The sequence below is a fragment of the Paenibacillus sanguinis 2301083 = DSM 16941 genome (assembly GCF_000374825.1).
GTDB classification, from domain to species: Bacteria; Bacillota; Bacilli; order Paenibacillales; family Paenibacillaceae; genus Fontibacillus; species Fontibacillus sanguinis.
Genome location: NZ_KB895376.1, coordinates 65,460 through 118,794, shown reverse-complemented (window position 1 = coordinate 118,794; position 53,335 = coordinate 65,460). Strand labels below are relative to the sequence as shown.

Below are 53,335 nucleotides of genomic sequence, written 5' to 3'. Positions count from 1 at the left end.
ATCCATGGCTTGATCATCAAAGTCATGGAAAATCAGGAGCAACAGCTTACGTATGGATTCCAGGTCTAGGGCAGCCCGCAAATCCTCAATGATGAACAGAATAGCAGCCTGTTCGATAGAGTATTTCTTGCCTAGCTTTGGTGCTCCAATAATTTCCTTCAAGTCGCGCTTCACCCAGTTCTGAACTGCGGTTAAGGCAAAATGATTGTATTCAATTTGAGATCCCAAGGACACAATATCATTAAGCGATAGCCCGAGATCCGAAGGATTTATATTCATGAATTTCTCAAAGATCGGAGGCAGGGCGGTGGAGATAAAAGCTCCTAAGGATTGGCCGCCTTCGATATGTTCCCTGTGGGACTTAGCCCAGGCTTCCTGCAGGATGTTTTTGGGAGCTTTTTCACTCTGCCCGTTCAAGCTTAGCAGGAGCTGCGACATTTCCCAGCGAGTAAGGTGGAATGTTTCCATATCTAAATTCCTCCAAATAAGTTCTTATGAACCTATCCTACGACGGTGAAGAAAAAAAGTCAAAGAAGAAGCTAATATAGGGTGAATGGGGGAAATACCCTCAGGAAGTTCATTTTTGGTGAAATTTGCCCGAAACCAGGACATGAGAAGGATTGAAAAGGTCATTTAAACTTTGTTATTATAAGTTCATAAGAACTTATACATATTAGGTTCTGGAGAATTGAAGTTATAAACCTATTGAGGAGTGTTGGCATGTACGCTTTAAATTTGTTTCTTGTGGCCTTGCTAATTGTGGCCACCGCCTTTTTCGTGGCTGCTGAATTTGCTATTGTCAGGCTAAGGTCCAGCCGTGTTGATCAAATGGTGATTGAAGGTAAGAAGAATGCCTTAGCTGTACAACGGGTAACCAGCAATTTGGACGGCTACTTGTCTGCATGCCAATTAGGCATCACGATTACCGCACTCGGCTTGGGTTGGTTGGGTGAGCCTACCGTAGAGAAAATTTTGCATCCTGTCTTTGATCGATATGGATTGCCAGCAGAGGTTAGCAGTATTCTGTCATTTGGTATTGCCTTTGCCTCGATCACCTTCCTTCATGTGGTGCTGGGTGAGCTGGCCCCGAAAACGGTAGCTATCCAAAAGGCGGAAATGGTCTCGATGATTACCGCCAAACCACTTATTTTCTTTTACAAAATCATGTATCCATTCATCTGGGTGCTCAATGGCTCTGCAAACCGCCTGGTACGGATTTTCGGAATCAGACCAGCCAAAGAGCATGAAGAAGCCCACTCTGAGGAAGAGCTGCGCATTATCTTAACGGAGAGCTATCAGAGCGGGATGATCAATCAGGCTGAATACGGATATGTGAGTAAGATTTTTGCTTTTGACGAGTTGTTGGCTCGCGAGATCATGGTTCCACGCACGGATATGATGTGTCTGGATGTGGACATGGATCAGAAGACAGCACTTCAGATGATGAGAACAGAGCAATATACCCGCTTCCCTGTCATAAAAGGGAACAAGGATCATGTCATCGGCTTTATTAATACGAAGCAATTGTTCATGCAATTAAGTGAAAATCCGAATTTGGAAATTCATAAGCTGGTGCAGCCGATTCTTTCGGTTTCCGAGGTTATGCCGGTGAAGAATTTGCTGTTGCGCATGCAGCAGGAATCTGTGCATATCGCAGTTCTGGTTGACGAATACGGTGGAACCTCAGGCTTGATTACCATCGAGGATATCCTGGAAGAGATCGTAGGTGAAATTCGCGATGAATTTGATACGGAAGAGAAAGCGGATGTGGAGCAGTTGGGAGAGAATCATTATCTGATAGATGGCAAGGTGTCGCTGGAATCGGTGTGTACCCTCATGAACATTGAACTGTTGGATGAGGATCTGGATACGATTGGAGGCTGGGTTTACACGCAGAATCCGACCTTGCGAAAAGGCAGCGAGTGGATTTATGGCGATCTTAAGTTTATCGTGCGTGAGAAAGACCGTCATCGGATTCGTAAACTGGAGATAATGAAGCTGGAAATGGAGGAGAAAAGGGGGCTGGAGGATGCGGAAGGAATCCGAACGTTTGATTCGACGTCTGAAGACCAATGACCTACGTGCATTTAGAGCACTGATTGATATGTATTATGGCCGGGTATTTGACTTATGCCTGTGGATTTGCCGAAATACGCATCATGTACAAGACTTGGTGGTGCATACCTTTGTCACGGCCAAGCAGCGGATTCATGAATATGACTTTACCGTTCCCTTTGAGGTATGGCTTTACTCGATTGCGGTATCCGATTCTTTGCAAGTCAGTCATGATGAGGAGCAGCTCAACATCACATCGACCGACGAGGTTGAGCAGTGCCTCCGGCAAATTCCGCTGTATCCAAAGCTCACCTTGGTTCTGAAGTCCGTTCATCATCTGACGCTGGAAGAGATGGCTTATGTCTTGAACTGTAAAGTTGAAGCAATAAAAGCATATTTGCGACAAGGCCGGGAGCTGCTGCAAGTACAACGTTCAAAGCAGATGAAAACCGAAATGCTGGTTGGCAGTTAACACAAATTTGCCCTTCCCTCCATATGGAGAGAAGGGTGAATTCACTTTATTCCATGACTCTTATGGCATGATAGGCCTCATGAACAGCATCGATGATCTTGCGGGAAGCCACGGCATCGCCAACGGTGGTCAGCGATTTCACATGATTTTCAAGCTGTGCTTCCAAGGAATTCTTGGCCTTGTAGCCTGCGGCGATAATAATGGTGTCGCAAGGCAGCTCCTTGATCTGTCCATCCTGCTCGTAAATGACGCGATCCGGCAAGATTTGCGTCACCTTGGCTTTGGCCGCGATGTTGACCTGGCGGTCGCGCAGCATATCCCGCAGGGACAGGTCATTATTTTTACTGTGAGCGACGGTCTTCAGGATATCATCCAGCATTTCGATGATCGTCACCTCGTGGGCGGCCTCCTTCATGAAGGCGGCCGTCTCACAGCCGACAAGCCCGCCGCCAATGACGACGACCCGGTCACCACAGGTGCGTTCGCCAGTAAGGTAGTCGTTGGCCGGATGAGCAAATTCTACGCCCGGGATCGGAGGAATAACACTGGTCGAGCCTGTAGCCAGCACCACCTTATCATAATTGCCGTGAATGATTTCCTCAGCAGTGGCTTCTTTACCAAAAAGCACCTTGACTCCCAGCTTGTTGATTTGATGCTCCATATACTCAATTAGCTTCAACACATCCTGTTTGAAGGTAGGGTTGCCTGCAGCATGCAGCGTGCCTCCAAGTCTGGAGCTCTTCTCCCATAGCTCGACGGTAAATCCGCGCTTGGCTGCAGTGATTGCGGCTTCCATGCCGCCGGGGCCACCGCCAACAACGAGTACGGAACGCGCTTCCTTCGTCAGAGTGAGCTGGTAGTCGCGTTCAGCGTAGCATAGCGGATTGACGGCGCAGTAATAATGCTTGCCGCTAAAGCCGCCGAACAGGCACTCATTGCATCCGATACAAGGGACGATATCTTGATAATTTCCTGCCTTGACCTTATTGGCCCAATGAGGATCAGCCAACATCTGGTGTCCTAAAGCGACGAAATCTGTTTTCTCTTCTTGCAGCACTTGCTCCGCCAGATCGGGGTTCTGCAATTTGCCTTGGCTGATGACGGGAATGCTGACATTTTGCTTAATGATCGCAGCCACCTCAACCTGATGAGCTTGTGGCTCATATACGGTGGAGATTGCCTTGTACCAGACCTCGTAGCAGCCGACGTCTACATGAAGGGCGTTGACCTTCGCCTGCTCGAAGATTTTCGCCATTTCGATGCCTTCGGCTATTTCCCGTCCGCCTTCAATGCCATGATAGGCTGTGTATTTCATAATAACCGGAAAGTCCTCGCCGCAAAATTTCCGAATGGACTCAATCGCCTCTAGAGAGAAACGAAGCCGATTCTCCAGACTACCGCCATACTCGTCGGTTCTCTGATTCCACAGTGAGGAATGGAACTGATCCATCAGGTAGCCGCCGTAGCCGTGCAGCTCTACAGCGTCTGCGCCCGCCGCCTTGGCCAGACTGGCTGAATAGCCGATACGATCTACCAAATAATGAATGTCTTCTTTGCCAAGCGCCTTGCATTTCAGGTTAGGGAACCAGAAGGAATAGGCATGGTCGCTGGCTGAATAAGGAGCATTGTAGGGATCGGTATACACCATTCTTCCCAGCCCCGGTGTGATTTGTACGCAAACCTTGGCGCCATGATGATGGCATCGTTCGATCATCACCGCCAGCTTTTCGACATGGTGAAAGTTGGATAACTCATTTTCAGGACGTTCTTCAAATCGGGTGGTTGCGATGTTGGCTCCGGTAATGATCAGGCCGACACCGCCCTTTGCCCGTTCTTCAAAATAGTGAATGGCATTGTAGCTGTAGCTGCCATCCGGTTCAGGTTTGGTGCCCATGGGAGCCATGACAATACGATTTTTCAATTTCATACGGCCGATATTCATCTTTGAGAAAATTTTCACAAATAACTCCTCCTTTAACCTTAGTAATAAAAATTATTACCGAGGTAAAGATAACATGAACTACTGCTGATAGCAGTGACATATGTGACAGTTCACTTTGGGTTCTGCCGAGTTTATTGATATAATCAATTCCAGTGTTTTGTATTGTAAAGTCCAGTGAAACGGTGTGAGAAGAGGGATGAAAGAATGAACAAAATGCTTGCCAGGGAGCGAATTTTAGAGATAGCTTACCGCCTTTTCCAGGAAAAAGGGTATGACCATGTCACAATTAATGAAATTTGCGAGCAATGCCAGTTAACAAAGACGGCATTTTATTATCATTTCGACTCCAAAGAAAGTCTGCTGATGCATTACTACGATGATGTCACCGAGAAGATTAATCAAAGGAGCCTGGCCTTTGTGCTAGCTGATAATTATTGGGAGCAGCTGCTGGTAATTTTTGAAGAGATACTGGATTCCAGCGATAAGCTGGGTGTAGATATACATAGCCAGCTTTTTATTATAAATTTGAAGGAGGACCGGGGAACTTTCAACTTCAATCGGGCCTTGATTGATATCTGTGTAGCCGTGATTGGCAAAGCCCAAAAGGCCGGGCAAATTCGCAATCATGCGGCGGCGGCCGAGCTGTTCCAAGCGGCGAGCTTTCTATTTACGGGCTATGAGGTGATGTGGTGCATCAAGAAGGGAGGTTTCGACCGCAAGCAATGGGTACGGCAGTCCTTGGAGGCCTTGTTTGATGTGGCGCCAGAGCTGGCGTCTACTCAAAGGCTGGATGCCGGGCAAATTTTTCGCATCTGACGCCGTACCTTGGCCGAGCGAGGAGTATCAAGCCTCGTATAGATCAACCACTTTGAAGCTTTGACATACTAATAGCATATCCGGGGAAAAGGAGAGGCCATACCGTCCAAGTTCCCAGGTGAAGAATTTTTCATGTTCCGTATACCAATAATTATAGCTTAAATCGCCTTCCCCTTCGGACAGAGCAAATTCTTCAGTTACCTCGTTCATCGGAACAATTTCTATGTTAGTATACTGAATAATAGCTAACGGGCGATTTTTCCCATCCAGAACAATATCGTATTGTCCAACTTCGGGATAGCTTTCATTTTCCAATTCATAGACTTTGAAGGATGCACAGGTCCCTGTTTTGATGCCTTTCACAACCAAGTCGCCTAACTCATTGCCCATTTGCTCTGTTCCATCGCCAAACATCCAGGAGTCGGGCGTGTTCGACACTAATTGATGTTGTTTTGCAAATCGTTTCCAATATTGATCTACTTCACTCATCATGACACCTTCCTTAACTATAACACGCTGCTTCTCTCCAAACCGAAGTCAGTCATTCTATATAGTTTACCTTTAATTATCAAGTTTTAGCTACATTATATTTAGAATGGAGAGTTGGCATGAATAAGAGACATGAGGTTTTATTTACACAGCTTCATACCTACCGGAGTGAACTATTGCGTATGGTAGAGGGACTATCGCAGACGCAGGCAGATACAATTCCCCAAGGCTTCAACAATAACATTCGCTGGAATTTGGGACATGTATTTTTGGATCAATATTTATGGATTGGGGTACTCACCAAAGAAGACCTGCCAATTCCCTCAGGCTTTGACAAATGGTTTGGATTTGGAACAAGTCCTGCTCATTTTACGGAGGCAACACCTCCGCTGTCTGAGCTGATAGAATTGTTGAGCAAGCAGCCGACTCTGATACAAGAGCGTTATCGGGAGCGGTTGGAGGAAGAGTTTGCCCCTACCGAAATGGGCATGCATACTATTGAGCAGGTGCTGATCCGAACGATCTTTCATGAAGGGCTGCATATGGGGGCTATCCAGGCACTAAAGCGCAGGCTATAGACAACATAGGCGATCATCAACGTTAGCGGAATACTCGCCACGTCATGACCGCCTGCTCATAGAACTCCGGTTATTTTTTAATCAGCCATGCCTGCAAGTAGCTGTTGAAGGGTTGGAGCGACTGGATTCTGAAGCCGGCGGCTTCGGCAAGAGCATAGATTTCATCAATGCTGTAAAGCTTGATGGAGGTGATTTCTTGTGCAGCTTGGGAGACATTGGCGGCATCAACTGCGGTCTGGCTGCTATAGTCAGGCAATTCGGTAAAATCCTTGGCAGGAGACAGAGGATCAACATACCGCTTCCATGGTGTCGTCAGGAGCAAGCTCCCCTGCGGAATAAGACGGGCATGAATATCCCGAAGCACAGGCAGAGGATTGAAGCGCAGATGCTCCAGCACAGAGGTCAGCAGCACGATATCATAGTGTGCTGAACCGGGAATACCGGCTGCTTCAATATCACGCTTGATCCATTGCATGCCGTATTTGGCGGCGGGTTCCTCCGGCCAATATTCCGCCGTGTTGTCCAGACCATAGCACTCGGCTCCCAACAGAGCGCTGAACAGCAGCAGTGTGCCGTAAGCAGGGCCAATATCCAGTACGCGAGTTTGAGCTCCAACCGCCGCTCTCTCCTGAATCAGTTGGTCAAGAATCAAGACGAGCGGCAGCCAGGTGGAGGTCTCGACTTGTTGAAATTTCAATAGCTCTTCTGATGATGTGCCTTCGGCTTGTTCATGATACTCCCGAATCAGTTGCTGGGCTTGAACAATACGATCCATAATAGCCTTTGGGTCGACTTTCGGCGCTGAAGCCAGAGGCTGCTCGCTTGACGTCATTCCCTCGGAAGGGGGCGAAGCGTTTTGTCCTACCGAGCACAATAAATAGCCAGGCAGCGCCTGTCGCTCTGTCTCTTCAAGCGAGTCGTACCACTGGCGAGCAATCTCCTTCAACGGCCCCGATCCAGCGATAAAGTCCAGAAAGGCCAGGCTGTCGAGAAACCCGATGGGGGACTCCTTCAAGAGGGTCAGACCTGCATCGCGAAATACCTGCTCCATGCTGACCACGGGAGTCTCCTGGCCGTACATCCACCTTCCAGACCGCTCGGCAGCGAATTTTCCGAGACGGTAGGGCAGGGAGGCGGCAGAAGGAGTGAGGATGACCAGCAGCCCCCCAGGCTTGGTGATCCGTATCATTTCCTGCACGATGCGCACCTGTTCCTCATGAGAGAAATGCTCCAGTACACCAGCATTCCAGGTCAGGTCCACGCTGTGGTCGGGCAACGGAATCTCCCTTATGTCGGCCAGCAGATAATCGGCAGACAAGCCTTCCTGTTGGAAGGCTGCCTGGCTGTTAGCCAGGGCTTGCTGGCTATAATCGATGAGAGTAACCTTGGCTCCCTCCTTGGCAAGCCGAAGTGATATTTTGCCGGTTCCCGACCCGGCTTCGGCGATGTGCAACCCGTTTAGCCCCCCGCTCAAAGCAGTAAGCTGCTGATATACGGTTTCGCTTACACTGTCCCATTCGTATGAAACAGGCTGGGACCATAGTCGTTCCCACACATGCTGCTGCAATTCCTCCTGACGAGATGTCATTGTACCTAATCCCTCCTTTAGCTGCTTTAAAGGCGGTTGCTCCGCTGCTTCGGCTCCATATTAGCTCTTCGGCAGCTTATTTATCACGCCTTTAGATAATGCTCTAACATCACTTTGAAATCCGGGTTGTCATGCAGCAAGGCAAGTTGTTCCAGACCGTAGCCCCCGTATTGCCGAAGAAGGCCCTTCCGGTTGAGATCGAAATCCGCCCATTTATCTTGCAGGCTCATGCGCTGCGCCATGGTTGCATGGTACACCCAGCTTGAGAGCAGGCATTTAGGCCGCCAGCCAGTGCGCGTGCCCATGTAGTTAGCGTATCCGACTAACAGACTGTCGTCCTCATAGCCCTGTTTGCCTGTGAAATAGCGCAAATCATACCCACCGATGGACTCCAGCGCCTCCTTGCGATGAATGACGGGATGAACAAAGCCTGGTTGTGTGCCGCTGTGTTGAAGACCAGCCAGTAAGGCGAGAAGATCCTGGTTATTGTCTGGCAAAGGTATTTTCTGCTTCAGGGGAAGCAGCTCTCCCGCAGCCGTCAGTATGCCAGGGCAGATCATGGGCTCGTCGTGTTCATCCAGGTAATGAATGAGTGGCACATGCCAGTTCTCGGGGAAGAGCATATCGACGTGAATTTCGGAAATATAAGGAGTTTGCGGGTAATGGGTGAAAATATGCTGAAAGAGAGCCTGGCGGGCCTGGGCAATTCCAATGTTATGTCCATCGCCAAGTACCTCGGCAGTAACTCCACTACGGAATAGAAGCTTCTCCAGCTCGCTGCGATCAAGCTCCCCCTGATGATAGACAATAACGTGATGCTCCGGGGACTGGCTTAAGCTTTTTAGGCAGGCCAAGGCCATTAACAGATCACTTTCCATCGTATGCTGCCGGATTAGCAGGGGAAGAGTATGAATAATCGATGTACGGCTATTCCGCGTGCTGCTTGAATTCTGATTCCGCTTGATAGGGACAGATTCAGATTGAGGATCAGGAATAGTCGCAAAATGGCCGTCTTCCTTCTCGGCGTTAGCCTCTCCATTTGCTGTGGAAGAGAGTCTTAAGGGCTTGGAGGCCCCGGCAGGGCTATTTTCTTTAATAAAAGTGTCTTTCAGAAATTGCTCTCCGCCAGGCAAATCGCTATTGCGGTAGATATGATAAGCCGGGTAATGGGTATCCACATAAAGGGAAATGCCCAGCGCAGCGGCACGGATGCAGAAGTGACGGTCCTCCCCCCAAAACGAAAGATTATAAATGGGATCGAAGCTAACTCCTCGTATTAGCGCTTCCCTTCTGATCAGCGTGCATGCTCCAAGTCCTCCTATCTTGTACAGGCCTGGAAGCTTAAGCATCGCTATGAACCGCTCATATCTGATCAATATTTCCTCATTCTCCGGTTTCTCCCCCAAGGCTTGCTCCCACTGCGTATATTCGTCCTTCAGCCATACTTGAGGACGAGGGTCGGCTTCAGGCTGCCAGCGGGTCCAGAATATTTCCGATACAATTGCCGCCTCGCTATCATACAGTTGCTCCAGTGTACGTGGATGCAGGAGAATATCCGAATCTATGAGGAACAGGCCATCCGCGTTTTGCTGTACGGCATAGGTTATAATCTCATTCTTGTAGGTCGCAACCTTCCAGATCAACTCATGACTCCAATAATGAGTTGTTTCATTACGGAGATAGGAAGAAGGGGCTTCTTTGACAACGAGGATAGTCTCAGGATGGTTGACTGCAAACGAGCGAAGCTGCTCGGAGGCATCAGGCTCATCATTCTCATCGATAAAATAATAGCTGATCTCAAAAGCTGACGTCTCCAAGTGTTCCAGAGATGCCAGGAACAACTTCAATATGGCAGGCGATTGGCGAATCGGACTGGCAATGATGATGTGAGGCTTGGCTTTTGGCGGGATAACTTCAACCTGATGGGTCAAATCAGTCATTGGCCACCTCGTTAGACAATCCCTTACCAGACTCGGGTTGTTGAGTAGATACGGGTTCGTTTGAGCTTGCTGCTGTGAATGCATTCAAGGTTTGGTCCAGGCGGGTGGAGAAGTAGCGGCGGTTGGCCAGCATGATCTCGTCCTCGGGCCGATAGGATAAGGCGAGCTCATTGTGTTGGCATGCCAGTTCATATTTCCCAAGCTTGTCATAGCAGACGCTTAGCTGCAAATGGGGCAACCAGGTAGAGCAAGTCGGGTTATTGAAGCCCATAAAGTGCTCGGGAAGCGGGATAGCCAGTGCCAACTGATACCAGACGACCGCTGCCGCATAATTTCCCTCATGCAAAAAGTGATAACCGATTCGGCAGCAAGTATCCGGACGAGGGGCATCATATTGCAGGGCTCGCAGCGTTGCCTCCAACTCAGCCTGCTTATTTTGCAGCTCATGGTAACAGTCTGCGAGCTTCCCGCAGGCAGTGATGCGGTCTTCGACCCAACCTTGACCATCCTCCAAAAAGACTTGGTAGTAGTGAATGGCTTTATCCAGCATACCGTGATCCTTCAACTCATTGGCATAATAATAGAGATCCCGCGGAGACAGAGGTTTGCCATCCTCCAGTTGCTTCTCGTAAATGCGCAGATTGCGAGTAGAGTCTCGTTCAGAGCCTTTACCCATATGTTGAATGGAAATATCGCTATTCATGGACTTGCCGCCAACCTGCAGATATTCATGCACGGCGCCAAACCACCGGAAACCAGCTTCTCTCCGGACCAAGCGGTTTCGTCTCAAGCTGAAGGTGCTGTTGCCGTATTTATCACGGGATAAATGGTAGAGCATACTCACGTAATCGACAGTGGGGTCGAGTTGCTCCTTGAGAGCTCTTAGTTTAATACGGTCTTCTTCGAGCAGGAGGTCATCGGCATCGAGCCACATGATATAGTCACCCGTGGCCTGCTCAAAGGCATAGTTGCGCGCAGCGGCAAAGTCATCAATCCAGGAGAAGAAAAAGACTCGGGCCTGGAAGCGTCGGGCAATATCCACGGTGTGGTCTGTGGAGCCAGTATCCACAATGATAAGTTCCTCTACAAGATCGGCCACGGATGACAGACAGCGCTCCAGCGATCCCTCCTCATTCTTGACGATCATGCACAAACTGACGGTAATCAAGGCAAGCCCTCCTCAGATACATAGGTTACTGTTATTCATATTGGGCTAATGGGCTTCATATTCTTAGAGTATGTGTGTGTGAACTGAATTTTTACGTTCTCTTGGGAGGTCTTATCAATGAGTATGCCAACAATACCGGAAGAGCCGCATCGGCCGAATCAAGAGCAGGTCGTCAATGACCTGCTGAAATCAGTGGCTATGGAAGAAAATGCGCTTGCCCATCTGATGAACACCGAAGCTGAGAAGCTTCGCAGTTTGATGGGAGCATTGGCTGCGTTACCGGCAGTGGAGCGTAGCAACCTGTTATGCAAGCATGCCGATCAAACCATACAGCTTATGGATATGATTATTATGAAGGAATGGCTTTTGCTCCGGAAAATTGATCATACGTTGGAGTACAGTGGTTGTAGGAATGCTACTAATTCAGGCAGTACCGACCCTCAGACAAGAGTGGCAGCTACAGCAACAGGTTCAACTCTTTTTGTAGACCCCATCCAAGTCAGGACATCTTCTGGTCAGGCAAGCTCTGCATCGCAGACACTCCCTATAGATCCGGCTTTATTAAGTGATCCACTTTCTAATCGAAGTATTCTAGGTAATCCAAATCATTCAAATCATCTAAATCATCTAAATCATCTTAGTGATTCTAGTGATCCTAGTGATCCTAGTGATCCTAGTGATCCTAGTGATCCTAGTGATCCTAGTGATTCGGGTGGTTCCAGTAATCCTGCAGATGCGGAAGACTGGGGGGAAGATTGGGGAGAAGACTGGGGAGAGGCTCCAAATTGGGGGCGAGGCCGCGAGAGATGGGGGAAATCTGGGACAGGGCCCATCACTGGCTTTAGACCAGACGATGGCGGCGAACATTACTACGAGCTTGATGAACATGAGGCAGAAGATGAAGAGGAATGATTCGGAACCCGCGTTTGCTCATTCACTCCAAAATTATCAGAGTGCAGTAAAACAATTGCTGGGGCAGATTGAAGTGGGTGGATATCGCATGTCGGAGAGTGCTGTGGAAGAGAGCTTTAAGCAATTATTACGTTTAAACAAACGAATTGCGGCCGCCTTTCAGACTACGGAGAAAGATAGGAAACCTCAAACAAACAGGCAAGCAATATCGTCGGTTCAGTCTTTGGGACCACCACCAACCGTGCACACGAACCAAGCGCAGATCGAAGAGAGCAGTCAAAAGAGTAGTCAAAAGAGTAGTCAAAATTCTGTGAAGCAGAGAACAAGACGAGAAATGTCTAAGTCCAGGCGAACGGTCCAGAAAGCCAGAATGGACCGGCCCAAGTCAGCCATTCGAGGGGCACAGCCGCTTATTAACACACGTCTGGGTGTCAAGAAATGATTTTCTGGTGGAAAAGGAGGGGATGGCATGTTGCTGTCGTTGTGCATGATCGTCAAGGATGAAGCTGACAACTTGGGACGTTGTCTGAGCAGCGTCCGAGACGCAGTTGACGAAATTATCATTGTAGATACTGGGTCGACTGATAATTCAATTTCCATTGCGGAAGCTTTTGGAGCCAAGATATTTAGTTATCCTTGGAACGGAAGCTTTGCCAATGCCCGCAACTTTGGACTGGAAAAAGCAAAGGGAGACTGGATTCTCTGGATGGATGCGGATGAAGAGATGGAAGCAGGGGATGCAAATGTCCTGAGATTGGAACTACATTCCAGAAATGAGAATATACTGTTGTTGCAACTCAAGAATTATTACGGAGATGAGAAGCCCAATCCTTATCAGATGTATACGGTGGCTCATCATCGGGTATTCCGTAATCATCTCGGGTTCCATTTTACTAATCCTATACATGAACAGTTGTACTTGCCTGAGGATGAGAGGAGGGTGATTGCTTCCGGTTCCGGATTGACAACATTGCCTGTGAGTATCCACCATTACGGATACATGGATCAAGCGGTCACCGGAAAACAAAAGCACGAGCGCAATTTGAGCATGCTGCTTGAGGAAAAAGCCAAAGACAGCAGCAGCCTATGGGTGGATTACCACCTTGCCAGTGAATATTACCGAATTGGTAAATATGAGCAGGCCTTTGAGCATGTGAATCAGGCCATTGCCCAATTTCTCCATGTCCGGCAGTTGCCCCCTTCCCTTTTTTATGCCTTGAAGTATGCCATACTGATTGAAACTAAAAGCTTTACTGTAGCCGCGCAAAATTTTTGGCAAAACTTCTCAAGATTTTTGGCAAAAATGCGAAGGCTTTTCGGGGTTCCCCTTGGTAAATACGGCACGCTGAAAAATCCGTTTTCGGAGGTTGAATGTGTCGGCGTGCTTTAGGTATCCGATGTATGATTGGATCGCCGAATTCACTTCATCCAGCGACTTGTCGCCCCTCGCATATGCCCTTTGCAGAAACCTCAACCCGCCTTTGATTTTCCGCACCGTTCCCTTCCTAATCTTCCGATGCGTCCCCCAAATGCGAAACCCGCAAAACTCCACGCCTGTATGTACTGGCCGGATGGCCGTCTTGTTGTTGAGCGTCAGCCGGAGCTTATCTTCGAGGAATCTTTCGATTTCGTGCCGCGCCTGATGAAGCACCTTTTTGCTTGGGTGTAGCGCGACGATGTCGTCCATGTACCTAATATAACACTTTAGGCGAAGCTGGTGCTTCGCGAATTGATCCAGCTCGTTCAAATATAGATTAGCAAACAATTGGCTGGAGAGGTTTCCGATAGGCATTCCAATGCCCTCGATCCTTCCATGATCGAATCCATGATCACCGAGCGGAATGCCGAAATCCGTATGTTCGGAGCGCACGATTTTCTCAAGCAGCCACATCAAGTCAGGATCGGGAAGCTTTCTGCCCAGGATGGACAGCAGCACATCGTGATCCACTCTATAGAAGTATTTCGATATGTCCAGTTTAAGGTAATACGCGTTCCCGTGCTGCCGCCATAAGTGACGTATCCAGTATTGCATCCTGTCTGCTGCCTTCTGAACGCCCTTGCCTTGGCGACAGGCGTATGAATCGAATATGAACTGTCGATCCAGCAGCGGCTCGATGACGCGATATATGGCCCATTGGACGACGCGATCCTTGAACGGAAGGGCCATGATCAGCCGCTTCTTTGGTTCGTAAACATAGAATTCGCGATACCGCCCAACCTCATAGGTCTTGTGAATAAGCTCGTTCTGGATGTTGATCAAATTTTCTTCCAGGTTCCGAGTGAATTTCAACACGTCAGTTCTATAACGCTTCAGCTTCGCCGCACTTCGATAAGCGGCTTCCAGATTTTCAAATGAAACAATTTCCTTGAACAAATCGGTGTACGTCTTCAATTCGATTTCCTCCTTATCAGGGAGTATCGAGCGTGTCAGGCATACCGCTTGACTTCTCGATGTTTCATGTATTTTGCCTTTCGGCAGGGAGACGGGTCCCTTTTCCCCCGTGTACTGGATGATCCCACTTGGGGAGCAACTTCTGACTTTCGGGAAGAGCGGAGCGGAAGCCAATGTTCGTACTGGAGTTGGAGCGGGGGTTGTTCAGGTTGAGCGCGAACACCCCGGCATTAGCGCCATTGTTCCAATTGCCGCCGCGAATCGGTAGTTAACGACCCGTCCCCCAGAAAGTCATTGCTTGATGCTTCGCTGCCAGCCGCCAATCATGCGGCCAATCTCGCTAAGCATTTTTGCCCAGTTTTCATATTTCTTCAGTGGAAGGAAACCCAGGTCCTTCGCCAACCGCGTGTAGTATCGCAGCGTGTCCAGCTCGACATCCAAGTCCTGAATGGTCGTCTTCTTGTAATATCTTCGGTTGGCGGTGATCATGAGACGGATCAGACCCAGCATGCATTGCTTCGTTTCAGCGGCCAATGTATGCTTTTCCGACTTCGGATATTGCCGCAGGCAAATGTATCCGTATTGGACCATGTCATAACACTTCTGAAGGATTTTCAGTTCTTCCATTTTACACACCCTTCTATGCATAAGGGGCCTGCTATCGCAGGCCCTGGCAGATAATCAGATTGCAGATTCCAGATTACAACGAAACAAAAGCGGAGCGGAAGCCAAGGCTCGTACCGGAGTCGGAGCGGGGGTAGGACAGGTAGAGCGCGAACACCCCGGCATTAGCGCCATAGATCCAAGAGCCGCCGCGAATCGGTAGCCGCTCGCCTTCGGCATTAAACCAATACGCATCCGTTCCATAGTCCGCAGAACCGGAGCTGCTGGAAGTGGCCGGAACCGCAAGCGTTGACCAGTCCATGCTCGGCGTGTTCGGGATCGCGCCTTCACGCATCGTCAGAATGCGGTTCCCGCTGCTCATGCCGGTCGTGATATTCACGCCCGTATTCACCCATGCCGATTCCGCGTCGGTGAAGTTATTGTCCGTCATCACGTAGGCAATGCCGTCAATAATCTTCAATCCTTGCACCCATTCCCACACGTTGCCGTTCAGGTCGTAAATGCCTGCCGGTGTGTTGTCATGCGCCCAGGAAGCTGGCCCCGATCCTGTAGCGACGCGCCCCGTCCTTGTTGCATCGGACTTGTGTGTTTCCTTGCCGCGTTCATACGGGGCGGAAGTGTCTGCGCCGTAGTTATTGTTGCCGCGCGGCTGGAAGCCGTTAGCCTTGCACCACAGCGCGATGGCGGCCCATTCTGCATTCGTCATCAAGTGCCAGCCGGGTCCTTTCGCTTCGCAAGCCGATTTCGCAGTATCGTATTGAATGGATGCCCTCGGGTCCTGCCCTGGGATGGAATAGGCTCGGTTGTCATGAAGGATATTCTGGTACTTGCTGATCCAGATTTCCGACTTGACCACGCCATTCACGATGAATGCCGGGTGCGGTGTGCTTGCGCCTCCTTGGATCACATCCGAAATATTGAATCTCGGCACCATGACCATGATCGAGGGGTTTCCTTTGTCATCGTACATGACGGTATTTTTGCCGTTGGAAGCAGCCTCGACCGCCTGGCGGTAGGCGTCTTTAACACTCAAGATAAAAGGCATTATTCGCTCACCTCGTCATCATTTTCGTTTTCGCTTTCGGTCTGCTCGGCGCTGTCGTCAGCATTCGCCGGGTCATACTCTTCAGGTAAGCCCCACAAACGCAATTCGACCCGGTTCATATCCAGCGGCAGCTCGATTTCGGTCATGACTTCTTTTTCTTCCTCGTCCAGCTCGCCCGTCGGAATCAACTGACGCTGGCGGGGCGGAATAATGACGGTCGCCACATACCAGGCTCCCAAGCCGACACCCATCGTCTGAAGCTGGTTGTCCAGACAGATATTAATCACATTTTGAATCGATTGCTGACGTTCCTGAAGGTCAATCGTAACCGTCCCAACCGTCAGCGCCGTTCCCAACACACTGTAAGGGGCTTTCTGCCCTTGGGAAACTTCGGAAATGATCATTCGTTCATTCCTCCTATACTCTTGGATTGATCAAAGTCCAGATGAATACAACAACCATAGCCGATCCGGTCATTTTGACCTTGAAACCATTTTGGGTCTTGTCGTAAACGACCAGGTCGCCGACCCGTCCCAAGTCATCGGAGACAGTCGGGGTAAGGATCACATCATAGTTCGGCGTGTTGATCTGCGGCAGCCCCTTCGGACTGATTTCGATGAAGGGTTCAAACTCTCGGAAATAGCCGTTCGACTGGTTTGCTGTAATCGTGGCTTCGCCTTGGAGAACGCGTTGATTTTTAAGCTTCTCCATTTCTTGTTGCGTCGCGGCAGCGAGCTGCAAAGCCGCCAAGGCAGCCAGCCCGACGTCCAGGTGAGAGGTCAGAATGCCGCTTTCCATTCGATTGAGATTGACTTCGTTCACCGGCGTTCCGGGAACGAGGACATCGCCCGTTTGCTGGTCGATGACCCTGTCTTCCCATTCGAGCGGTTCATATGCTTCGTCACGCAAAGACATGCGTTACACCTCCTGAATTACAAACTTGAATTCCAGTAACAACCCCTTGTCAGCACTATGCTGCTGGGGATCGGTGCGCTGGGCAATCATTTCGCCCAAGGCCCCCAAAAGCCGGGCGCGGGTGACAGTGCCGTAAGGGCCTTTTGTCAGGTAGATATGCTTGCGCACCGTCGCGCCTTCCAGGAACGACCGGCGAATTCGAGCGGGGTATGTCACCCCGTCGATCTGCACGTCCGCCGAGACGATCCGCTTGTCCAGATGGTCGGCGAATTCTTGCAGAATGATCGGGTTCAGCATCTAGGCCACCTCCTCCCCGCAATGATAGACGCCGCAAGGGAAGGGGGAGCTGTAGCCCGTTGCGACGCTGTGATCAGAATAAATGTCAAAATTCCGGCGCTGGCCGTTACTTGTAACGCTCGGGCGCTCCCCGGCTTTGAAATCACCAGCTTGGGAATACTCCGCAATGCCGTTGATCGGATGGGAGACAATGGCGGCCAGCGTCTCCCGCGAAACGCAGATGTTCTCACGACCCTGAACCGGTCCGCTATACAATGTTCCCGCAGGGACGTATAGCCCGTTTCCTCGGATCAACTGGCTGCGGATCGCGACGCCCTCCTGGTGGACGAGGCCCGAAGTTGACCACGACGGCCAGCGTCCGGCCCGAGCTGTACCGGCCAGCAGCTCCATCTTGATCCGATTACGCCGGAAGTGATTGGCGTAAACCGTATAACCTGAATCCGGCTGCGCAGGAGCAACGCGGAAGGAGTATCCAAGATGCGCCGGTTTGTGTCGCTCCAGCAAGGTGATCAGCGGGCCGAAGTCGTAATCGTCAGCCTCTGAAACCAACGTGAACGGGATAACCAACCGCCCCCAAGCCAAGGAGAGCGAAGGCTCGACCGCCTGGAGAATGCGAAGCAGACTGTTCCTGCCGCGCCGCTTCCTCGCCATGATCAGCCTGCGGCGCAGCTCCGGGTCAAGGTCTTCATTCACCGGCAGCCCGTACTGTTCTTCGTATAAGCGAAGACCCCAGGTTGCCCGCTCGATGAAGTATTGCTCCAGAATCTCGTCCAGCGTAAAGTTCAGCGCATCGATCTCCGCGCCTTGCGTTTCGTACACAGCCTGCATGACCCGATCCCGGTCATATTGTCCTGGCTGCAAATAAGAAAGCATGCGGTCCTTGGCCGTCATGGATAGTCCACGCTCCCGAGCTGGGCCAGTTCATTGACTTCCAGGTAAATGTCCTGCCTGGAGCCTTCCAGCAAGATGTCGCCCATGTTATCGACGCCAGGGGCGTTGATCACGCTGGCCGCTGCCTCTTGTATTTTGATCACGCCGCCCGGATTGACGTGGAACAGGTAGGCGTTAAGCGCCGTTTCCGCATTGAGGCGGGCTTGCTCCACTGTATAGCCAGGCTCCGGCACCAGGCCGGGGATCGTAGCGCTGATATAGGTTGTCGTGGCCGTGTGGACTGTCACCCTTGATCCGGTAGGCGCAAGCCCTTCGCCGATGCCGCGACTACCGGGGTCAAGGTGTTCCTGAACCGCGTCGATGGTTGGCTGCGGAGCTGGCCGCCCGTCCAAATCCAAGATGATGACGCGGACCGTTCCTTCGCCTTGCCAAAGCGGTTCGACCAGGACATTCCCGACGCCTGGGATTTGCTTAGCCCATGCCACATAGTCCGAGATATTCCCGTCGCCTTCTTCGCGGCGGTTCTCTTCCAAGACCCGTTCGCGTAGCGTCTCGTCGTCTTCTTCATCGACGCCGCCTTCGACCGGCGCGAGGTTTGTCACTGACTTGATGCCGGGTAACGATTCGGTCAGGTGGCGGATCGCGCCGATAGGGGCGTTCCCGATCCGGCCAGCCTCAACCGCCCGGACAGCGACCCGCGCTTCGCCGTTCTGACCGGTCGTCACAGCCGCCAATGTCACGTAGATTTTGGCAGGCGTAGCTTCGGTGCTTTCGGTCGTCACCAGATAACCGGCGGGCACAGGCGAACCAGGATCACCGACGAACAAAACGTCATCCCCAGCCGTGCGGGCGTATTCTGCTGGCCGCCTTCTCACGCCGTTCTCGTCAGCCTTGTAAGTCAGATAGTCACCGAACGTCGTCTGTACGAACGCCCGGCGCAGCACTTCCTTGGCCCACTCCGACGCAAGCACCAATTCGATAGAAACCGGAGAAATCGCATCCCAAGGAATCGATCCTTCCGTTTTGTCCAAGTCGGCAGGCATCCGGTCAAGCATCCGCTGCCGGATCACTTCTTCGAGCTGGTCTTCAAGGAAAGGAGGTAAATCAGCCATTCATTCGCACCTCCAATCGTTTCGGATCGCCGATCACAGGGATGGCCGTAAATGACACCAGCAACTCGTCGCCCGACCAGGTGAAGGTGAAGTCTCGAACCATTTCCGTGCGCGGATCAACGATCAGCGCTTCTGTGATCGCTCGTTCCAGTTCCGATTCGGCTGCCTTGCGTGTCGGCTGCCGTCTCGCCGTTTCGTGTTCGCATCCGAAGTCCGGCCCATAGGCGAGATTGGCGAAGCGCAGCGTGGAGGCGGCTTTGATGCACCATTGCGCCCAGGCGGTCAGCCCGTCGGCCATCACAGCGCGGCCCGATCCGTCAATCACCACCCGGCCATTCTCGAAATCATAGAGCCAGCTTTGCGGGTATTGAACTTGGCTTTCTGCGCTGTCTTCCGCCAGCATCGGAGCATCGAATGTCGGGAATAGACTAGGCATCCGCTTGCACCACCTTGCTGACCACGACCGGATCGTCGCGCACCCATAGCACCAGGACGCGGTCGCCGGTACGAAGCGAGGGGGCGAAGCGCAGCTCCACAGATGGAATGTGACCGCCATCTTCGCCGCCAGCGAAGTCCAGCCGCGCCACCGGCGAATAGGTTGTACTCGGAACGTCTTCACCCGCCGATCCGACAGGGGATGCCGTTCGATAAATGCGCGATTCGGGCGGGATATGCGCGTCCACCATCCATTCCGCAACCAGGTATCCGCTGCGCGGGATGACCGGCCCAAACTGATCCAGCTTTAGGCCGTCGTCCGTGATCGTACCTAAATCCATCGACGGCGGGGAGGCGGTCCGTTTATCGGTCCGTCTATCAATGGATTGCCCTAGCCGGTTCACTCCTTTTCCATTCATATTGCTTCCACCTCCATCGTCATGCTGCGGTTGTCCGCATCGTGCTGGACGCCCACAACAGCAAAATAACCTTCGATAGTCCCGACCGAGGCGAAGATTTTATCCCCTCGGCGCAGGAATGGAAGGTCGGGAGCGGTCAGCGTCCGCCGTTTACGCGGAGCGCCGCGCTCTTTCAGCACTTCTTGGGCGGCTGCTTTGGCTGCCGCTACAGTGTCGTATTGTTCGCGATAAATTACGTCTTGCAGGATACCGAATTCCGTCCTGCCGTCGAGTGTGGCGACGACCGGAGCGCGTCCGGCCTTGTCTTCTTTGCCAATTATTTTGACACGCGTTACTAAATCTTCGATGTCCTGCTGGTCAGTCATCCTGCGTACCACATCCCCCACGAACCGATACACCGTCTTGTTCTGTCCCTGGCGCAAAATGTTGATCTTGCCGCCGCTCGCGCGAATGACGTACTTGCCGCCGCCGCGCTTGTGAACTTGATCCAGCACCTTATCCAGCATCGCCCCGAGGGTATCCCCTCGAAAAATTTGTTTGGACAGCGACATATCCGGCAAATCGTTCTGGCCGATGGGGATGCTCCACGCCTTTGCAATGTCCTCGATAATGACGCGGGCCTTCGTCCCGGACGGGTAATACCGGTCATCCTTGCTGCGCAGGAGATAGATCAGGATGTCGTATGCCTTGACGTCGAGAATGCCGACCGAATCGTTTTCGTATTCCCAATCGAAGATGATCCCTTGATGTATCTCTTGCCAACCGTCGCCCCAATCGGCTCGAAGCAGCGTCCTGGCTCCGAGTGGAAGCTTTTGGTGCAGCCAGCCGTCGCCCAGGCGTTGGTTCAGAATTTGAAACTGAATACTCGCCGCCAGCTCGCCGGATTGCTCCGACCAGCTCAAGCCCCTGGCGACGTTTGTTAAAGATAGCCGCTCTCCTTGAGGCAGGAGAACGGCCACGTCGTACTTGACTTTCGTAATATCGATCATGCGGCACCACCTAACCAGGCAGGCGCAACACTTGGCCGGGCTTGATCTTGTTCGGATCAGGCCCGATCAGCGCCTTGTTCAGATTGTAAATTTCCATGTACCGCGCCCCGTTGTGGAGATGTTTCTTAGCGATTCCCCACAGCGTGTCACCACGAACGACGGTATGGGTCTTGGCCTGGGCGGGCAGGGAACGAGAAGCCGAGAGAACCTTCACTTCGGCCTTGGACTTGACTTGCCCTTCAGGGTGAATCAAGATGTCCCTTGCCTGCACCAGCTCAAGCGAATAGCGCATATCCCCGTGGCCGCCTGCCCAGGTGTGTTCAAATGCCTGAATGAACACATCATGATTGAACGGCGTTTCTGTCACCAGCAGCCGCAGCTTCGTCCCGGCGTTGCGCCATGCCGATAGATCGCCAGCAATTTGACGCGGATCACGCCAGGACTTCACCAGCGAGGTGTGCTTGCGCGTCTCGCCAGGCAGCAGACCATCGAAAGTCATGCGCACCAGCATCGACCCACGCGGCAACGCGTATTCGCCCAGCTCGATAGCCTCGAATGTTTGAATGCGGGCGGAGGTGACGGCGGTTATGCTTTCCGGGTTCATGGGAAAATGCAGCCGTTTCCCGGTTGCGGTGTCTGTCAAATAAAAATCCATGCGTCCACCACCTACACACTGTTATTCGTTGATTCGTCGAGCCGGTCGGCGATTTTTCCCGCGATCTCGTCAGCAATCTCGTCGCCATGCTCCCGGATCGCATCGATCACACTTTGGCCGTCGCCGCCCTCCACGTTGATAGAGAACTGAATGCCGCCCACGTTGATGGTCAACCCTCCGCCAGCCGGAGCCATCGGGGCGATTGGCGCAAACATTGGCGCTTCCGGCGCGGATATAGCGCCGACAATACCGCCGAAGGCGTAGGGACGAACGCCCAGCATACGACCAGCGCGTTCCCAAAGGTCCAGCCCTCGGTCGCGCTTGCCAGCCGATAGCGGGATGATCGCTTCGGGGCCAGCTTCGCCGACCAGCCCGATATGCGGCGTCGTCACAAAGCCGCCGCGAGCGTAAGCCTTCGCACCGGCTGCCGCCTGCTGACCGGCTTCCTTGCCCTCACTGAAGGCGCTGCTCACTTTGCCCCAGAAGTTGCCCCACTTGCCTTTGATATTCTCCCAGGCGTTAGAGGCCCAGCCTTCGACCGCCGACCATTTACCTTGCCACCACTCGCCATTAAACAGCGTACTGCCAATGGCTTCACGTGTGTTGTTCCAGATGTCTTTCGCGCCTTCCCAGGTGTCCGCCGCCCAATCCTGGACGCCTTGCCACTTCTCGGCCCACCACTCACCGTTGAAGATGGTGGATTCAATGGCCGCGACGGCGTTGTTCCATGTTTCTTTCGACCGTTCCCAGGAGGCATTCGACCAGGCTTCGACAGCAGCCCACTTTTCGCCCCACCATTCGCCGTTGAACAGGGTATCGCCGATATACCCGACAGCGAAGCCCACGCCCTTGGCGATAGCTTGCGGGCCGGTATCGGAAATCCACGTCCACGTCGCATTCGCGCCGTCTTTCAGCGACGGCCACAAGGTCGATTTGAACCAGCGAGATATATCTTCGCCCTTGCTCCCGATCCAGTCGCCTATCGCACCGCCGCCCAGGCCGCCAAGAATGCCGCCGATTAATCCACCGACAGCAGTTCCCAGCCCCGGAACGACAGAACCGATAGCGGCACCGCCAGCAGCTCCGGCAGCGAAGCCGCCCCAGCCCCCAACCGTTCCGCCGATAGCTATGTTCCGTTCGGTCCCAGCTTCAGCGGACGCGATGTTCGCCACATCCAAACCGACAGACAGCGGGATCGCCACCTTGCCGACAGTTCGCGACAGGAAGCCAAGACCTCGACCGCCACCGCCTTTTGGAAGCAACTTTTGCCACCAGCTTGTTTTCGGAGCCGGTGCGGAAGCGAAAGCCTTCTCCAGCTCATTGAAGCGTCCGAGCTGTCCGGCGTTGGACATGCGGACGATCTCGTCGCGGCTGTAGGTACGATCCAGCGGGATGTTATCCCAAAATTTTGTTCCCGCCGGGCGATAGTTCTGTGGGATTCTTGCCGCCGGTCCCGCTGCCGCCTGGGGCGGTGTAGCAGGAGTCTTGGAGCCTCCGAACCAGCGTTGATGCCACGGAGCGCTAGACGTCGCCTCGGCTGCTGTTGTAGCACTCTTGGAAAACCAGCGTTTATACCAAGGCGTTCGCGTGGCCGTCTCGGCTGCTGTCGCGGTCGTTCGGGTCGTTGCGGCGGTCGTGGCTGCTGTTGTGGCTGCTTCGGCGGTAGAACCACCCCTTAACCATCTTCTGACTGTTTGCCCCGCCTTGAGTGGCCCTTTCAGAATTTTCACCGCTTTACCGATCAGCCAAGCATCCATCGCCAGGGCTAACATCTGGCCCACGCCGCTGCTTGTTTCGCCACCTAGCCAAGTCGGTTGCAAATTCAGGAACGCCTCTTTTGCTTTTTCCGCAATTTGCTTGGCGTCGAAAGCTTCCAGGAATGCCGTCAGAAAGGAACGGCCTGCTGAAGCTCCTGCTTCAATGAATGGTGATTCGCTTACCTTGGCTTCCGTTTCGCTGCCCATACCGAATAGGCCAAGCAGCACACTATTCAGACCAGCGCCGAGAGCGCCGCCGATGTTCGAGGCGATGGCGTCTATTTGTCCCTTTCCGCCACCGGCCCACCAACTCGCAAAGGGTTCGCTGATGATCTTGTTCCAGGCGATTTTTACCTTGCCGAATAGGTCAGCGTTCTGAAATTGCTTGTCATTGAATAGCTCCCGCAGCCTTCGCGAAATGTTTTGAATGCGGTCCACGAAGAAGCGGGAGAAGCGAGCTGCCATTCGCTCTGCCTGATCACCCATTGCGGCAATCAGTTTCGGGTTTTCCCTGCGCCATTGTCGGAAGGCTTGCAGAAGCGGCGTGATCCCATCCGCCAAGCCTTGGCCCCAGCGCTTGACAAAGGTATTATTGAAAAATGATTTGACCCCCAGCAGTAGGTTGGCGAGATTGTCGGACATCTTCAGCATCATGCCGTCATAGCGTTGGAACTCTTTGACCGCAAGCGCCCATTTCTTGTTGATTTCCATCGGGGCTTCGGCCAACGCTTCAAGCCGGTTTCTGGCGTCACCGTCAATCGCGCCCATTTCTTGCAGGCGGGACGTTTCTTCGCCGACCTTCCTTCCGGCCTTCATGCTGTCGTATAAACGGCCCATCCATAAAGCGGTGTTAGCAAGATCGTTTTGGGTAGCAGATGCGATGTCTCCGACCATCCGCAACCCTTCGCCTTGGGATAACACTCCTTTGGTGAAAACCTCTAAGATGCGGCTTGCCTCAAAAATTTCATCCCGCGCAAATGGTGTTTGTCCGGCAAAATCGATCAATTCGGCAACGCGCTGCTTCGCCGCATCCGCGCTTCCGAGTAAGACTTCAAAGGCTGTTTCGATTGATTGCTGCTGGATAACCATTTTAATCGGCAGCACAATTGTTCCCGCCGTTCCGGCCCCAATTCCTAGTATGCCGAGCGCTGAATTCATTCCGCGCATGATAGCTCTGAACGGGGATGTCGCTAAGTCGAGGACGCGAACCGTTAAGCGGTAGCTTCCACTAGCGATACGGCGGGCTGTTGCCCCAATGCGTTGAATGACAATGGATGCCCGATCCAGCACATGAACCGCGAGTTGCCAGCGAGTGCGGTTCATCTTGTCCAACCTTTTTTGAGTGCGGTCTGCTGTTTGATCAAACCGACTGACTTTCTTTTCCACATTCGATAAGGCTGGTTCGCTTTGATCTTCGACCGTGACCGGTATTTCAATGCGATATACTTCTTCTGCCACCAGCGATCACCCCTTTTTGCCTTGCTTTGCTAAGAGTGCGCGGCGTTCTTCGGCCTCGGCTTCCAGCGCCACCTTCGTGGAGACAAGACAAAAAAGCCGCTCACCTTCGGGCAGCTTTAGTATTTCACTCGGGAGTTTCCCCTGGCGCTGGAATATATGATGCAGGAGGGTCGCTTGCCCTCCCGCTTGTATTAGTTTTTTATGACGTCTTCGGCCTCTTCGCCTTCATCGTCCAGGTCGTAACCGGAAAGCCTGTCGATCTGTTCGATGACCGCTTCCTTTTCGCCCGGCAGCAAGACTTTATCGATAAGCTGCACACCACTAAGCACATTGAGCTGATCCCAGGCCGCTTTGTTGTTCCAGACCTTTTTCTGATCTTCGGGAACGGTGGCTTCGTAGATCAGGAAGGAACGGTAACGAGCGGCGTCTGTGTCCTCGGGCATCTTGATGCCGCCCAGGCGCCGGTTCTTCTTGTATTTCGTCGCCTTGTCGCGGCAAGCGTTGTATTCCTCTTCCGACAGCGGGCGGATCGAGAAGCGGAAGAACACTTTGCCTTTGCGAGCGATTTCAATGACCTTGCGTTCTTGCTGGGTATCCGTTGCCGCTTCCAGCAGTCCGCGCAGGATGTCAGTTTCGTTGTCGAGCAGTTCTTCCTTTGCAATCGGTTCTTTTCCTTTAACTTCACTCATGGCATAAGCCCTCCTAAATGGTTTGGTTTGATGGAAGCGCCCCAGGCTGGCCCAGGGCGCAATGAATTATCGACTTGCGCGAAGAATGCCGGTGAAGTTGAATACCGCGTCCGGCGCTTGGGAGCGCAAGCTGTCCACCAGCTTCTTGAGCAGGATGCCGTCACGAATGACGGTTTCCGTGAACGTCAGCGTCATGCTGTAGCTTTGCATGATCCCCCAGGTATGTTTCTGCCCGGCAGGCTGATAGTCCGAGTTGGTCACGCTGATCTGCGCTTGCCACGTATTGACTTCGGCGAGGAACGTGCCGTCCCCGTCGTACAGCTCGCCGGAATAACCGCGCGAAATGTTGCGGAAGTCCAGCACGCCGTAGTCAAGCATTTGCTGGATGTCAGGCGGGCTGTTAACCCGGAAGGACCAAGCGCGTTGAACAATCTCGCCGACCTGGATGTTTGCGACGTCAATGGAGCCATCGGGAACGCAATCCCTGAAAATATACCTTGCATCTTGTGCCATTGCTGTTTAAGCCTCCTTATGCCGTTTGCGGCGAGAATTGGAACCCGAAGTCCATATACAGCTTTTCGATGCTGTCGAGGTCCACCAGGTCCGTAAACTGGAACCAAGCCGAATCGCCTTGCGGCGGGTTGGCCGGGTCCACGATCAGTTGCCCGCTTTCCAGGCCGCCCTCGCGAATCATGGTTTGAATGATCCCGTTGGCGATTGTTATGACGAAGGCGCGGCCATCTTCATTGTTGTTCCATTTGCCGAGGTACGGGTGGAGCGTCAGCACAACCCGGTCGATCAATTCAAACCGGGTGCGCGTCCGGCGGATTTTCTTCCAACCTTCATCCTCGTCGGCCAGCAGCGTGACTTTGGTGTTAATGCCATAGTCGATTTGTGCGAGGCCGTCGGGGTTGAGCGAGAAGGTCAGCATGCCGCTTTGAATCGCTTCTTTGTACTGCGTGTTCGTCAACTCGCCAACGATGCCAATCGAACCGGTGATCGGAACGTGGGTCAGGCTCGCATTGTAGGCGCTGGAAGCAATGACCCCGGCCACGCGGGCCGCAGCCTTCGCGCCTTCGAGCGGGCCAGTCGTCGTTTCAAATCCGTTGCCAACGTAGACGATGGCAAAGTCGTTATAGGACCGGGCATTCGTCTTACGCGTCGCGAACGGGATGCTGGTCGGTTCGCCGACAACACCGATGATCCGCCCGCCGCCTTCGGAGAGCATCCGCTTCACGAAGGACTGGAGGGAAGCATGAACGCCCACATCCTCGGAATCAACGACAACCACATCGAAGAACTTGCGTTCCAGCAGCACAAAGGCATCGGCATAGTCTTCGCCGGTGACGGTTGGAGCTGCGCCACCGGCCAGCGCTTCATCCAACAGCGTGTCAATCTCGCCGCTACCGTCAGCCAACTTCGTGGCTGTAAGGTATCGGCTGTTTGCGTTGATCGCAGCGACAAGCCGATTCGGCTCGTCTGCTCCTTTTTCAAACGTCAGCCGCTCCAGTTGCCGGGTGTTTTCGTGAAGCAGCAGCTCGCGCATGGCCGGGTCCTCCAGCGAATCCCGGATCGTCGCCGTGATTGCCCTTGTCGTCGGGTACTTCGTGAGTAGTCGCACGACTTTGACCGGTGTGGCTGCGGTATCCTCCAGTTCCAGTTGCGCCGGGCTGCCGCCGCTGCCGACGCGAACGGCCAGGACGGTACTTGCTCCGCCGGAGAAGATTTCCCGGACGCAATCCGGGCCGTCTCCGCTGCCCAGCTTTCCGGATATATCGCCGGGCGTTTCCACCGTGATCACTTCGCCGAGCGGACCCCAATTGGCTTTGACGGCGGCGGCGGCGACCCCAACCGTACCCGTCACCACACGAGCGCCGCCCGCATTGTGCCAGCGGACGTAGACGTCCGGTCTGACTTTCTGTTCACCTAAGATAAAAGTTTCGCCTGGCATTTCTTACACCTGCCTTTTCTTGAAATCTTGAATTGCCCGTTCCACTTCAGCGCGGGTCAGGGCGGACTTATCCACCCGGCGCAGCGCTCCGGCCATCACGTCAGGGGAGACGTCAAATCCGGCGGCTGCGGCCATAATTTCCTGCTTGCTGTAGGTGGCTTCAGGCTTCGCTTTTTTCGTCGTTTTGACTTCTTTGGCTTCTGCCATATTAAGCACCTCCGTTAATGTTGATCTGATTCAGCAGTGGTGCGGATGGGCTTGTCCGAAGCACTCCGAACCGCACATCGAGGGCGATTTGTCCCGTGCGGAATGCGTCCATCGAGCTGTCCGCATTCACCCGCTGAATCATCATGCGCGACTGGTCCAGCATAGTGATCTGGCCGTCAAGCGCAAGCTGCCTCACTGTTCGCTCCAGCCAAGTATTGCGGGCCGGGACGCGGGGGACGAGCATATGACCGCGCATCGTTGCGTCGATCCATGCGCCCCAGGGCATGGTCTGAACGCTGCGGATCGTCGCGATCCGCCAATAGAGAGCGGGCGCATCGTCGGACGGATTCCAGCTTCGCGGGTCCGTCTGCATGGCCGGGAACCGATTTGCCGTCCAGGCTGACAACGCCGATGCGGGATCTGGCTCGACCGGATCATGCAGCAGCCAACCAAGGGAAAATACCTCAAATTGGATACCGCGTGTGATCGCGTCAAACTTTTCGTCCAGCATGTCGGCGCTGGTCGATCCGGTAAACCGACACAAGATCGCTTCGCCGGTTACATCGTCCTGAAGAAGTCGGTGATCCAGCGCGTCAATCGCAGCCGCGACTAGGGCGTCCACATGCTTGAATTGTGTGTGCGCCACATACGGCCAAACCTCGATCATGGTGCTGATCCCGGCCCAATCGTTTTCGTCGGACTCGGAACCTTTGGTCATGACCAAGTAAGGCTTTTCTTCGTCCGCTGCCGCCGCGTCCGTCTCATACACTCGCCCGGCGATGTCGGGGATATGGTCAATGAGCTGCTGACGGATCAGTCCGCGCATCATGAATCCCTCCAGACATCACGCACCGCCTTGCGCAGCGTGCCGACATGGCGTTGTACCGTCGGCTTGATGATCGGCCTCGGCTTCATCCCTTTGACAGACCCAGCAATCACATATTTGCCGCCGCCGACCGGGAAGCGGAGTGCCTTTTTATTTGTCGGAACGATCTTACGTTTCTTGGGGCCGTACAGACCGGTACCCATTTCGAGATAAAGGCCGGAGCGCATCGTGTGCGCTAAATACACAACGGCCATTCTGTCCTCGCCATTTCGGCGAACGTCAGCTCCGCCCTGGATGCCTTGCCGAGTATGTCCGGTTCGATCCTCCCAGGATGCCTTTTGTTTCGCGTCACCCTCCATGATTTTGCCGACCTGCTTGGCAACAAGCAGCGTCGCCACCTTCCGGCGTTCGATCTTCGCCCGGACTTTATCTAAAGGAGGCATATCACCTCACCCTTTCCAGCTCGGCCACGTATCCGCATATTTCGTTTTGGACGATCTGCGGATGGACGGAGGTAATCCGAAAATGCCCATGCGGATAGGCGTCGAATTCCTGCGTTACGTCCGGGCCACTCGGCAGATTGGCCGTATAGTCGGCGAGCAGCGAATACGTGTCGCTGACTTCCTTTCGGCCAGCCCGTTCCGAAACGGTATCGGCCTTGAGCGGACGCGATCCAACGAACACGCGAACGGTCAACGGGCCGATCTGCGACTTGACTTCTTCAAAGCCGCCGCCCGCCTTGACGCGCTGTGTGACGCGAATCGTGACCTCCGTTGGGTTTTGTCGGATATTCCATCCGATGTGCGCCTTCCGAACGGCTGCGTCGATCATCACAACACCCCTGGCCGTTTGACGTTGAACATGAAACTGCCTGTCGCATTAGGTGCGGGCGCTTCCGCCATGCCGTCAAATGTTTCGGCCATCTTGAGCGCTGCGGCCAGCGCCTTGGATAGATCGACCCGTTCGTATTGTTCCGCACCCGTCTGATAGGACGCGATGTCGCCGAGCCGTTTTTGAATTTTTGCCGCTTTTCGCCGCCAACCTTCGGCGGCGGCGGCATACAGGTTTGACGCCGACTGGATCAGCCGGTCCAGCCGGGCGTCGGTGAAGGCGGTGTCCTGATCGGTGCCGCCCTCGGGGATTTCCTCGTCGAGCAGCTCGCGCAGCTCTTCGCGTATGTCTGCCGTCGGCGTCATGTGCAACCCTCCCACGACAAAGAGAGCCGAGTTCGCCCGGCTCCTTTGCCAATTATTTTGATAATTCCGGTTATTGCAGCGCGATTTCCTGGACGTTTTCCTCAATCGCAGCATACACGCCGCGATAAGCGTAACCAACCATTTGCGCTTGCACCAAGCGCGTCAAATCGCCCTGCGTTGTCTCGATCTGCAAGTCGCGTTTCAGCAGCTCCTTGAAGCCGCGTTTCGGGCGGATCAGGTACGCCTTGCCAGGCGCGACGCCCGGATAGCTATGTTCCTTTTTCCCGACTGTGACCGAGTAGCCATCATAGTAGATGACCGTCGTAACGCCGCTGATCGCCGCGTAAGTTGTTCCATTATGCGTGAAGCCTTTCAGCGCCGTTTCAATGGCGGTCTGATCTGCGCTGTTGGCAAGCAAGACGCTGCCCTGACGCTTAGCTGTACCTGCCGCGCTGCGGGCGGCATCCAGCGTCCGCCAGATGGACACCCAACGCTCTTCACCGTCCTTACCCTGGAACGCCGTTTTGTTCGCCGGTTTGTACGAGAACGAAACGATGGGGGAAAGGTGGATATGGTTCAGCAACGAGTTGTAGCCTTCGCCCATGCCCCGGTTGAGAATGTCAATTTCAAATGTCCGGTTGAAATCAATCATCTGCTTCGTGTACTCGAAGCCCGCGCTGTACGTCACGACCCGAGCGGTTGGGCCTTGCTCGGCGCGGACGGAACCGAACTTCACTTCCTGGCCTTCCATATGCTCGGCAAAGATCACCGTACCGGATAACGCCCATTTCGCGTCCAGCAGCTCCGGCAAGTTCGGATCGGAAACCAGCTCATAGATTTCCTTATACAGCAGCGGCACCTTCTCGCGGCCCAGCTCCACATCGAGCGTTACCTTGCCCAGCAGCTCTTTGAAACTTTCGGCGCTGCCCAGCGAGAGCATTTCGCCCACTGGCTTGGACCAGCGCGGAATCGACATTTCGCCGTTGACGATCTTCTTGATCGCCTCGAAGCGTTGGCCGTCCAGCACAAACGGCACGCGGCTTTCAATGGTGCCCTGACGGCGCTTGGCTTTCTCGCCTTCAAACGATATAACCTTGAACATAGATGTTTACCCTCCTTATGCCTGCGGACCGAGCAGGAACCAAATGACGTTGTTCGCGTCTTTACCGTTGGTCACGCGGCCGACAAGCCGGTTATCCGTCTCGGTTTCGGTGAATTTTTTAGTCGTGGCGTTCCAGTAAAGGGGAGTCCCCTTCGCGAACGCCTGGCTGGTGCTGATCTGATCTGTCTCGTATTCCGCTTGCTCAACGGTCAGGACGATGTCTTTCGTCTCGCCTGCCGCCGTCGTTGCCGATTGCATCGCCAGGCCGAAAAATCCGTCCAGCAATGCCCATTCGCCAGCCGTGACGGTCGTGTTTTCCGGCACCGTGACGGTGACGGATTTGCCGTCGCTGACTTTCGACCGCGACAGCTCATGCACCGTAACCGGCACCGGACTTCCTTGGTATCTCGTATCCATTGCGTTTCCCTCCTTGGGTTCGTGTTAGATCGGGACGCTATCCGTCTGGACGGCGGCGTTCCCGGACTGTGCGCGGTTGTCAACGGCGGTTCCGCCGATGAAGGCCGGAGTGTCCACTGACACGCGGTTGATCATTGCCTTGATCGATTCGTCAGCCAGCAAGCTGTCAATCTCGCCGACAATCGCTTCCTTCGTTTGACCTTCCTTCGGCGTGATCATCTTCGCGATCAGGTTTTGCGCCATTTCTCCCGCAACCTTCTCGCGCACCGCGTCTTTCACTTCTTGGCCGAGTGCAGCCTGCTGGCTCTCCTTGAACGCCTTTCCGGCTTGCTCCGCGCTTGCCAGCAATTGACCGTCATCGGTTACGCCGAGCGCTTGCTTCACCTTCTCCAGCAGCTCCAGCTTGGAAGCTGTATCGGCATCCAGCGCGGCGATCACTTCTTGCAAGGTCGCTTTGCCTTCGGCCAGCGCGGCCTTGAGCTGCGCAATCAATTCTTTCCAATCCATCGTTTCGTTTCCTCCTTCGTCGATTTCGTCCATCTCGCCCAGGGCCACAATCCGCGTCGGCATACCGGAGCGGTCGAGCGGCGTCCAGTCTATGGACAGCGGTTTATAGTCGATCACCTCGGTTTCCCCGGCGACCGTTTGGAGCTTGGGCATCCCGAAGATGCTGACTTGCTTAATCCTTCCAGCGCGAATCCATCGCTTCAAATCCTGCGCCGCCGCATCGACCACGCCACGAAAATAAGCCCGCGTTCCTTCCATCCGTGCCCCCACCCAATGCGTGACGGGCGGGTCAAACTTGTTCGCGACTTCGTCGGCCTTTTGATGCCCGAGGAAACCGGACAACGTATCCCGATTGACGTGATCGACAATTGCCTTCAAGCTCTCGGGCTTGTAATTCCAGCCTCTTGTCGATTTGCCCGCCGGGACTTCGACCACGACTTCGAGCGGGTCTTCGTCGCCGGACTTAATCGCTTCAAGGTTGACGCCAGGAGCGAGGGGGATGTCCTGCGGCTTCATTTCGCCGGTGATCGACGCGGGAAGCAAAATGAGTTTGTTTTTCGCCTTTGCCATTGTTTTATCACCTCCTTATCAGGGTCAACCTGTTCAGATGCCCCGCAGACCCCGTTATAACGCGTTATAACGGGGGTGTAGCCTGTCCGGCATAGATTCGGACGGTAAAATCCACCAAGGCGCACAGAGGGCGTTCTAGGCCGCTCCCAAATATTCGGTCGCGTACCAGTCATTTAACTGCGGCTGACTGGCCGGATCATCCACCCAGGAACGGAGCTGGCGGACGAAATCATCCACCGGCTGATGCACCTCGACGAGATAGGACAGCGTGTTCGGATGCGCCGGATAGGGCGGGGGATCGTTGAGCGGATACACGCCCGGCCCCATGCCGAAATCCTCCCGCGCCAGTACGTCGCAGATGTCTTGCACCCGGTGAGCTGACGACAAACAAAACTTGATGCCGGTACAGCTCGGTGACGCTCTCGCCGATGCGATGCTGCCTTGGCCCAGGGCGGCGGTCGTCTCCGTGCGGGCGGTGCGCAATGCCTGGTAACTCAAATCGTCCGGGACGCGGCCCTTCATGCGCTCCTGCATGCCTTCGTAATACTTGGACATCACATTCGCATCGCTGCGCACGTAACCCTCCAGGGCGCGAGCTGTTTCGATAGCATCCTTCCCGGTGGCGATGCCATCCTGAATAATGTTGCGGATGACTTCGCCCGCGCCACCTGCGGTATCCCATATCCGGTCCGACAACTTCAGGCCGTAGCTGGTACGCTCGATATGCGCCCGAACCGCCGCCTCATTGACCCGCACATACATGCGTTCCAGACCGCTTTTGGTGACGCGGGGAATGGATACCTTTTGCGTCATCAGGTCAATCGTCACCGCGCGATTGTAGCGGCTGCCGATCTCCACCGCCGCCGCGATATGGCCGTGCAGCGTCTCGGTTAGCCCGTCCCGCAGCTCGGTGATCAGATAGCGGAGCTGGCCTTCGATAGCTCCCATTAACCAATCGTCAACCATGCCGGAACCGCCTTGCCGCAACGTGTCGGCAATTTGATCGGCCATCCGCGTAAACAGCTTACGAACCTCCGGGTCTTGCCGTAGGCGCAGCTCTAGCCATGCCTGCCGAGCCTTGAGCGCTTCGGGCGCATAGGCTCCGGTGATCTGTCTGATCTGATTGATTTCGCTTCGCTTCATTCTCGCTTCGCCCCTTGACGGGTTTGTGCCTGGAACAGCTCCTTATTGCCGGTCGCCAGGGCGAAGTCGATCAAGGCGTCGCGGATGACGGTTTCGCTCTCCTTGGCGTACCAATCGGCGGCAGGCTCCAAGTCGCATTCCGGCGACCAGTATTCCTTTTGCTCCGACGGCACCCGGATGAAGTACGGCGTCCCGAAGAAGCCGCGAGGCTCGATCATGGTCACGTAGGCGAGCGATCCGACAGGCAGGCCATAGTTGAGCGTATCCGAAACAATCATGACCGGTTGCATCAGATGGTATTTCATGCTGCACCGCCTTTCTTCAGCTCTTTTTTGATCGCGTCAATCTCACCGATCCCCAGCGCCCCGTCGGACAGTCGTTCGCGTTCCACCTGATTCATGATGATGCGCTGTCGCTCGGTTTCGGCTTCAGGATCGTCGGAATCATATTCCTTCATGGTCGGGATGTAGGCCCGCAGGAACTCGGCGGCAGAATCAGCGCTCATGAACCGACCTTGAATGGCCGTGTTCAGTCCTTCCGTCAAAGCCTTGATCGTTTCGGCCAACTCCTTTTCATCGCGCGGGTCGATTTCTTCCCATTCCAAGGTTGTGGCGAACGTCTCAAATTCCTGTCCGGTTTCGGCCTTGGTCATCGCCAGCACCATCCGCGCCAAGCGCTGCCAGTTGCTTGCAAAGTCAGCTCGCTTGCGGCTGATGTTGCGAACGAAGACCGGCATTTGCTCCTGGACGCTGGACAGGCTGCTGGGCGTATGGACGCCAAGCACGAATTCCGGCGTTTCGCTTACGGCCACGATGCAATAGAAAATGAGCTTCAGCAGGGCGGCAGCGTCGCCGGTGGAGCTGCGTACTTCGATGAAGCCCGCGTCCTCGCCTTCGGTCATGATCAAAAATTCTTTGCCGTCCAGGGTGATGGTGCCGCCTTCCTGGGCGTACTTGGCCGGATCGTTGATGCCAAAGTTATTCCGAAGGAACGCGGCCACGTCCTTGAGGTTGAACTTCAGGCGCGGCGTGGAGTGCATCTTCGAGCCTTGCAACGCGTGAAGCATGACGTCGTGGTACGCCTTCAAAAACGGCTCGATGGCTTCCAGCTCGGATTGACCGAACAAGCGCGTTTCGTCCTTTTCATTGGCAAAATGCTCAATCGGGATGAAACCCAGCATATTCGGCTCTTCATGTTCGGCAGGGAAGCCAGGGATCGCATCGCCTTCCAGGCGAATCTTGCGCCGCTCCGCGCTGATCCATTGCGTGACCTTCGTATTTCGCCGGTTCCCGGATTCGTCCGTCCATTCCATATTCGATACCAGGACGTATTCTTCGACCCGGCCCGTCATCGGATTTCGATTGATGGAGTGGACTTCCTCGTTCGGGATGATGGTGTAGACCAGGCGCGATTGCATTTCAGGATACAGCGCCGCATCCGTTGTTTCGCGCCGTAGCCAGACGAAGCAATCGCCTTCCAGCAGCGCCTTTTTGTGCGTTCGGTTCATCTTGGACGTCTGGCCGGTAAAGAACTTGGTCACGACCGCCTTTGCTGCCTCGTCCTCCGAGTGGAAGGAAGGAACGCCCATAAACCCGGACTTCACATTGATGATCGGCCTGCAAAATCCTGCGCCCAGCTTGTACGGCTCGGCCTCGTTGTCATATAGGCTGCGGGCCAGGGCGTAATCGACCCGACGGCTGTCCAACTTGTAGCTGGAAAAGCCCAGGCCAACCATTGCGCTAACCCGGCGGCGCAGCTTGGAGATTTCGCCAGCAGCTTGCCGCAGCCATGTGCCTAACCCCATATTCTCAACCTCCTAAACACGCCCAGCAGCTTGTCGTCCAGGACGCCCGCACTCTTGGCAATCGTCCGGCAAGCCTCCAAGGCATCCGGGCCGTCGTCGTGTGCGCCCATGGGAAATTGTTTAAGCTGCTCCAGCAGCAGCTTATGACGTGCATCAAATTTGATATATTTGTTCTTCACATCCGGCTGAAGCGTCTGAATCCGCATGGTCTTATCCGTATGCTGGTTCACTTCCTCGATAGGGAGATACAGCCCCAGCTCGGCGGACTTCTCGGCGATCTTCTCCTTGAGGAACCACTGGAATTGGTTGGTTTCACATCCCAGCTTCGTGTAGCCACGCCCGAAACTCATGCGCAGCCAGCGTTCCTTTTCCATCGCATCGGTAATGATAGCATCCGGGTGCCGCCGCTCGATGTCGGCGTCCAGCACGTACAAATAACCGGTCTGCATATGCTTGGCAAGCGTCAGGATCGTCGAATAGTCGCTTTTTTTGCTCTTGCCCAAGGAAGGATCGATAAAGCCGAAAAACTCGAATCCGACGGTAAAGTCCACCGCCAGCGGATTGTAGAAGTCGAGCCACTCTTCGTTGAACAGGCAATCCTCCGGGTTGATCGGTTCGTTCTGTTCCTCCGAATTGAATGACGCTTCGCCCTCGACGACCTTCATGACCATGAGGTCGTAATAGGAGAGCTTGGCTTCCCACAGCACTTGCGTACCGGCCAACATTTCCTCCCGGCGGGCATCGAAATAAGCGAGAGCGTCTTGTTCCCGGCTCGTGTTGTCCAGGTCGGTTAGGATCAGTTCCCACTCGTCCCACAAGTCTTTGCGAGGGGAGAAGGAAAGGACCGCCTTGTACTTGCGCGTCTGATAGCCCGGATTGCGCAGGATGTTCGCCAGCAAGCTGTCATAATGCAGGATGGTGCCAATATAAAAAATGTCCGTGTATGTATCACCGGACTTGGACACCGCTTTGAAAAACCAGCTTGACAGCTTCTTCCGCTGCTGCGGCGTCAAGACGTTTTCATCATTTTCGATGTCATCGAGTAAGATCAGGTCAGGACGCCAGTTCTTATGTTTGCGGCCCCGAACCTTTTTCCCCGAACCGATGGCCTCGATCTTGATGCCGTTGCTGGTCAGGATCACATCGTTTCGCCAAACCTTGCCCTTGAGGTCGCCGAAGTCCTCGCGGATCGCGGCGTTTTCCTCGAATTCGTCGCGGATCAGTTCCAAGAATCCCTCGGCCTGATCGGAGCTGTCGGAGAGGATCAGCACATACCGCTTGTACTCGTATAGCGTCGCATGGGCGGCGTCTTTGAATGTGACGTTCGTTGACTTGGCATGACCACGCGGGGCGGCAATGGCTTGCTTGCTGCCCGGCTGCTGATTGACCTTCTTGGCCGCTTCGCTGTCGGTCGGGATGACGCCCTTCAGGACGCCGCGCTTCCAAAGTTCATCCAGTTCGCGGTGAAACTCCGGCGTTTCCCGGTTGAAGTAATGGCCGAAGTAGGCTTTGCCGAAATACTCCAGGTCTAGCGCTCCGAGCTTGCGCCGCAAACCCTGTTTCCCGGTCAGCGGCTTACCGTCCTGAAACTGCTTGCGCAGCTCCATACGTTCGGGAGAGTCGTCGCGATACAAATACGCCTCCATGAGCTGCCGAATGGCTTTCGTCTCCTGGAGGGCGGCGTTATCATTTTTTTTGGCAAAATCTTTAAGTATGCTCATGCGTCACCTCCGGCGGGCATGCTTCGCCACCCGGCTGCCTTACTCGGCGCTGGTTGTGGCTTGCATGTGTTCCCGGCGATCCCCGGCCCTGCCGTAACAAGGTGCCGCTTCATACCGGTGCCTGTTCTAAAACCTCGATACCAAAATCAATTTCCTTCGGCTCCCCGAACAACGTCAGCCGCACACGCGCCCGGCCTTTGCGCCGATCCACGCGGACGATCTGTCCTTCCAGGTTCTTCAGGGGGCCGCTGACAACCTTGATCCGGTCGCCGTCTTCCACCTTGGACAGCCCGATCAGCTCGCTGTCCTCGCACCATTTGAGGACGTGGGCCATTTCCTTGACCGGCACAGGAACCGGGGTTGGTCTGCCCAGGATTTCAATGACGCCATCCGGTGCGACAATTTTGTAATAGCTTTCATTATCCAGAAATGCGTAAACGAACACGTATCCCGGAAATAGCAGGCGGGAGACTTCTTTCATCTTGCCGCCTTGTCGTTCCATCAGCTTTCGCCGAGGAATCAGCGTTCGGATATGCGGCGCGGTGCGAGCGAGACGCTTCTGCACGTTCAGCTCTTCGCCGGTCAAGACGTGGAGGACGTACCAGTTCATTCGTCGTCCGCCTCCAGTCGTTCGGCTACGCGATTGGCGACTTGGATCAGCCGTTCGCACAGTTCCGGCTCGATGCCCTCCAGCTCCGCATAAACCTCTTTCTTAAATTCATCCAGCGCAACCTTCGTTTTCTCGGCCAGGTCGGCTTTGATCTTGTCCTTGTATATCTTCGTCCGGGACAAGGCAACCATTACGCGGGCGGCCTTATCCAGCGGCATATCGTCCCATTCTTCTTGCGCCTGCGCAAACTTCTTGGTCAGCTCGCCCGCCATGATCTGCAAGCCGCCTTCGGTGTAGTCCGCGTCAGGGTTTTGCTTAATCAACTGGATCAGCGCCTTGGTCTGCTCCTGGGCTTCCTGGAGCCGCTGCGTTGCCCGGCCCACCCGAAGCGCATACCGACCGATGGAGCTTTTGGAAACCTCGTAACCTTGATCAAATAAGAATTCGGAAATCTCGTAGTAGGTGTACTTCGTGTCCAGCAGCATGGCGTCCACCTGGTCCTTCAGGTGGACCGGCAGTTCATCCACCTTAGAACGCACACGCCGCTTTTTGTGCTGATCGCCCATTAGATCAACACTCCCGGATCGTCAGGCGTGGAGCCTTCCAGCAAGTCGATGCCTTCGACCGTCAGGCGGATGACGGCATCGTTTGCGTATGCGTTGTACGAATTGATCCGGTCGTTCGTGAATTCGATGTACCCTTTGCCGACCAGGTAATCCAAATGCTTGGATATGTCCGGGCTTATGATGACGCCATCGTTTACCATCACGTTGACAAGCTGGCGGCACAACAAGGAATTGTTGTGCCCTTTCGCCAGGGAACGCATGATGTATCCGCGAACCGCTTTATTGTGTTGGGCACCGCGATAAGCCTGATCATCCATTGCGGCCACCTCCGATCATACTGTCGTGTATTTTGTCGAGCTTCTTGTCCACGTTGTTCATGGTCCTGATGAAATCTTCGCGCGTGGTGTAGATGAAGGGAAGATCGGAACGAAGATCGTCCAGTTCCTTCTCCAGCGTGGAAACCCGTTGGGCATTTTCCTTGATTTGCCCCTTGATTTCGCTCATCGACGTTTTCAGGAAATACCCGATGACGCCGATCCCTAGCATGGTGATCGTCTGCATCGCCCAATTGAAATCCATCCGCTTAGCCCTCCCGCAGCTCCAGCGCCTCGGAAATCGCCGCGTTCTGCTTCAATTCCAAAACCTTCGCTTCGATTGTCGCCGTGATGTACTTGTCCAAGTCGCCCAGCGTGACCTTGAGCGCGTCAAGGTATTGCGGTTCCATCGTACGCACGATTTCTCCATAGGCTTGCTTGGCGAGGGAAGTAAGCTCTTCTTTCGATGCCTGGCCGTTCTTCACAGCGCGGCGCAGCTCCTTGGCCGTCGTCTGCTCGATGGTCTTGACCGTCTTCGTCGCCACATCATCCAGCCGAGCAACAGCCGCCTGGGCGAGCGCCCGTTGATCATCGTTTTTGATTTTGTCCGCTTCGACGGATACCTTGGCCGTCGCCTTGCGGATATAGTACAGCGCGTAGGACGACAGCAGTGTCAGCGCCGCCAGGGTCAGGTTGGCTAATATGTCTTGTGCCATTTCTTGCATGCGATCATCTCCTATTTTTGAAATAAAAAAAGCTACCGAGTGGCTTTCGCCTACTGGTAGCTTATAACAATGCGTATGATCATTTTAGACGGGGAAACCCGCAGTCTTACCCGCCTTTTTCCAACAGCGTGAAGATGTCAAGCTGGTTCTCGTCCGGTTCCGGTTCAGGCCGCAGCCCTTCGCAAATTTCCCGAATCCGGCGCTCGCTCAAATTATACTTTTTAGCGAGCTGGTGGGAATTGCTCCCCCTGTATTCCTCCCTGATCCGTTGATCCCGAATCGGCCTCAAGAAGAAGTCAGATGACGGAATATAGAGGGTGTCCCCCTTGGAATAATCCGCCAGCTTAATGAGGTTCTCCAAGCCGATCAGTTCGGCTATGGGTCGGTATCGTTCGGGAATCATAGCAGGGGTCAAATCCTTAACCCAATCCTCCAAAGGGGATTCACCTCCCTATTATAGCAGATTTGCGAAAATGTCAACTCAAACAGTGATTCCCTTTTCCTTCCTGTACTGAATGGTGATTGTTCGCCAGAAGTCGAAGCTGCCGGTCTTCGGATTCATGTGCGGATCGTAGTATTCCGCAGCTTCCTTTGCCCATTCCGGGGCGGGGATGTTCCGCTGATCCTCCAAGCTCTTGATGCGCTCGGCCTGCTTCTGGACGGTCTGCTTCAGCTCTTCCAAAACCTTTCTTTCTTCCGGTGTCATCGGTTCGTTTTCCTCCTTCGCGGCCAGTTTAGCCGATACCATATTTTTGAATGATGTCCAACCCGTCCATTTGCCGCTGTCATACATGAGGCGCGGGCAAATTTTCTTACTCCAATCGTAGTGCCTGCGAAGCCGATCCACGCCCCAGCCCCGTTCCTTGAGCATTGCCGCCACCAATTCAGCGGCATTGTCCAGCGTCTTTTGGTAATTGCCGGATTCGCATATTTCAATCCCGATGGATGTCCGGTTGCCGCTTCCCGCGCCGCTGCCGTCACCGGCATGCCAAGCGTTTTCGGCGAGCGGCAAGCATTCGATGGCTTCGCGTTCATCGACGACGATATGGAACGAAGCTGTCCGGTTGTTGCTAGGATTCGTGAGCCAGCCGCGTTCATTCGCCGCCGTGGATGACGGGTTGCCGGTGTTATGGATCGTGATGGTCGTCGGCATCATGGTAAACCCTGGCCGCCGGTTGTTCGGGGTCGTTCTAGGGATGTGATCCACGCGATAGTTCATGCTTTACCACCTCCGTTCGTGAATGTAAATCCGTACATGAGCAAGACTTGCCGATCCGTCGGGATTCCCTCGAAGAATTCGGAGTTCGCGGAAATCGGTGTGTCGCGGATTAAGCCGACCAGGCGCTTGATGTTCGCCTGGGTGACGGCGATCCCGCGAGCCTTGAGCGTCGCTTCGATGTCCTTCAGCTTCAGGACCAGCTCCAGCTTCGTCTTAATGACTGGTTCCAATGGCTTCAGCTCCTTTCGTCGGCCACGACCAGCTCGATGACCTTGTTCTGTTTGATTAGATGGGACTTGAGGGAACGGAAGGACGTCCAGCCGTCTTCGTAATAGGTGTACGTGTTCCGCTGCTCCCATTCCTTGGCCCACTTCTTGTCGATCCGGCGCATTTTCGCCAGTTCTTTCTTCGAGCGGAATTGCTTCGTTCGTGGCCGCATGAAACGCCGCCGTTCCTCGCAATCCTCCAGAAACCACTTCCCCATGATGACGCCGTTCACGTAAACCCGAAGGCGGTTCTGCATCTGACTGATGCGCTCCAAGCATATGGTGATCGGATACCCGTCGCAAACGAGTTTCACTTGTGAATAGAAGTGGGTCAACTCTTGCTCGATGTCCTTCCAGTCCTGGGCGGTAATCGCCCGCGTCGTCAGCTTCGTTTCCGTTTCTTGCATTTCGTTCCGCTCCTTTCGAGGGGCGCGTTCTCACGCGCCCATCAGATGCCAGCATTCAGATTTCAGATGCCCGGTACAAAAGCGGAGCGGAAGCCAATGCTCGTACTGGAGTAGGAGCGGGGGTCGTTCAGGTTGAGCGCGAACACCCCGGCATAAGCGCCATAGCTCCAAAAGCCGCCGCGAACCGGTAGTCGTTCGCTTTCCTCGGCGTCCATCCAAAACCAATCCGTCAGCGGTTCGTCGTCAACAGGGAATAGCCCGAGCGCTTGCACCAGGAACGGAACTTCGGCGTCGGCCTTCAGCTCGGAGAATGAGCAGCCGCCATACCCTCCGGCGGTGCCGATGGTCAGTTGAATGTCATCGTCCAATTCGGCGTATTTCAGGCTGTAACCGTCCGACGCGATGGCCGTCCATTCCTCGCTCGTTGGCGACTGATCCGGCTGCAAGGCGACATCGTTTCCGGGAATGACTTGGATTTCCCCGTCGGCCAGGCGAAGGCCGGACACCCATTCCCATACATTGCCGTTCAGGTCATATACACCTTCCGGCGTTCCGTCGTGCGACCAGGAGGCCGGGCCGCTGCCGGTCAACACCTTGCGCTGGTCGAATGTTTCGCCGCGCTCGTCTTCGTGCGCGTGATCGTTGCCCCAATTGTTATTCCCGCGCGGCAGCGTTCCGTTTTTCTTTGCCCATAGGGCGATGGCGGCCCATTCGGCGTTGCTGATCAAGTGCCAGCCCGGCCCCTTGCTTTCGCAAGCTTCCCGCGCCTGGTCGTAGTTCACGCCAACAGCGGGCTGCTGGAAGGGGAGGCTGTATGCTTTTCCGCCGACGATGACGTTCTGATACTTGCTCACCCAAATTTCCGGAACTTCCTTTCCGCCGACGACAAAAGCCGGGTGAGGGGTATCCGGTGCGCCCTCGATCACGTCCGACAAGTTGAATTTCGGGATGCGCACCATCATGCTGGGCTTGCCTGCGTTATCAAAAATCATGTCATTATTCCGTTGATTGCTCATTTTTCGTTCCTCCGTTTGTCATTTATTTTGAGAATCCGGGGCGAATCTGATGTCGATCCGCCGGGTTTCCGAATCATACTGAATCGCTTCGATCTGTCGCGCGGAAGGCTGCTTCTGCAACTGGTTGAGCAAACTTTGCAGGCTGACCGATACGCTTGAAGTTGTCATGTTTGCCGAAGGGAACTGGACAAAGCAAAGGTTCGGGTCCTTCGGCATCGCCAGCGGGACCGGATCGCTCTTCGCCTTGGCTTTGGTCTTCGTACTGGCCCAAGCCATCCGAATCACTCCTTCCCAGCGCTATTTCAGGCGCTTTTTCCACTTCCGCCAGTGGCGGGCTTGGCTTTTCTTCTTCCGATAACTCATGATGCGGATGCGCTGCCGATCCGTTCCGCGTCGTTTGTTTGTTCTGGATCGGCATAGCGTTTTGACCGCGAGTAGGGCGGTAAGGCTCTTTCTTGTGTGCATGGATTCACCCCTTTAAGGTTGATATGTAGGAGTTGCCGAAGTGTCTGCTTGTCCTGGGTGCGGCGGACGATCAGCACATGGCAATTCAGGTCCATGCTCCAGCGGATCGCCCGGCGATCCAGCCGCAGCCGGTCGCACAGCTCATACAACAAATAGCGACGCTCGGCGGTGACGTGTGCCGCTCCTGTCGAATCCGTAAAGACATCATGCTGCCGCCTCATTGCAGCAGCTCCTTGAACCGGTAATTCAGGGCCAGCGGGTCCTCGCCTTCGGCAAGCAGCATTTTCCCCAGGTATTTCTTGCCCTTCGGACTTTTCGTCTTCTCGAACAACCGGCCCGCCGTCGCTTCCGACAGCCATCCGATCAGCTCGTAAAAATATTCGCTGGTGTAAACGATAGGGAGCTGCTTGCGGTAACGGTAATCCACGATGCCATAAAATTCCCTGATCCAGTTGTCCTTTTGACTTTCCTTGCATATGTCGTCCACGACGAGCAAGTCGCAGTTGTAAATCTTCTGCCGGATTTCCTCCACCATGTACGCCTCGTCCTCGCGGCTATAGTACGCGAACCACTCCTGGAAGCTTTGTACCCAATTGAAGAAGAGCGGATGAACGCCCAGCTCGATCAGCGGGGCAACCGCCGCTGTCACCAGGTGCGTCTTCCCGCTGCCGGAGGTTCCCAGCAGGCCGAACCAGGGGACACCCTTCAAGCCCTGTCCCTTCTTGATCCGGGCGACCAGGCCATCCGAATACTCCCGCGCCAGTTCGTAGGCGGCGGCGACGCGGGGGTCCGCGCCGTCCACGACGAAGTTATCAAACGTCTTATGCAGCGCGTCCTCGCTCATGTTGGATGATTTCATGATCCGTTGAAGCTTTTTGCGCTCCACACACTCGCAGCGATACCCGACGTTGCGTTCAAGATCGAAGATGATGCCTTCGTCCCGGCACTTCGGGCAATCATAGACCGTCAAGTCTTCGACGGAAGGCTGCTTCTGCATTGGCGTCTCGCGTTCGGCCTTTGACTTGGCTGCCTGCACCCGTTCGAGCAGGGAAGGCATGATGTCCTTCAGGCTTTCCATGGGCCGCGCCTCCTTTCTGGAGATTCCGCAGGATGCCGCGCGTGTAGTTCTCTTTGATGTTCGGATACTTTTCAATGTGGATACGCAGCGCCCGAATGACCAGGGCCGGGTCATACTTGGCCCAATATTCATGTTCGCGTTGCTGGATGCCCTCCGATATTTTGCCGGTGCTGCGGGTCCAGCGTACCGTCTCCCAATATTGCGCAATGACAGCCTGCTGTTCCGGCGTATATCGATCAAGTGCGTTCGACACTTGGCCGTTCCTCCTTTCGTGTATCGTTCTGCCGCCACAAGTAGAGGCGGGAAAACAGCTCCATTTCCCGCGTCCATGTGGCTGCCGATCCGTCTTTCAGGCGATCATATAAAGCTCGGTAATCGATGACCTCGGATTTCGCTTCATCCATGCAGCCGGTTCTGCTCCCTGCGCAGAACGGCCTTCAAAGATTCGATCAACGTCCGCGCCTGGCCGAACCCAAGCCACTCCAAGCGGGCGACCCCTCCGCAATACTTTTTCGTGAACGCCTGGAGGCGCTTCGGATTGTCGGCCCATCCCAATTCACGCTCCAGGGTTCGGATTTTGTGGAGCTGTTCCGGCGTCGCCATCCCAGGACGGCGGGTTGCTTGCGCTGCCGTCTGCTTGCCAGCGAGCCGATTCATTTCCTCAATCAAGAGATTCGCCTGGAGGATCGTCAAGACGGATGTGCTGCGCTGGCCGGTGAGACGCTCGACCAGGTCGCGCAGCAATGTTTCGTCGAAACCCAATTCCCCGGCGAGCGCCCAAATCTTGCGGTTTTGATCGGGAGTCCGCTTCTCCGTTCTCGCCCGGCTCATTTCTCATACTCCAATCCGACGCCGACCTGTTCTTCCACAAATACCGATTTGCGAATGCGTTCGAGCTGTTCGGCGGTCAGACCGGAGAAGAAGCGGTCGATCAGCTCGGTGTTCTTGATCTGCCGGATCGCGTCCAGCTCTTCCTCGCATTCATCAGTGACGCCGACACTCTCCAGGACCCGCTTGTCCTTGATGTAGTCGCCCTTGAGCTTCTTCTTCACCGACTTGATGGTCGCGGCGTCCAGGCCCAACCCTTGCAGCACGCCATCGAGCGTCTGACCGTCGGTGGCGAAATCGTTCTTGAACAAAGCGATCAGCGCTTCTTTGAACCGTGCTTCGACCGCGTATTTGATTTCCTCCTTGCGAACGATCTTCGCCTTGGCCTTCTCTCCCAGGACTTCGATCAGCGCGGTGTAATCGTCAAGATCGAACTTTTCCTTTTGGGCCACGTTGAAATGTCCGTTTCTGCCGAAGATTTGCAGCCACTTCAAATTCCTGTTGTCCATGACTTCGACCGCAGCCGCTTGCAGTTCGGCCTTGATCGCATCCAGCCGTTTCGTATCTTCTTTGATCTGCTTTTCGAGGTCGATCCCCTGGTCCACCAGCTCGGCCAGGCTCGCCAGACGTTCGTTCATCATTCGGCAGGACCCCCTTGCACAGCTCTGGAAATCGCGGCATTGGAGACTTCCGCATCCATGTTGCCGATGCACTCGGCGCAAACGAAACGCCCCATATAAACAATCAATTCTTTATCGGACCCGCAGAACAAGCAGCTTCCTTCCGTGCGTTGCAGCAAGATCGAACCATCTTCGCCATCGACGACAATTTTGAACCGCTCGCCGTCCGTCAGCCCATAATCCCGGCGAAGCGCCGCCGGAAGGGTGATCGATCCGCTTTTACTGATTTTCTTGTTGAATTCCTTCATGCACATATTCCTCCTATTGTCAATTTGCAAAACCTCGTCGAACCCCCAGGGACCTTAATTCATGGAGCGTTCGAGAGCATCGGCCAGCTCACCGGCCAGTCGATCCGCCGAACAACCTTCGGGAATGATCTGCTGGTGCAGGACGTAGATCACGCCGGTTCCTTTGTCGATCCCGGCGACGGTCATGCCGTATTGATCGCGAGAAACAGCGATGTCCAGCGTCTTCCCGTCAAGATCGGGCCATTCAAAACTTGGAACGTCCTTCTTGCTGAAAACCCCATGAGGGTCTCGTTCATGTTGATTGCTCATTCAATCCCTCCTTTGGTGTAATGTCGCCCCGGAGCAAACCGGGGCTGTATTCGCCGCCGTAATAGCCATCCAGGTGCATGATCAGCGGCGTGAGGGCCGCCAAGAACCTGGGACAGCTCGGCGCGTTCTTGCGTATCTTCTTGCCATATTGCCCGCCACGCTGGACGGCGCAGAAGAAGAGGTTCCCGCTTTGGAAGCGCACCGCCACGATATGATCACAATGGGCGCATTTGGTTTCCGGCTGCGGGGCGGGCGATGCCGACGGCGGCAAGCCAGGAAACAAATCCAGTTGCTCGGTTGACATTTCGCGCACCTGCCTTTCGTCTGCCTTCTATCGCTCGGGCGAGCTGCCGATGCAAGTCTTCCGGCTCGGTCATCAGGCATTTATAGAAGAAGTCGTCCGACAGCTCCAGCGCTCGGCACGAAAGATCAGCCATGCCGATTTGTGCGGCCAACTCTGCCATTTGAAGAAGCGCCGTCGAGATACAAACCCCTTCCAGCTTTGTGAACTCGTACAGCCCGACATGCTCCAGTGTATCGGCCATTCGCTCGAAGGCTTCCGCTGACGGCTGCGAGTCGTCGCGGGCGCGTAATCGCAACGCCGCCCGCGCCAGCTCGACCTCCGATGTGATCAGCTCCATTTCAATTTTGATCATGGGTTCAACCTCCTTACAGCATCATCATGCTGCTGGCCTTATAGATCGTGTCCAGCGTGATGGTTTCGCCGCCGTCCTCGCGGTGGACGCGCAGCACGTTGTCGAGCGTTCGGGCAAGCAGACGGAAGCAGCCCGTTTTGCTGTTTGTTCCGCGAGCGACCATTTCTTCCAGGGCGTCCGGTTCAAACGGAAATCCGTCCAGATAGTCGCGAACTTCCTTGTCCGTCAGCCCGATAAGCGCCGTCCGGGCATCCACCCGGTTCGCAAAGCGCTCCAGGTATCCTTTGATTAACGATTCCAACTTCGGTTCCCCGGCGATCACCAGCCCGACGCGGGCGTCGCCGTAGATGGAGCGAAGAATTTCCATCTTCTTTTGGGTGTACTTATTGATCAACTTGTCGGCCTCGTCCACGATGAGCAGATACCCCTTGTTAACCTCGAAAAATTGAATGATTCCCTGTTTCTTGCGGTAGATGCTGCCGGATGCGGACGGGATGCCGAGCGCCGCTTCGATGGCGTCGATCAGGTCCTTGCAACCCATGCTGTCATCGCATTCGATGTACGCCACGCGCTGCATCTTCGCGTAATGCTTGAGCGTGTGGCTCTTCCCGTAACCGGTGCGACCGGTGACAATGCCCAGCTTGCTGTGATCCTGGCATTCGGCACAAAGACCGAGGATGTCGCGGGCATCCCGACCGGCGAAGAACTTCGGTGCGGTCGCCGGGATCGCGGAGATTTCGCCGACTTGATCATGCTCGTTGAGAAACTTCAGGACAGCCGGTTCGATCTTGGTGTTCTCGGCGTCGTACTTGCCCGAGAGATACCGGGACAAGGCCGGTCTGGATACGCCCATGATTCGAGCCATTTCCGTAATCGTGCTGCCCGTCCGATTCATGTATTCATTTGCCCGAGTGACAAGGTCCGTTTTGATCGTATAAAGTTTCGTCGCTTCCATTGCCATGAATAAATCCCTCCGTTAGCCGAGTTCCTTCAGCTTAGCCAAAGCAGCCTCGGCGCGTTTTTGGTAATAATCGTTTTCCACAGCAGCGGGCCGAGCGGCCTTTTTGCTGCGAACGTCTTCCTTATATTGCTTGTCCTGCGGCAGCGCCACGACCTTGGGCGCTTTGCCTTTTGCTGGTTGTCCAATGAACACGCCTGCCATGTTGTCCTCGGCGGCGATGTGCTGTCCGATCCGCTCTTCCAGTGGCGTGGTCAGCTCCTTCAAGCGCTGTCTGTCCGCCTTGAGCTGCTGATTCTGCGCCCGCTTGTGTTCCTCCAGCGCCTTTTGCGGCGCACGCGGGGCGATCTGAAGCAACTCCTGGCTTTCAGCCTCGCAAATCTTAGCACCGGTGATCCGGTCATATACATGAAGCCGAGTGACGTCGTTCGCGTCCCACTTGATGTTGACATAGTCGTCGATGTAGGCGTCCAGCTCGGGGGCGCGGTACTCGAATCCGAATCGGCGAATGCCGACCTGGTAAACGCGAACCCGCTCTTCTGCCTGCATTAGCCAAGTGGCGGCGACCGATCTTGGCGGAACCGCCTTGAAGTAGCGCTCGGCGTTTTGGAATACTTCCAGCGGCGTATGCCACTGTTCACCTTGTTCCTTGAGGCCACGGTGCTTCCGGGCGTGATACTCTTCGTCACGCCATTTGCGCCATAGGGCGCAAAGCTCGTCCATCGTGATCAGCTCGCCGCGCTCCAGCATGCCCGGAATGTCCTTCTTGATCTTGCTGGATGTACGCGATCCGGTCAGCGTTCCCGTATAGCTAAGCAACCACTTCTCGAACCGGTTGATCAGCGTCAGGAAGAATCGTTCAATCGCCGCCTTGCCCCAAGGCTGGTATGGCAGCGAACGGAAATCGTCCTGGATGCCGATAGACCGATAGAAGCCGATGGCTTCGCTGTCTAAGCTCATTCGTTCGCTCCGTTTGCGGCCCGTCAGTGTTTCGGCGGTGAAATCCTTGCCGTTGTCGATCTTGATCCATTGTGGAACGCCGCCGACTTCGTTATAGATCATGTTAAGCATCGATTGCTTGATGACCTGGGCGCTCGGCGTGTGACAAAGGATGTCGCCGACGATGCAGCGGCTTCGCGTGTCGATCCACCCGACCAGGATCGGCTTGATCGCGGTCTTCTTGCCGTTCGGGTAGGTGTATTCAACCCACACGTCGAAGGTGTGACCGTCGCCCTGAACCAATCCCATGACCGGCACCGACGTCATATCTTGTAGCGCCTTGCGCAGCTTCTTGTTCCGATACATCCTTTCGCCCTTTTCGGCGAGGTAATGCGCGTTCTTATAGCGCTTGACTTCCATCAAGTAACCTATGTAACGCGCCACCGTCGGATAGGATGGATAGTCCCAACTGTTGGCCGATGCGACTTGTTGCAGCTTGGTGTAAAGCATGTCGATGGTTCCTTGGTTCTCCGCGAATCGCTTGTCGAACCACAGATTTTCGATCCAGGCTTTCATCGGCTCGGAAAGCGACGGGAACGTGTAGGTTTCCTTCGGCTTCCGGCACAATGCCAGCACTTTCAAATAATCGTAATTCTTGCCGTCCTGCTTCCCGAGCTTCAGCGCCCAGGCGCTCGCTTCGAGATACGCTTGCGAATGTCGGTATAGCGTCCGCTGGCTCATGCCGAGCTGGGCGGCAAACTCTTCCGCGAAGCCCGTCCGGTCGCGGTCGGCATAGTTCAAAAATTCCTGAATGTGCTTCGCCAGCTCGACCGCTTCGTAATACCGCTTCCCGAATTTCTTGATGTATTCATCCAGGTCGGCGTCGATGTACCAAGGCACATCGTCCGAATTGGTGCGTTCTTCGATCACGACTTCATCCCCTCCCTCGATGTTCTGCGCTTCCTTGTAGGCTCTCCGAGCCTTCTTTGAGAGGGAAGATAGAGCAACTAGAATCCGAGGCTTGCCGCCACTTGAAACCGGCTCTTTTCTCACATTGAATAGAGCTGGGTTTCGTTGAACCTTCTTCTTGATCGCTTCATAACTGATGCCTTCGTAACCGGCAGCGTCTTCTAATGAGACAAACACGTCCGTCAAGCGGCTTCCCCTCCTTTCCATTCCATCACCCGCATGGTACAATAAGGGGGAATAGCTTTTTGCTATTCTCGGGACTAGGAGCGGTTACTCTTGCTGGAGGAGCGCTCCTTTTTTGTTGCCTTCTTCTCCCTGTACTTCCCTTATTGCATCTGCTCGCTTTCATGCGGACACCTTCAAGCTTTCCAAATCCAAGTCCAGTACCCTGGCTATTTTCGGGAGGTAGTTTCTCCCCGAACGAGCGCCAAACAAAATAGAATTCAAATATTGCTCGCTTGTTCCGATTTTTTGGGCTAATTGCCGGTGTGTTATTCCAACTTCGATCAGGCGTTTTTTAACTACTTTGCCGACCGGAGTCAGTTCGCGTTTCTTTCTCATGGCGTTTACCCCCTTCAGTAACATTGGCGGCCCCTTCCTTCAAAGTATCGAAGTGATTCTCCCATTCCGCCAAATGGTTCTCCATGCTTTTCAAATACGATAATTTCCCATTCACCCGAGCAAGGAACCGTTTCAGTTCTTCCTCCAGTTCCTCCTTTTCGGCGCGAACCTCTTGCAGCAGCCGTCTATTTGTTTCATTAAGAGATTCAATCATGATGTCTGCTGTTTCAGGAGCGAATTCCTCGACTTGCTCAACGAAAGATGATATTTGAGCAAATCCCTTCTTATACAAATGCGTCCATTGGTTTTGCGACAATTGCGATCACCTCCTGCTTGCACGTAGTTGATTGAATCGATATTGCTATTCACTTTTCAAAGAGCATACGGCCTACCGTTGTGCAAGACGGCGGCTATTTTGTTGCGCCTGTTGTGGGTTCATGATGTGTGGTAAAATTTGAATTGGTGTAGTTCTAAAGCATGCTTTAATTATATACCACACGTTCGTGTGGAGTCAACAAAGAAAACACACTTTTATGGGGTATTTATTTTGATAAAACACATTTTCGTGGGGTGATTAAATGTCAGAGACGTTTGGAGATCGTTTGAAGGAAGCGCTAAAACGTGCAGGGCATACTCAAAACAGTGCCAGGGAAGTGCTTGGCTTGTCCAAAAATGCAGTGAACAATTACGCTAGGGGCAGGATACCCGATGCAACTATTCTGCTCCGTCTGTCACAATTGTGTGGTGTGTCTATGGAATGGCTTCTCACGGGTGTCGAAAGGGAAGTGGAGAAGGAGAAAGTGGAGAACAGGGGATTTGACATAAGTCCTGAAGAATACGAACTAATCCTTAAGCTGCGATCATTGGACGTAGACAATCAAGAGGAGGCAATCGAAATTATTGAGCGTAAATATGCTCGTTTGGGCAAAGACGCCCAGAACAGCAGAAAGCGGATGTCATCGAACTCGCAACCTGGCGCGGAAGACGAACTGTCCGCCGGGATCAGTGACGTGAGTTAATTTTTATGTCCTAAATGATTTAGTTTTATATCATTTTTTTGGCGATTTCAACCTAATTGCTAGTGATTTATAACTGACCTGGGTTGGCGATATTTTTATCGCAAACAATGACGATTTATAGTAAAATTATGGTATGTTAATTCGCTGCGTGAGAGGAGGTATATCCGGATGTTGTTGATTCTCTTGTTCATCCTGCTGGTCATCGTCATCATATTTCGCAAGGAAATTAAAAACATGATTGCATATGGCATTCTTGCCATACTGGCATTCGGTTTGTGGCAAGTAGCGTGGTGGGGAGCCTTGATAGTCGTCGCGCTCTTTGTTGTCCCATTCATTGGAGGATTTTTGTTGGAGCATTTCAAGGGGCGCAAACAGGCTGCGAAATGATCGTTTTTTTGCAGAATTGTGTCCCTTTGAAAACAGCTGGTTTTAAGAGGTCTCAAAATGCCTGAAACCCGCGCCATTGCTGCAATGGGACCAATTCTGCACCGATTAAACGATTTGTCCCATTCAATTCTGCACTTTTTTCGTTGTTTTCATGATTAAACGTTATTATAATCGACGATGATTCAACCAAGAAAAGCCTGTGCCATCGCGGTTTCCGAGATTTCCGAAGTTTTTAGTAACGAGCTTTAACGCTTAATAACGCAACGTTCTAACGCTTCGCTTCTTTTGCTCGGAATCTCCATCGACTCAAATATCATTCCAAAAACACGAAACGCCCGTTTTTCCTTATATACCAAGGGTTTCGGGCGTTTTTTCTATCATTTTCACTCTATTAAGTTTCTTTTTTGTCATTCTCAAGATACTTGTCACGCTAACCTCGCTCCATCCCACCTAAACCCGCATGAAATCAGGCATTCCCGGCATTTCCCGCTTCGTTTTTTGGGTGTCCCTCTTTGTCAGTTATTCTGATAACGTACATTTACCAATGCGTTGGAGGGTATTCGACTAGCTATTTCGCTTTACCCGGATTATGTAGATTTGCACTTTTACGAGGGTGTCATTTTACATGGACAGCGGAGGTATGCCGAGGCCATTGAAGTATTTAAGACCTGTCTGGAGATGGGGGAGCGCTGTAGTATTCATTTGAGCAAAGTTGGTGTAGGAAGCTATTATTCCGAGTTTTTTACAGGATTGTGTTACGAGGAGCTTGGAGCCGTGAGATTGGCTGAAGCCGCCTTTCTGCGTGCGCTTAAGACTTACCCGGAATTTACAGAAGCCAAGGCCAGACTTGAGCATATTGGATATGCAGGAAGAGGTGAACGGTCATGAGTCAACCGGGAATGCCAAATATCACGCCTGTCATATCCGTTGATGTCGATCAAACCATCGTGATGCTGCTATCCTCTATTGCTATGGAGGAGATGGCATTGGCTCATCTGGTAAATTCGGGTGCAGAGCAAGTGCAGTATGTGCTTGGTACTTTGGAGAACGGATTGGATTTGCCTGCTGCGCCTACGGTGGAACAATTGATGACTTTGCAGCGTTCTATGAGTAGTACCATGCAGGGTGTTATCTTGAAAGAAATGATGCTGCTGATGAAGTTGGGGCAAGTTGTCGAAATGGACCGGGAACGGCAAGAGCGTCAGCAAGAATAAGAGTGAGAATGTAATTGATAAAAATTCAAGAGGGACGTAGTCCGTGCAGCAGAATATATTTGCTTGCTCTATTGTCCTGAATAGGGTTACTAAAGTCAGGAGAGTTCCTAGAGAGAATTAAGGAGGATAATGTATGTCTCAAGCAAATTTTCCCAATATTACTCCATCCGTAACACTAACGAGAGAAGATGCCATCAACTTGCTGTTATCATCGATGGCCATGGAGGAATTGGGATTAAGCCATATTATTAACGCTGAAGGTGAGAAGCTGCAATATGTGCTGGGAACGTTGCCTGGCTTGTCAGGCCCGGCGCCAACCATCAGTGATTTGCTATCAATTAATAATAGTGTAAGAAATACATTGCAGGAAGTTACGAAAAAGGAATGGCTATTACAAAGCAGAATGGACAATATCTTAACTCTGCCGATCTCGGTTGGACCTACCGGGCCTGCAGGTCCAACGGGTCCAACGGGGCCATTAACTCCTGGGGAACCACTGTTTAATGTATTTGGTACTACAGGCTCCGCCACGGTGGGGGCAGGAGAGAATTTGAACTTCTTATCCAACACATTGGATATTACAGTAACGGAAGGTTCTGCTAACGTACAAATTGAAAATACAATGTCTGCTACCGGTCCAACAGGCGCTACTGGTCCAGCAGGCCCGACCGGCCCAACTGGCCCAGCGGGAGCAGATGGAGCGACCGGTCCAGCAGGCCCAGCAGGAGCAACCGGCCCAGCGGGCCCAGCAGGAGCAACCGGCCCAGCAGGCCCAGCAGGAGCAACCGGCCCAGCGGGAGCAGATGGAGCGACCGGTCC

At 53.9% G+C, this 53,335-nt stretch carries 70 protein-coding genes (1 of these 70 running past the window's edge); 12 read left to right on the top strand and 58 right to left on the bottom strand.

The annotated features are described in order from the left end of the window. Positions 1-468, bottom strand: partial view of a DUF1836 domain-containing protein gene (locus tag C557_RS0100665; protein WP_018749883.1) — the 5' portion only. 312 nt of this gene lie to the left of the window's left edge; the window shows 468 of its 780 coding nt (coding positions 1-468); it begins with the start codon at positions 466-468; the stop codon falls past the left edge of the window. A gap of 252 nt (positions 469-720) precedes the next feature. On the opposite strand from C557_RS0100665, the gene C557_RS0100660 reads away from it, so the two are divergent. Together C557_RS0100660 and C557_RS0100655 are read left to right on the top strand one after the other, a co-directional pair. Further along, positions 721-2,076 (top strand): hemolysin family protein, encoded by a 1,356-nt coding sequence (locus tag C557_RS0100660; protein ID WP_018749882.1) that lies wholly within the window; start codon positions 721-723, stop codon positions 2,074-2,076. Then, a complete protein-coding gene (locus C557_RS0100655) occupies positions 2,030-2,527 on the top strand; it encodes an RNA polymerase sigma factor (RefSeq protein ID WP_018749881.1) in 498 nt (165 codons plus the stop codon). Before C557_RS0100660 ends, C557_RS0100655 begins: the two co-directional genes overlap by 47 nt. Before the next feature lie 46 nt (positions 2,528-2,573). Here C557_RS0100655 and C557_RS0100650 read toward each other — a convergent pair whose 3' ends face one another. Further along, positions 2,574-4,487 (bottom strand): oxidoreductase, encoded by a 1,914-nt coding sequence (locus tag C557_RS0100650; RefSeq protein ID WP_018749880.1) that lies wholly within the window; start codon positions 4,485-4,487, stop codon positions 2,574-2,576. A 186-nt stretch (positions 4,488-4,673) separates the two neighbouring features. Between C557_RS0100650 and C557_RS0100645 the strand changes: the two genes are divergently transcribed. Further along, a complete protein-coding gene (locus C557_RS0100645; RefSeq protein WP_018749879.1) occupies positions 4,674-5,285 on the top strand; it encodes a TetR/AcrR family transcriptional regulator in 612 nt (203 codons plus the stop codon). 27 nt (positions 5,286-5,312) lie between these two features. On the opposite strand, the gene C557_RS0100640 is transcribed toward C557_RS0100645, so the two are convergent. Continuing rightward, positions 5,313-5,774, bottom strand: coding sequence for an ASCH domain-containing protein (locus tag C557_RS0100640; protein WP_018749878.1), 462 nt, complete (start codon positions 5,772-5,774; stop codon positions 5,313-5,315). A gap of 119 nt (positions 5,775-5,893) precedes the next feature. Between C557_RS0100640 and C557_RS0100635 the strand changes: the two genes are divergently transcribed. Then, positions 5,894-6,352: a DinB family protein gene (locus tag C557_RS0100635; protein WP_018749877.1), complete on the top strand. Its 459-nt coding sequence runs from the start codon at positions 5,894-5,896 to the stop codon at positions 6,350-6,352. Positions 6,353-6,422: 70 nt separating this feature from the next. Here C557_RS0100635 and C557_RS0100630 read toward each other — a convergent pair whose 3' ends face one another. The 3 genes from C557_RS0100630 to C557_RS0100620 all read right to left on the bottom strand — a co-directional run bounded on the left by C557_RS0100630 (position 6,423) and on the right by C557_RS0100620 (position 11,048). Beyond that, a complete protein-coding gene (locus C557_RS0100630) occupies positions 6,423-7,940 on the bottom strand; it encodes a methyltransferase domain-containing protein (RefSeq protein WP_018749876.1) in 1,518 nt (505 codons plus the stop codon). A gap of 83 nt (positions 7,941-8,023) precedes the next feature. Beyond that, on the bottom strand, positions 8,024-9,880 hold the full coding sequence (locus C557_RS25310; protein ID WP_018749875.1) for a glycosyltransferase family 2 protein: 1,857 nt from the start codon (positions 9,878-9,880) through the stop codon (positions 8,024-8,026). Continuing rightward, on the bottom strand, positions 9,873-11,048 hold the full coding sequence (locus tag C557_RS0100620; RefSeq protein ID WP_018749874.1) for a tetratricopeptide repeat-containing glycosyltransferase family 2 protein: 1,176 nt from the start codon (positions 11,046-11,048) through the stop codon (positions 9,873-9,875). The genes C557_RS25310 and C557_RS0100620 overlap by 8 nt, the downstream gene beginning before the upstream one ends. Positions 11,049-11,165: 117 nt before the next feature. Here C557_RS0100620 and C557_RS25230 point away from each other — a divergent pair, with 117 nt between their 5' ends. Together C557_RS25230 and C557_RS24315 are read left to right on the top strand one after the other, a co-directional pair. Beyond that, on the top strand, positions 11,166-11,960 hold the full coding sequence (locus C557_RS25230; protein WP_018749873.1) for an alpha-helical endospore appendage domain-containing protein: 795 nt from the start codon (positions 11,166-11,168) through the stop codon (positions 11,958-11,960). Between the two features lie 469 nt (positions 11,961-12,429). After that, positions 12,430-13,350, top strand: coding sequence for a glycosyltransferase family 2 protein (locus tag C557_RS24315; RefSeq protein WP_083930058.1), 921 nt, complete (start codon positions 12,430-12,432; stop codon positions 13,348-13,350). On the opposite strand, the gene C557_RS0100600 is transcribed toward C557_RS24315, so the two are convergent. Beyond that, positions 13,246-14,352, bottom strand: coding sequence for an RNA-directed DNA polymerase (locus C557_RS0100600; protein ID WP_018749870.1), 1,107 nt, complete (start codon positions 14,350-14,352; stop codon positions 13,246-13,248). The two genes, C557_RS24315 and C557_RS0100600, sit on opposite strands and share 105 nt — an antisense overlap. A gap of 109 nt (positions 14,353-14,461) precedes the next feature. Here C557_RS0100600 and C557_RS24770 point away from each other — a divergent pair, with 109 nt between their 5' ends. Further along, entirely contained in the window at positions 14,462-14,620 is a 159-nt protein-coding gene (locus C557_RS24770) for a hypothetical protein (RefSeq protein ID WP_154656096.1), read from the top strand. A gap of 23 nt (positions 14,621-14,643) precedes the next feature. Here the strand turns inward: C557_RS24770 and avd are convergent, their stop codons facing one another. From avd to C557_RS22735, 51 genes are all read right to left on the bottom strand, one after another. After that, positions 14,644-14,979, bottom strand: coding sequence for a diversity-generating retroelement protein Avd (gene avd / locus C557_RS0100590; protein WP_018749868.1), 336 nt, complete (start codon positions 14,977-14,979; stop codon positions 14,644-14,646). A 73-nt stretch (positions 14,980-15,052) separates the two neighbouring features. Continuing rightward, complete coding sequence (locus C557_RS0100585) at positions 15,053-16,021, bottom strand: SUMF1/EgtB/PvdO family nonheme iron enzyme (protein WP_018749867.1); 969 nt, start codon at positions 16,019-16,021, stop codon at positions 15,053-15,055. Next, a complete protein-coding gene (locus C557_RS0100580; protein ID WP_018749866.1) occupies positions 16,021-16,425 on the bottom strand; it encodes a hypothetical protein in 405 nt (134 codons plus the stop codon). The genes C557_RS0100585 and C557_RS0100580 overlap by 1 nt, the downstream gene beginning before the upstream one ends. A gap of 13 nt (positions 16,426-16,438) precedes the next feature. Beyond that, on the bottom strand, positions 16,439-16,936 hold the full coding sequence (locus C557_RS0100575; protein WP_018749865.1) for a hypothetical protein: 498 nt from the start codon (positions 16,934-16,936) through the stop codon (positions 16,439-16,441). 3 nt (positions 16,937-16,939) lie between these two features. Then, complete coding sequence (locus C557_RS0100570) at positions 16,940-17,233, bottom strand: hypothetical protein (protein WP_018749864.1); 294 nt, start codon at positions 17,231-17,233, stop codon at positions 16,940-16,942. After that, positions 17,234-18,106: a putative phage tail protein gene (locus tag C557_RS0100565; protein WP_240472895.1), complete on the bottom strand. Its 873-nt coding sequence runs from the start codon at positions 18,104-18,106 to the stop codon at positions 17,234-17,236. Positions 18,107-18,120: 14 nt separating this feature from the next. Beyond that, on the bottom strand, positions 18,121-19,236 hold the full coding sequence (locus tag C557_RS0100560; protein ID WP_018749862.1) for a baseplate J/gp47 family protein: 1,116 nt from the start codon (positions 19,234-19,236) through the stop codon (positions 18,121-18,123). Then, complete coding sequence (locus C557_RS0100555) at positions 19,229-19,672, bottom strand: DUF2634 domain-containing protein (RefSeq protein WP_018749861.1); 444 nt, start codon at positions 19,670-19,672, stop codon at positions 19,229-19,231. Before C557_RS0100555 ends, C557_RS0100560 begins: the two co-directional genes overlap by 8 nt. Continuing rightward, positions 19,665-20,090: a hypothetical protein gene (locus tag C557_RS0100550; protein ID WP_018749860.1), complete on the bottom strand. Its 426-nt coding sequence runs from the start codon at positions 20,088-20,090 to the stop codon at positions 19,665-19,667. The genes C557_RS0100555 and C557_RS0100550 overlap by 8 nt, the downstream gene beginning before the upstream one ends. Then, a complete protein-coding gene (locus tag C557_RS0100545) occupies positions 20,087-21,079 on the bottom strand; it encodes an XkdQ/YqbQ family protein (RefSeq protein ID WP_018749859.1) in 993 nt (330 codons plus the stop codon). The genes C557_RS0100550 and C557_RS0100545 overlap by 4 nt, the downstream gene beginning before the upstream one ends. A 10-nt stretch (positions 21,080-21,089) precedes the next feature. Continuing rightward, positions 21,090-21,734, bottom strand: a complete 645-nt coding sequence (locus tag C557_RS0100540) for a LysM peptidoglycan-binding domain-containing protein (protein ID WP_018749858.1) — start codon at positions 21,732-21,734, stop codon at positions 21,090-21,092. Positions 21,735-21,745: 11 nt separating this feature from the next. Beyond that, positions 21,746-23,977 carry a hypothetical protein gene (locus tag C557_RS0100535; RefSeq protein ID WP_240472894.1) on the bottom strand — a complete coding sequence of 744 codons (2,232 nt, stop codon included), beginning with the start codon at positions 23,975-23,977 and terminating at the stop codon, positions 21,746-21,748. Positions 23,978-25,140: 1,163 nt separating this feature from the next. Then, on the bottom strand, positions 25,141-25,638 hold the full coding sequence (locus tag C557_RS0100530; RefSeq protein ID WP_018749856.1) for a phage tail assembly chaperone: 498 nt from the start codon (positions 25,636-25,638) through the stop codon (positions 25,141-25,143). Between the two features lie 66 nt (positions 25,639-25,704). Further along, positions 25,705-26,151 carry a hypothetical protein gene (locus tag C557_RS0100525; protein ID WP_018749855.1) on the bottom strand — a complete coding sequence of 149 codons (447 nt, stop codon included), beginning with the start codon at positions 26,149-26,151 and terminating at the stop codon, positions 25,705-25,707. A gap of 16 nt (positions 26,152-26,167) precedes the next feature. Continuing rightward, a complete protein-coding gene (locus C557_RS0100520) occupies positions 26,168-27,589 on the bottom strand; it encodes a phage tail sheath subtilisin-like domain-containing protein (RefSeq protein ID WP_018749854.1) in 1,422 nt (473 codons plus the stop codon). 3 nt (positions 27,590-27,592) lie between these two features. Further along, positions 27,593-27,796: a YqzN/YkzM domain-containing protein gene (locus C557_RS0100515; RefSeq protein ID WP_018749853.1), complete on the bottom strand. Its 204-nt coding sequence runs from the start codon at positions 27,794-27,796 to the stop codon at positions 27,593-27,595. Between the two features lies 1 nt (position 27,797). Then, positions 27,798-28,625 carry a 3'-phosphoadenosine 5'-phosphosulfate sulfotransferase gene (locus C557_RS0100510; RefSeq protein WP_240472893.1) on the bottom strand — a complete coding sequence of 276 codons (828 nt, stop codon included), beginning with the start codon at positions 28,623-28,625 and terminating at the stop codon, positions 27,798-27,800. Further along, positions 28,622-29,065, bottom strand: coding sequence for a hypothetical protein (locus C557_RS0100505; protein ID WP_018749851.1), 444 nt, complete (start codon positions 29,063-29,065; stop codon positions 28,622-28,624). Before C557_RS0100505 ends, C557_RS0100510 begins: the two co-directional genes overlap by 4 nt. Position 29,066: 1 nt before the next feature. Continuing rightward, on the bottom strand, positions 29,067-29,453 hold the full coding sequence (locus C557_RS0100500) for a hypothetical protein (protein ID WP_018749850.1): 387 nt from the start codon (positions 29,451-29,453) through the stop codon (positions 29,067-29,069). Beyond that, positions 29,453-29,818 (bottom strand): hypothetical protein, encoded by a 366-nt coding sequence (locus tag C557_RS0100495; RefSeq protein ID WP_018749849.1) that lies wholly within the window; start codon positions 29,816-29,818, stop codon positions 29,453-29,455. The genes C557_RS0100500 and C557_RS0100495 overlap by 1 nt, the downstream gene beginning before the upstream one ends. Positions 29,819-29,888: 70 nt before the next feature. After that, on the bottom strand, positions 29,889-30,920 hold the full coding sequence (locus C557_RS0100490) for a phage major capsid protein (protein ID WP_018749848.1): 1,032 nt from the start codon (positions 30,918-30,920) through the stop codon (positions 29,889-29,891). 15 nt (positions 30,921-30,935) lie between these two features. Next, positions 30,936-31,337, bottom strand: coding sequence for a DUF2190 family protein (locus C557_RS0100485; RefSeq protein ID WP_018749847.1), 402 nt, complete (start codon positions 31,335-31,337; stop codon positions 30,936-30,938). Positions 31,338-31,361: 24 nt separating this feature from the next. Then, positions 31,362-32,414 (bottom strand): hypothetical protein, encoded by a 1,053-nt coding sequence (locus C557_RS22745; RefSeq protein WP_018749846.1) that lies wholly within the window; start codon positions 32,412-32,414, stop codon positions 31,362-31,364. 135 nt (positions 32,415-32,549) lie between these two features. Continuing rightward, positions 32,550-33,557: a hypothetical protein gene (locus C557_RS0100475; protein ID WP_018749845.1), complete on the bottom strand. Its 1,008-nt coding sequence runs from the start codon at positions 33,555-33,557 to the stop codon at positions 32,550-32,552. Next, entirely contained in the window at positions 33,554-33,862 is a 309-nt protein-coding gene (locus C557_RS0100470) for a hypothetical protein (RefSeq protein ID WP_018749844.1), read from the bottom strand. Before C557_RS0100470 ends, C557_RS0100475 begins: the two co-directional genes overlap by 4 nt. Then, positions 33,859-35,361 (bottom strand): phage portal protein, encoded by a 1,503-nt coding sequence (locus C557_RS0100465; RefSeq protein WP_018749843.1) that lies wholly within the window; start codon positions 35,359-35,361, stop codon positions 33,859-33,861. Before C557_RS0100465 ends, C557_RS0100470 begins: the two co-directional genes overlap by 4 nt. After that, positions 35,352-37,082 carry a phage terminase large subunit gene (gene terL / locus C557_RS0100460; RefSeq protein WP_018749842.1) on the bottom strand — a complete coding sequence of 577 codons (1,731 nt, stop codon included), beginning with the start codon at positions 37,080-37,082 and terminating at the stop codon, positions 35,352-35,354. The genes C557_RS0100465 and terL overlap by 10 nt, the downstream gene beginning before the upstream one ends. A gap of 109 nt (positions 37,083-37,191) precedes the next feature. Further along, positions 37,192-37,692, bottom strand: coding sequence for an antiterminator LoaP (gene loaP / locus C557_RS0100455; RefSeq protein WP_018749841.1), 501 nt, complete (start codon positions 37,690-37,692; stop codon positions 37,192-37,194). Continuing rightward, positions 37,689-38,258: a phage protein Gp27 family protein gene (locus tag C557_RS0100450; protein ID WP_018749840.1), complete on the bottom strand. Its 570-nt coding sequence runs from the start codon at positions 38,256-38,258 to the stop codon at positions 37,689-37,691. The genes loaP and C557_RS0100450 overlap by 4 nt, the downstream gene beginning before the upstream one ends. Beyond that, positions 38,258-38,575, bottom strand: coding sequence for a hypothetical protein (locus C557_RS0100445; RefSeq protein ID WP_018749839.1), 318 nt, complete (start codon positions 38,573-38,575; stop codon positions 38,258-38,260). The genes C557_RS0100450 and C557_RS0100445 overlap by 1 nt, the downstream gene beginning before the upstream one ends. Then, the gene (locus C557_RS0100440; protein WP_018749838.1) at positions 38,568-38,837 is read right to left on the bottom strand and encodes a hypothetical protein; all 270 of its coding nucleotides are present in this window, start codon (positions 38,835-38,837) and stop codon (positions 38,568-38,570) included. Before C557_RS0100440 ends, C557_RS0100445 begins: the two co-directional genes overlap by 8 nt. A gap of 4 nt (positions 38,838-38,841) precedes the next feature. Next, positions 38,842-39,297, bottom strand: coding sequence for a hypothetical protein (locus tag C557_RS0100435; RefSeq protein WP_018749837.1), 456 nt, complete (start codon positions 39,295-39,297; stop codon positions 38,842-38,844). Between the two features lie 106 nt (positions 39,298-39,403). After that, positions 39,404-39,733, bottom strand: coding sequence for a Mor transcription activator family protein (locus tag C557_RS0100430; protein ID WP_018749836.1), 330 nt, complete (start codon positions 39,731-39,733; stop codon positions 39,404-39,406). A 45-nt stretch (positions 39,734-39,778) separates the two neighbouring features. Continuing rightward, positions 39,779-40,504, bottom strand: coding sequence for a peptidoglycan recognition protein family protein (locus C557_RS0100425; protein ID WP_240472892.1), 726 nt, complete (start codon positions 40,502-40,504; stop codon positions 39,779-39,781). A gap of 8 nt (positions 40,505-40,512) precedes the next feature. Then, positions 40,513-40,746: a hypothetical protein gene (locus C557_RS0100420; protein ID WP_018749834.1), complete on the bottom strand. Its 234-nt coding sequence runs from the start codon at positions 40,744-40,746 to the stop codon at positions 40,513-40,515. A 5-nt stretch (positions 40,747-40,751) separates the two neighbouring features. Next, positions 40,752-41,189: a hypothetical protein gene (locus C557_RS0100415; protein ID WP_018749833.1), complete on the bottom strand. Its 438-nt coding sequence runs from the start codon at positions 41,187-41,189 to the stop codon at positions 40,752-40,754. Positions 41,190-41,251: 62 nt separating this feature from the next. Further along, positions 41,252-42,205, bottom strand: a complete 954-nt coding sequence (locus C557_RS0100410) for an SUMF1/EgtB/PvdO family nonheme iron enzyme (RefSeq protein WP_018749832.1) — start codon at positions 42,203-42,205, stop codon at positions 41,252-41,254. A gap of 18 nt (positions 42,206-42,223) precedes the next feature. Beyond that, the gene (locus C557_RS0100405; RefSeq protein WP_018749831.1) at positions 42,224-42,481 is read right to left on the bottom strand and encodes a hypothetical protein; all 258 of its coding nucleotides are present in this window, start codon (positions 42,479-42,481) and stop codon (positions 42,224-42,226) included. An 83-nt stretch (positions 42,482-42,564) separates the two neighbouring features. Continuing rightward, positions 42,565-42,891 carry a hypothetical protein gene (locus tag C557_RS24000; RefSeq protein ID WP_018749830.1) on the bottom strand — a complete coding sequence of 109 codons (327 nt, stop codon included), beginning with the start codon at positions 42,889-42,891 and terminating at the stop codon, positions 42,565-42,567. Beyond that, complete coding sequence (locus C557_RS0100395) at positions 42,888-43,667, bottom strand: DnaA ATPase domain-containing protein (protein WP_240472908.1); 780 nt, start codon at positions 43,665-43,667, stop codon at positions 42,888-42,890. The genes C557_RS24000 and C557_RS0100395 overlap by 4 nt, the downstream gene beginning before the upstream one ends. Then, on the bottom strand, positions 43,627-44,001 hold the full coding sequence (locus C557_RS24765) for a hypothetical protein (protein WP_154656094.1): 375 nt from the start codon (positions 43,999-44,001) through the stop codon (positions 43,627-43,629). The genes C557_RS0100395 and C557_RS24765 overlap by 41 nt, the downstream gene beginning before the upstream one ends. Further along, positions 43,985-44,152 (bottom strand): hypothetical protein, encoded by a 168-nt coding sequence (locus C557_RS25120; protein ID WP_018749828.1) that lies wholly within the window; start codon positions 44,150-44,152, stop codon positions 43,985-43,987. Before C557_RS25120 ends, C557_RS24765 begins: the two co-directional genes overlap by 17 nt. Further along, complete coding sequence (locus C557_RS0100385; protein WP_018749827.1) at positions 44,145-44,579, bottom strand: regulatory protein GemA; 435 nt, start codon at positions 44,577-44,579, stop codon at positions 44,145-44,147. The genes C557_RS25120 and C557_RS0100385 overlap by 8 nt, the downstream gene beginning before the upstream one ends. Next, a complete protein-coding gene (locus tag C557_RS0100380) occupies positions 44,576-45,217 on the bottom strand; it encodes a hypothetical protein (protein WP_018749826.1) in 642 nt (213 codons plus the stop codon). Before C557_RS0100380 ends, C557_RS0100385 begins: the two co-directional genes overlap by 4 nt. After that, positions 45,214-45,504, bottom strand: a complete 291-nt coding sequence (locus tag C557_RS0100375; protein WP_018749825.1) for an AbrB/MazE/SpoVT family DNA-binding domain-containing protein — start codon at positions 45,502-45,504, stop codon at positions 45,214-45,216. Before C557_RS0100375 ends, C557_RS0100380 begins: the two co-directional genes overlap by 4 nt. A gap of 54 nt (positions 45,505-45,558) precedes the next feature. Next, complete coding sequence (locus tag C557_RS0100370) at positions 45,559-45,813, bottom strand: hypothetical protein (RefSeq protein WP_018749824.1); 255 nt, start codon at positions 45,811-45,813, stop codon at positions 45,559-45,561. A 215-nt stretch (positions 45,814-46,028) separates the two neighbouring features. Further along, positions 46,029-46,469: a hypothetical protein gene (locus tag C557_RS0100365; protein WP_018749823.1), complete on the bottom strand. Its 441-nt coding sequence runs from the start codon at positions 46,467-46,469 to the stop codon at positions 46,029-46,031. A 13-nt stretch (positions 46,470-46,482) separates the two neighbouring features. Further along, positions 46,483-47,430 carry an ATPase gene (locus tag C557_RS0100360; protein ID WP_018749822.1) on the bottom strand — a complete coding sequence of 316 codons (948 nt, stop codon included), beginning with the start codon at positions 47,428-47,430 and terminating at the stop codon, positions 46,483-46,485. A 15-nt stretch (positions 47,431-47,445) separates the two neighbouring features. After that, positions 47,446-49,512 (bottom strand): Mu transposase C-terminal domain-containing protein, encoded by a 2,067-nt coding sequence (locus C557_RS0100355; protein ID WP_240472907.1) that lies wholly within the window; start codon positions 49,510-49,512, stop codon positions 47,446-47,448. A gap of 168 nt (positions 49,513-49,680) precedes the next feature. Next, positions 49,681-49,896 carry a helix-turn-helix domain-containing protein gene (locus C557_RS24310; protein ID WP_083930057.1) on the bottom strand — a complete coding sequence of 72 codons (216 nt, stop codon included), beginning with the start codon at positions 49,894-49,896 and terminating at the stop codon, positions 49,681-49,683. Further along, positions 49,853-50,212: a hypothetical protein gene (locus C557_RS22735; protein WP_018749820.1), complete on the bottom strand. Its 360-nt coding sequence runs from the start codon at positions 50,210-50,212 to the stop codon at positions 49,853-49,855. Before C557_RS22735 ends, C557_RS24310 begins: the two co-directional genes overlap by 44 nt. Before the next feature lie 262 nt (positions 50,213-50,474). On the opposite strand from C557_RS22735, the gene C557_RS23995 reads away from it, so the two are divergent. The 5 genes from C557_RS23995 to C557_RS25535 form a co-directional block, all read left to right on the top strand. Further along, positions 50,475-50,915 carry a helix-turn-helix transcriptional regulator gene (locus tag C557_RS23995; RefSeq protein ID WP_018749819.1) on the top strand — a complete coding sequence of 147 codons (441 nt, stop codon included), beginning with the start codon at positions 50,475-50,477 and terminating at the stop codon, positions 50,913-50,915. Positions 50,916-51,083: 168 nt separating this feature from the next. Beyond that, positions 51,084-51,302 (top strand): hypothetical protein, encoded by a 219-nt coding sequence (locus tag C557_RS0100340; protein WP_018749818.1) that lies wholly within the window; start codon positions 51,084-51,086, stop codon positions 51,300-51,302. A 549-nt stretch (positions 51,303-51,851) separates the two neighbouring features. Then, entirely contained in the window at positions 51,852-52,190 is a 339-nt protein-coding gene (locus C557_RS0100335; RefSeq protein ID WP_154656092.1) for a tetratricopeptide repeat protein, read from the top strand. Continuing rightward, positions 52,187-52,516, top strand: a complete 330-nt coding sequence (locus C557_RS0100330) for an alpha-helical endospore appendage domain-containing protein (RefSeq protein WP_018749816.1) — start codon at positions 52,187-52,189, stop codon at positions 52,514-52,516. The genes C557_RS0100335 and C557_RS0100330 overlap by 4 nt, the downstream gene beginning before the upstream one ends. 133 nt (positions 52,517-52,649) lie before the next feature. Continuing rightward, on the top strand, positions 52,650-53,335 hold a 686-nt coding region (locus tag C557_RS25535), incomplete at its 3' end, for an alpha-helical endospore appendage domain-containing protein (protein WP_040676275.1).

What these genes read in the sequence shown, in the direction of transcription:
- C557_RS0100660 (WP_018749882.1), top strand. Translation starts at nt 721, where the DNA reads ATGTACGCTTTAAATTTGTTTCTTGTGGCCTTGCTAATTGTGGCCACC.
- C557_RS0100655 (WP_018749881.1), top strand. Translation starts at nt 2,030, where the DNA reads ATGCGGAAGGAATCCGAACGTTTGATTCGACGTCTGAAGACCAATGAC.
- C557_RS0100645 (WP_018749879.1), top strand. Translation starts at nt 4,674, where the DNA reads ATGAACAAAATGCTTGCCAGGGAGCGAATTTTAGAGATAGCTTACCGC.
- C557_RS0100640 (WP_018749878.1), bottom strand. Translation starts at nt 5,774, where the DNA reads ATGAGTGAAGTAGATCAATATTGGAAACGATTTGCAAAACAACATCAA.
- C557_RS0100635 (WP_018749877.1), top strand. Translation starts at nt 5,894, where the DNA reads ATGAATAAGAGACATGAGGTTTTATTTACACAGCTTCATACCTACCGG.
- C557_RS0100630 (WP_018749876.1), bottom strand. Translation starts at nt 7,940, where the DNA reads ATGACATCTCGTCAGGAGGAATTGCAGCAGCATGTGTGGGAACGACTA.
- C557_RS25310 (WP_018749875.1), bottom strand. Translation starts at nt 9,880, where the DNA reads ATGACTGATTTGACCCATCAGGTTGAAGTTATCCCGCCAAAAGCCAAG.
- C557_RS25230 (WP_018749873.1), top strand. Translation starts at nt 11,166, where the DNA reads ATGAGTATGCCAACAATACCGGAAGAGCCGCATCGGCCGAATCAAGAG.
- C557_RS24315 (WP_083930058.1), top strand. Translation starts at nt 12,430, where the DNA reads ATGTTGCTGTCGTTGTGCATGATCGTCAAGGATGAAGCTGACAACTTG.
- avd (WP_018749868.1), bottom strand. Translation starts at nt 14,979, where the DNA reads ATGGAAGAACTGAAAATCCTTCAGAAGTGTTATGACATGGTCCAATAC.
- C557_RS0100585 (WP_018749867.1), bottom strand. Translation starts at nt 16,021, where the DNA reads ATGCCTTTTATCTTGAGTGTTAAAGACGCCTACCGCCAGGCGGTCGAG.
- C557_RS0100580 (WP_018749866.1), bottom strand. Translation starts at nt 16,425, where the DNA reads ATGATCATTTCCGAAGTTTCCCAAGGGCAGAAAGCCCCTTACAGTGTG.
- C557_RS0100575 (WP_018749865.1), bottom strand. Translation starts at nt 16,936, where the DNA reads ATGTCTTTGCGTGACGAAGCATATGAACCGCTCGAATGGGAAGACAGG.
- C557_RS0100570 (WP_018749864.1), bottom strand. Translation starts at nt 17,233, where the DNA reads ATGCTGAACCCGATCATTCTGCAAGAATTCGCCGACCATCTGGACAAG.
- C557_RS0100565 (WP_240472895.1), bottom strand. Translation starts at nt 18,106, where the DNA reads ATGCTTTCTTATTTGCAGCCAGGACAATATGACCGGGATCGGGTCATG.
- C557_RS0100560 (WP_018749862.1), bottom strand. Translation starts at nt 19,236, where the DNA reads ATGGCTGATTTACCTCCTTTCCTTGAAGACCAGCTCGAAGAAGTGATC.
- C557_RS0100555 (WP_018749861.1), bottom strand. Translation starts at nt 19,672, where the DNA reads ATGCCTAGTCTATTCCCGACATTCGATGCTCCGATGCTGGCGGAAGAC.
- C557_RS0100550 (WP_018749860.1), bottom strand. Translation starts at nt 20,090, where the DNA reads ATGAATGGAAAAGGAGTGAACCGGCTAGGGCAATCCATTGATAGACGG.
- C557_RS0100545 (WP_018749859.1), bottom strand. Translation starts at nt 21,079, where the DNA reads ATGATCGATATTACGAAAGTCAAGTACGACGTGGCCGTTCTCCTGCCT.
- C557_RS0100540 (WP_018749858.1), bottom strand. Translation starts at nt 21,734, where the DNA reads ATGGATTTTTATTTGACAGACACCGCAACCGGGAAACGGCTGCATTTT.
- C557_RS0100535 (WP_240472894.1), bottom strand. Translation starts at nt 23,977, where the DNA reads ATGGGTGATCAGGCAGAGCGAATGGCAGCTCGCTTCTCCCGCTTCTTC.
- C557_RS0100530 (WP_018749856.1), bottom strand. Translation starts at nt 25,638, where the DNA reads ATGAGTGAAGTTAAAGGAAAAGAACCGATTGCAAAGGAAGAACTGCTC.
- C557_RS0100525 (WP_018749855.1), bottom strand. Translation starts at nt 26,151, where the DNA reads ATGGCACAAGATGCAAGGTATATTTTCAGGGATTGCGTTCCCGATGGC.
- C557_RS0100520 (WP_018749854.1), bottom strand. Translation starts at nt 27,589, where the DNA reads ATGCCAGGCGAAACTTTTATCTTAGGTGAACAGAAAGTCAGACCGGAC.
- C557_RS0100515 (WP_018749853.1), bottom strand. Translation starts at nt 27,796, where the DNA reads ATGGCAGAAGCCAAAGAAGTCAAAACGACGAAAAAAGCGAAGCCTGAA.
- C557_RS0100510 (WP_240472893.1), bottom strand. Translation starts at nt 28,625, where the DNA reads ATGATGCGCGGACTGATCCGTCAGCAGCTCATTGACCATATCCCCGAC.
- C557_RS0100505 (WP_018749851.1), bottom strand. Translation starts at nt 29,065, where the DNA reads ATGCCTCCTTTAGATAAAGTCCGGGCGAAGATCGAACGCCGGAAGGTG.
- C557_RS0100500 (WP_018749850.1), bottom strand. Translation starts at nt 29,453, where the DNA reads ATGATCGACGCAGCCGTTCGGAAGGCGCACATCGGATGGAATATCCGA.
- C557_RS0100495 (WP_018749849.1), bottom strand. Translation starts at nt 29,818, where the DNA reads ATGACGCCGACGGCAGACATACGCGAAGAGCTGCGCGAGCTGCTCGAC.
- C557_RS0100490 (WP_018749848.1), bottom strand. Translation starts at nt 30,920, where the DNA reads ATGTTCAAGGTTATATCGTTTGAAGGCGAGAAAGCCAAGCGCCGTCAG.
- C557_RS0100485 (WP_018749847.1), bottom strand. Translation starts at nt 31,337, where the DNA reads ATGGATACGAGATACCAAGGAAGTCCGGTGCCGGTTACGGTGCATGAG.
- C557_RS22745 (WP_018749846.1), bottom strand. Translation starts at nt 32,414, where the DNA reads ATGGCAAAGGCGAAAAACAAACTCATTTTGCTTCCCGCGTCGATCACC.
- C557_RS0100475 (WP_018749845.1), bottom strand. Translation starts at nt 33,557, where the DNA reads ATGAAGCGAAGCGAAATCAATCAGATCAGACAGATCACCGGAGCCTAT.
- C557_RS0100470 (WP_018749844.1), bottom strand. Translation starts at nt 33,862, where the DNA reads ATGAAATACCATCTGATGCAACCGGTCATGATTGTTTCGGATACGCTC.
- C557_RS0100465 (WP_018749843.1), bottom strand. Translation starts at nt 35,361, where the DNA reads ATGGGGTTAGGCACATGGCTGCGGCAAGCTGCTGGCGAAATCTCCAAG.
- terL (WP_018749842.1), bottom strand. Translation starts at nt 37,082, where the DNA reads ATGAGCATACTTAAAGATTTTGCCAAAAAAAATGATAACGCCGCCCTC.
- loaP (WP_018749841.1), bottom strand. Translation starts at nt 37,692, where the DNA reads ATGAACTGGTACGTCCTCCACGTCTTGACCGGCGAAGAGCTGAACGTG.
- C557_RS0100450 (WP_018749840.1), bottom strand. Translation starts at nt 38,258, where the DNA reads ATGGGCGATCAGCACAAAAAGCGGCGTGTGCGTTCTAAGGTGGATGAA.
- C557_RS0100445 (WP_018749839.1), bottom strand. Translation starts at nt 38,575, where the DNA reads ATGGATGATCAGGCTTATCGCGGTGCCCAACACAATAAAGCGGTTCGC.
- C557_RS0100440 (WP_018749838.1), bottom strand. Translation starts at nt 38,837, where the DNA reads ATGGATTTCAATTGGGCGATGCAGACGATCACCATGCTAGGGATCGGC.
- C557_RS0100435 (WP_018749837.1), bottom strand. Translation starts at nt 39,297, where the DNA reads ATGCAAGAAATGGCACAAGACATATTAGCCAACCTGACCCTGGCGGCG.
- C557_RS0100415 (WP_018749833.1), bottom strand. Translation starts at nt 41,189, where the DNA reads ATGCAAGAAACGGAAACGAAGCTGACGACGCGGGCGATTACCGCCCAG.
- C557_RS0100410 (WP_018749832.1), bottom strand. Translation starts at nt 42,205, where the DNA reads ATGAGCAATCAACGGAATAATGACATGATTTTTGATAACGCAGGCAAG.
- C557_RS0100405 (WP_018749831.1), bottom strand. Translation starts at nt 42,481, where the DNA reads ATGGCTTGGGCCAGTACGAAGACCAAAGCCAAGGCGAAGAGCGATCCG.
- C557_RS24000 (WP_018749830.1), bottom strand. Translation starts at nt 42,891, where the DNA reads ATGAGGCGGCAGCATGATGTCTTTACGGATTCGACAGGAGCGGCACAC.
- C557_RS0100395 (WP_240472908.1), bottom strand. Translation starts at nt 43,667, where the DNA reads ATGCAGAAGCAGCCTTCCGTCGAAGACTTGACGGTCTATGATTGCCCG.
- C557_RS25120 (WP_018749828.1), bottom strand. Translation starts at nt 44,152, where the DNA reads ATGGATGAAGCGAAATCCGAGGTCATCGATTACCGAGCTTTATATGAT.
- C557_RS0100385 (WP_018749827.1), bottom strand. Translation starts at nt 44,579, where the DNA reads ATGAGCCGGGCGAGAACGGAGAAGCGGACTCCCGATCAAAACCGCAAG.
- C557_RS0100380 (WP_018749826.1), bottom strand. Translation starts at nt 45,217, where the DNA reads ATGATGAACGAACGTCTGGCGAGCCTGGCCGAGCTGGTGGACCAGGGG.
- C557_RS0100375 (WP_018749825.1), bottom strand. Translation starts at nt 45,504, where the DNA reads ATGAAGGAATTCAACAAGAAAATCAGTAAAAGCGGATCGATCACCCTT.
- C557_RS0100370 (WP_018749824.1), bottom strand. Translation starts at nt 45,813, where the DNA reads ATGAGCAATCAACATGAACGAGACCCTCATGGGGTTTTCAGCAAGAAG.
- C557_RS0100365 (WP_018749823.1), bottom strand. Translation starts at nt 46,469, where the DNA reads ATGATCAAAATTGAAATGGAGCTGATCACATCGGAGGTCGAGCTGGCG.
- C557_RS0100360 (WP_018749822.1), bottom strand. Translation starts at nt 47,430, where the DNA reads ATGGCAATGGAAGCGACGAAACTTTATACGATCAAAACGGACCTTGTC.
- C557_RS24310 (WP_083930057.1), bottom strand. Translation starts at nt 49,896, where the DNA reads ATGAGAAAGAAACGCGAACTGACTCCGGTCGGCAAAGTAGTTAAAAAA.
- C557_RS23995 (WP_018749819.1), top strand. Translation starts at nt 50,475, where the DNA reads ATGTCAGAGACGTTTGGAGATCGTTTGAAGGAAGCGCTAAAACGTGCA.
- C557_RS0100340 (WP_018749818.1), top strand. Translation starts at nt 51,084, where the DNA reads ATGTTGTTGATTCTCTTGTTCATCCTGCTGGTCATCGTCATCATATTT.
- C557_RS0100330 (WP_018749816.1), top strand. Translation starts at nt 52,187, where the DNA reads ATGAGTCAACCGGGAATGCCAAATATCACGCCTGTCATATCCGTTGAT.